The organism is Rhodoferax sp. (assembly GCF_014859475.1).
Classification (GTDB): Bacteria; Pseudomonadota; Gammaproteobacteria; order Burkholderiales; family Burkholderiaceae_C; genus Rhodoferax.
Genome location: NZ_JACUUE010000003.1, coordinates 1 through 42,555, shown reverse-complemented (window position 1 = coordinate 42,555; position 42,555 = coordinate 1). Strand labels below are relative to the sequence as shown.

The 42,555-nt window shown below is 61.6% G+C and carries 37 protein-coding genes, 1 tRNA gene and 1 pseudogene; 20 read left to right on the top strand and 19 right to left on the bottom strand.

Translation table 11 applies throughout. The annotated features are described in order from the left end of the window. From IBX54_RS00665 to IBX54_RS00655, 3 genes are all read left to right on the top strand, one after another. On the top strand, window positions 1-208 hold a 208-nt coding region (locus IBX54_RS00665), incomplete at its 5' end, for a hypothetical protein (RefSeq protein ID WP_296540734.1). A 326-nt stretch (window positions 209-534) separates the two neighbouring features. After that, window positions 535-1,353: an ABC transporter ATP-binding protein gene (locus IBX54_RS00660; RefSeq protein ID WP_296540733.1), complete on the top strand. Its 819-nt coding sequence runs from the start codon at window positions 535-537 to the stop codon at window positions 1,351-1,353. Between the two features lie 247 nt (window positions 1,354-1,600). Then, complete coding sequence (locus IBX54_RS00655) at window positions 1,601-4,504, top strand: adenosylcobalamin-dependent ribonucleoside-diphosphate reductase (protein ID WP_296540732.1); 2,904 nt, start codon at window positions 1,601-1,603, stop codon at window positions 4,502-4,504. Here the strand turns inward: IBX54_RS00655 and IBX54_RS00650 are convergent. The 9 genes from IBX54_RS00650 to IBX54_RS00610 all read right to left on the bottom strand — a co-directional run bounded on the left by IBX54_RS00650 (window position 4,501) and on the right by IBX54_RS00610 (window position 12,985). Continuing rightward, window positions 4,501-4,959, bottom strand: a complete 459-nt coding sequence (locus IBX54_RS00650; protein ID WP_296540731.1) for a universal stress protein — start codon at window positions 4,957-4,959, stop codon at window positions 4,501-4,503. The genes IBX54_RS00655 and IBX54_RS00650 overlap by 4 nt on opposite strands. 81 nt (window positions 4,960-5,040) lie before the next feature. Then, on the bottom strand, window positions 5,041-6,666 hold the full coding sequence (locus tag IBX54_RS00645) for an NAD(P)-binding protein (protein ID WP_296540730.1): 1,626 nt from the start codon (window positions 6,664-6,666) through the stop codon (window positions 5,041-5,043). Between the two features lie 2 nt (window positions 6,667-6,668). Next, window positions 6,669-7,661 carry a thiamine pyrophosphate-dependent enzyme gene (locus tag IBX54_RS00640; protein ID WP_296540729.1) on the bottom strand — a complete coding sequence of 331 codons (993 nt, stop codon included), beginning with the start codon at window positions 7,659-7,661 and terminating at the stop codon, window positions 6,669-6,671. A 10-nt stretch (window positions 7,662-7,671) separates the two neighbouring features. Then, window positions 7,672-8,925, bottom strand: a complete 1,254-nt coding sequence (locus tag IBX54_RS00635) for a transketolase C-terminal domain-containing protein (RefSeq protein WP_296540728.1) — start codon at window positions 8,923-8,925, stop codon at window positions 7,672-7,674. After that, the gene (locus tag IBX54_RS00630; RefSeq protein ID WP_296540727.1) at window positions 8,918-9,502 is read right to left on the bottom strand and encodes a 2-oxoacid:acceptor oxidoreductase family protein; all 585 of its coding nucleotides are present in this window, start codon (window positions 9,500-9,502) and stop codon (window positions 8,918-8,920) included. Before IBX54_RS00630 ends, IBX54_RS00635 begins: the two co-directional genes overlap by 8 nt. 153 nt (window positions 9,503-9,655) lie before the next feature. Then, window positions 9,656-10,846 carry a serine hydrolase gene (locus tag IBX54_RS00625; protein WP_296540726.1) on the bottom strand — a complete coding sequence of 397 codons (1,191 nt, stop codon included), beginning with the start codon at window positions 10,844-10,846 and terminating at the stop codon, window positions 9,656-9,658. 3 nt (window positions 10,847-10,849) lie between these two features. Next, window positions 10,850-11,869: a methionine synthase gene (locus tag IBX54_RS00620; protein WP_296540725.1), complete on the bottom strand. Its 1,020-nt coding sequence runs from the start codon at window positions 11,867-11,869 to the stop codon at window positions 10,850-10,852. Between the two features lie 45 nt (window positions 11,870-11,914). Beyond that, window positions 11,915-12,781 (bottom strand): ion transporter, encoded by an 867-nt coding sequence (locus IBX54_RS00615; RefSeq protein WP_296540724.1) that lies wholly within the window; start codon window positions 12,779-12,781, stop codon window positions 11,915-11,917. Window positions 12,782-12,823: 42 nt separating this feature from the next. Further along, a complete protein-coding gene (locus IBX54_RS00610) occupies window positions 12,824-12,985 on the bottom strand; it encodes a hypothetical protein (protein ID WP_296540723.1) in 162 nt (53 codons plus the stop codon). 190 nt (window positions 12,986-13,175) lie between these two features. On the opposite strand from IBX54_RS00610, the gene IBX54_RS00605 reads away from it, so the two are divergent. From IBX54_RS00605 to IBX54_RS00590, 4 genes are all read left to right on the top strand, one after another. Next, window positions 13,176-14,210 carry an amino acid ABC transporter substrate-binding protein gene (locus IBX54_RS00605; RefSeq protein ID WP_296540722.1) on the top strand — a complete coding sequence of 345 codons (1,035 nt, stop codon included), beginning with the start codon at window positions 13,176-13,178 and terminating at the stop codon, window positions 14,208-14,210. 83 nt (window positions 14,211-14,293) lie between these two features. Then, window positions 14,294-15,469, top strand: coding sequence for an ABC transporter permease subunit (locus tag IBX54_RS00600; protein ID WP_296540721.1), 1,176 nt, complete (start codon window positions 14,294-14,296; stop codon window positions 15,467-15,469). 13 nt (window positions 15,470-15,482) lie between these two features. Continuing rightward, window positions 15,483-16,586, top strand: coding sequence for an amino acid ABC transporter permease (locus IBX54_RS00595; protein ID WP_296540720.1), 1,104 nt, complete (start codon window positions 15,483-15,485; stop codon window positions 16,584-16,586). A gap of 303 nt (window positions 16,587-16,889) precedes the next feature. Beyond that, window positions 16,890-17,648: an amino acid ABC transporter ATP-binding protein gene (locus IBX54_RS00590; RefSeq protein WP_296540719.1), complete on the top strand. Its 759-nt coding sequence runs from the start codon at window positions 16,890-16,892 to the stop codon at window positions 17,646-17,648. Window positions 17,649-17,718: 70 nt separating this feature from the next. On the opposite strand, the gene pmbA is transcribed toward IBX54_RS00590, so the two are convergent. Beyond that, window positions 17,719-19,158: a metalloprotease PmbA gene (gene pmbA, locus IBX54_RS00585; RefSeq protein WP_296540718.1), complete on the bottom strand. Its 1,440-nt coding sequence runs from the start codon at window positions 19,156-19,158 to the stop codon at window positions 17,719-17,721. 22 nt (window positions 19,159-19,180) lie between these two features. Here pmbA and yjgA point away from each other — a divergent pair, with 22 nt between their 5' ends. Together yjgA and mog are read left to right on the top strand one after the other, a co-directional pair. Then, window positions 19,181-19,834 carry a ribosome biogenesis factor YjgA gene (gene yjgA, locus IBX54_RS00580; protein WP_296540717.1) on the top strand — a complete coding sequence of 218 codons (654 nt, stop codon included), beginning with the start codon at window positions 19,181-19,183 and terminating at the stop codon, window positions 19,832-19,834. Next, a complete protein-coding gene (gene mog / locus IBX54_RS00575) occupies window positions 19,831-20,445 on the top strand; it encodes a molybdopterin adenylyltransferase (RefSeq protein WP_296540716.1) in 615 nt (204 codons plus the stop codon). Before yjgA ends, mog begins: the two co-directional genes overlap by 4 nt. 101 nt (window positions 20,446-20,546) lie before the next feature. Here the strand turns inward: mog and IBX54_RS00570 are convergent. From IBX54_RS00570 to IBX54_RS00560, 3 genes are all read right to left on the bottom strand, one after another. Next, a tRNA-Leu gene (locus tag IBX54_RS00570) sits at window positions 20,547-20,633 on the bottom strand. 56 nt (window positions 20,634-20,689) lie between these two features. Then, entirely contained in the window at window positions 20,690-23,860 is a 3,171-nt protein-coding gene (locus IBX54_RS00565) for an efflux RND transporter permease subunit (RefSeq protein WP_296540715.1), read from the bottom strand. A gap of 7 nt (window positions 23,861-23,867) precedes the next feature. Further along, a complete protein-coding gene (locus IBX54_RS00560) occupies window positions 23,868-25,010 on the bottom strand; it encodes an efflux RND transporter periplasmic adaptor subunit (RefSeq protein WP_296540714.1) in 1,143 nt (380 codons plus the stop codon). 118 nt (window positions 25,011-25,128) lie between these two features. Here IBX54_RS00560 and IBX54_RS00555 point away from each other — a divergent pair, with 118 nt between their 5' ends. Next, on the top strand, window positions 25,129-25,365 hold the full coding sequence (locus IBX54_RS00555) for a DUF904 domain-containing protein (protein WP_296540713.1): 237 nt from the start codon (window positions 25,129-25,131) through the stop codon (window positions 25,363-25,365). Continuing rightward, window positions 25,362-25,685, top strand: a complete 324-nt coding sequence (locus IBX54_RS00550) for a cell division protein ZapA (RefSeq protein WP_296540712.1) — start codon at window positions 25,362-25,364, stop codon at window positions 25,683-25,685. The genes IBX54_RS00555 and IBX54_RS00550 overlap by 4 nt, the downstream gene beginning before the upstream one ends. On the opposite strand, the gene IBX54_RS00545 is transcribed toward IBX54_RS00550, so the two are convergent. The 3 genes and pseudogenes from IBX54_RS00545 to IBX54_RS00535 all read right to left on the bottom strand — a co-directional run bounded on the left by IBX54_RS00545 (window position 25,686) and on the right by IBX54_RS00535 (window position 29,188). Continuing rightward, window positions 25,686-26,552 (bottom strand): crotonase/enoyl-CoA hydratase family protein, encoded by an 867-nt coding sequence (locus IBX54_RS00545; protein ID WP_296540735.1) that lies wholly within the window; start codon window positions 26,550-26,552, stop codon window positions 25,686-25,688. A 42-nt stretch (window positions 26,553-26,594) separates the two neighbouring features. After that, window positions 26,595-28,655 (bottom strand): annotated as a pseudogene (locus IBX54_RS00540) (FAD-dependent oxidoreductase); the annotation flags it as partial. Between the two features lie 149 nt (window positions 28,656-28,804). Then, window positions 28,805-29,188, bottom strand: coding sequence for a hypothetical protein (locus IBX54_RS00535; RefSeq protein ID WP_296540711.1), 384 nt, complete (start codon window positions 29,186-29,188; stop codon window positions 28,805-28,807). Between the two features lie 143 nt (window positions 29,189-29,331). On the opposite strand from IBX54_RS00535, the gene ribBA reads away from it, so the two are divergent. The 8 genes from ribBA to tolA are packed head-to-tail and all read left to right on the top strand — an operon-like array spanning window position 29,332 to window position 35,166. Next, on the top strand, window positions 29,332-30,447 hold the full coding sequence (gene ribBA / locus IBX54_RS00530) for a bifunctional 3,4-dihydroxy-2-butanone-4-phosphate synthase/GTP cyclohydrolase II (protein ID WP_296540710.1): 1,116 nt from the start codon (window positions 29,332-29,334) through the stop codon (window positions 30,445-30,447). A 37-nt stretch (window positions 30,448-30,484) separates the two neighbouring features. Further along, window positions 30,485-30,961: a 6,7-dimethyl-8-ribityllumazine synthase gene (gene ribH, locus IBX54_RS00525; RefSeq protein WP_296540709.1), complete on the top strand. Its 477-nt coding sequence runs from the start codon at window positions 30,485-30,487 to the stop codon at window positions 30,959-30,961. Next, window positions 30,958-31,482, top strand: a complete 525-nt coding sequence (gene nusB, locus IBX54_RS00520; RefSeq protein ID WP_296540708.1) for a transcription antitermination factor NusB — start codon at window positions 30,958-30,960, stop codon at window positions 31,480-31,482. Before ribH ends, nusB begins: the two co-directional genes overlap by 4 nt. A gap of 7 nt (window positions 31,483-31,489) precedes the next feature. After that, window positions 31,490-32,698, top strand: coding sequence for a pyridoxal phosphate-dependent aminotransferase (locus IBX54_RS00515; protein ID WP_296540707.1), 1,209 nt, complete (start codon window positions 31,490-31,492; stop codon window positions 32,696-32,698). Continuing rightward, the gene (gene ybgC, locus IBX54_RS00510; protein WP_296540706.1) at window positions 32,695-33,123 is read left to right on the top strand and encodes a tol-pal system-associated acyl-CoA thioesterase; all 429 of its coding nucleotides are present in this window, start codon (window positions 32,695-32,697) and stop codon (window positions 33,121-33,123) included. The genes IBX54_RS00515 and ybgC overlap by 4 nt, the downstream gene beginning before the upstream one ends. Further along, window positions 33,120-33,812 (top strand): protein TolQ, encoded by a 693-nt coding sequence (gene tolQ, locus IBX54_RS00505; RefSeq protein WP_296540705.1) that lies wholly within the window; start codon window positions 33,120-33,122, stop codon window positions 33,810-33,812. Before ybgC ends, tolQ begins: the two co-directional genes overlap by 4 nt. 13 nt (window positions 33,813-33,825) lie before the next feature. Then, window positions 33,826-34,245 (top strand): biopolymer transporter ExbD, encoded by a 420-nt coding sequence (locus IBX54_RS00500; RefSeq protein ID WP_296540704.1) that lies wholly within the window; start codon window positions 33,826-33,828, stop codon window positions 34,243-34,245. 12 nt (window positions 34,246-34,257) lie between these two features. Beyond that, the gene (tolA, locus tag IBX54_RS00495; protein WP_296540703.1) at window positions 34,258-35,166 is read left to right on the top strand and encodes a cell envelope integrity protein TolA; all 909 of its coding nucleotides are present in this window, start codon (window positions 34,258-34,260) and stop codon (window positions 35,164-35,166) included. A 350-nt stretch (window positions 35,167-35,516) separates the two neighbouring features. Here the strand turns inward: tolA and dnaE are convergent, their stop codons facing one another. Continuing rightward, window positions 35,517-39,080 carry a DNA polymerase III subunit alpha gene (gene dnaE / locus IBX54_RS00490; protein ID WP_296540702.1) on the bottom strand — a complete coding sequence of 1,188 codons (3,564 nt, stop codon included), beginning with the start codon at window positions 39,078-39,080 and terminating at the stop codon, window positions 35,517-35,519. A gap of 93 nt (window positions 39,081-39,173) precedes the next feature. Between dnaE and IBX54_RS00485 the strand changes: the two genes are divergently transcribed. Beyond that, window positions 39,174-39,815: a response regulator transcription factor gene (locus tag IBX54_RS00485; protein WP_296540701.1), complete on the top strand. Its 642-nt coding sequence runs from the start codon at window positions 39,174-39,176 to the stop codon at window positions 39,813-39,815. Here IBX54_RS00485 and IBX54_RS00480 read toward each other — a convergent pair. After that, entirely contained in the window at window positions 39,803-41,740 is a 1,938-nt protein-coding gene (locus IBX54_RS00480; protein ID WP_296540700.1) for an ATP-binding protein, read from the bottom strand. The two genes, IBX54_RS00485 and IBX54_RS00480, sit on opposite strands and share 13 nt — an antisense overlap. Continuing rightward, the coding region (locus tag IBX54_RS00475) for an ABC transporter substrate binding protein (RefSeq protein WP_296540699.1) at window positions 41,737-42,555 on the bottom strand (819 nt) is incomplete at its 5' end. The genes IBX54_RS00480 and IBX54_RS00475, both read right to left, overlap by 4 nt.

Genomic DNA, 42,555 nt, shown 5'->3' with positions numbered 1-42,555 from the left:
GGACTGCCTGGACTACCTGGACTGCCGCGCTACGCTTTCCATGAACACCCCCGTCGTTGCGAACGCAGTGACGCAATCCATGACCCCGGAAGTCATGGACTGCCGCGCTACGCTCGCGATGACGAAGTCTCTGTTCAAGGTCCGTGTGCGGTATCGGGCCGGGTACGGATGGCTCGCAGTGACGAGCTTGTCATTGCGAACGCAGTGAATCCATGCACCCGCAAGACGTGGATCGCCACGCTGCGCTCGCGATGACGGTGCTCTTTCATGATTTGGGGCGTCGCTACGGATTCATGCAAGTTACTACAGCATCCAACTGATGCTGGTGTTCTGACCTCGTCCGGGCCTTGAGGTCCGCTCCATTCATCACGGGGCACGTATCACATTGCGGGCACGGTCAATATCGAACGGCGCCGGACGCCGCTGAAAAGGCATTTGCCATCCGGCACCTTGAAAAACTTTCAGGGTTCGAGCGGCTTCTTGCCCTGTATCCTCTATCATTTGCATGCCGGGCGTTGTCCGCATCGAGTATCCATGCCACCCACCTCCAACTCACCTCTTGTCGAATTTCGCAACCTCAGCTTCGGCTACGGGGAGCGCGCCATTCTGGACGACGTTTCGCTGCGCATCCCCAGGGGTAAGGTCACAGCGCTGATCGGGCCGATGGGCGGCGGCAAGACGACCACGCTGCGGCTGATGGGTGGCCAGATGCACGCCTGGTCGGGGCAAATGCTGTTCGACGGGCAGGATCTGGGCCCCATGGACCAGCAGCAGCTCTACGCCGTGCGGCGGCGCATGGGCATGCTGTACCAGTTTGGCGCCCTGTTTGCCGACATGAGCGTGTTCGAGAACGTGGCCTTTCCGCTGCGCGAACACACCGATTTGCCAGAAGCGTTGATCCGCGACATCGTTCTGATGAAGCTCAACGCGGTGGGCCTGCGCAACGCCCGCGACCTGATGCCCAGTGAGGTGTCGGGCGGCATGGCCAAGCGCATCGGCATCGCGCGCGCGATTGCACTGGACCCCGATTTGGTGATGTACGACGAGCCTTTTTCAGGCCTCGATCCAATTTCTCTGCATGTTGCCGCGCGGCTGATTCGCCAGCTCAACGATGCGATGGGGTTGACGAGTATTTTTGTCTCGCATGAGTTGACCCAAACCCTCGAGATTGCCGACCATGTGCTCATTCTCGACCAAGGCAAGCTCGCCTTTGAAGGCACGGTGGCCGAGCTGCACGCCAGCACCGATCCGCTGGTGTTCCAGTATGTGAACGAGCGCCCGGATGGTCCGGTGCGGTTTCACTACCCTGCGGTTCCGCTTGAAGATGATTTTGGCGTTGCCAGCCCGGCCTGAGCAGCTCCTGCCGAGCCTGCACAGCTTTTCCGAACATTCCTCCGCCACCCGTTTGCAGACGCTTCTTGGAGCGGCAGGTTGAACAGTCCTTGCGGCAGCTCAATACACTACATTTAGCTTTGTTAATAGGGATTAACACTACCTATAGCGTTTTTTTATTTTTATTTTGTCTGTCGTATTTGTGCAAAAGCATTGAAAATTGGATTTTCCAGAACTACCATAGCAACTCGTTTTTAGGAAGGAATCCATGTCACAAGCCACCACCGCCCCCATTTTGACTGCGCTGGAGACCCAGCCCATCAGCATCGAAGTCCTGCTCGAAAAATACAGCAAAGGCACCGAAAACAGCATCACCGACGTCAACCAGCGCGTCGCCCGCGCCCTCGCCAGGGTCGAAGCGCCCGAGCAGCAGAAGGACTGGGAGGCCAAATTTTTGACTGCGCTCGAAACCGGATTTTTGCCCGCCGGACGCATCCAGTCGGCCGCTGGCACTGACCTGGCCGCCACCCTCATCAACTGTTTTGTGCAGCCCGTGGGTGACTCGATTGCCCATGTCGAAGACGGCCACCCCGGCATTTACACCGCGCTCACCGAGGCCGCTGAAACCATGCGCCGAGGCGGTGGTGTGGGTTACGACTTTTCCCGCATCCGTCCGCGCGGCGCCTGGGTTGGCAGCACGCAAAGCAGCGCCTCCGGGCCGGTGAGCTACATGCGGGTGTTCGACCGCTCCTGCGAGACGGTCGAATCAGCCGGCGCTCGGCGCGGCGCCCAGATGGGCGTGCTGCGCTGCGACCACCCGGACATCGAGGAATTCATCCATGCCAAGGACCAGGGCGACCTGAAAAACTTCAACATCTCGGTGGGTGTGTCGGACGAATTCATGAACGCCGTGCAAGCCGATGCCGACTTCTGCCTGGTACACAAAGCCGAGCCGGGCACACCGCAAAAAGAGGCGGGTTCTTATCACGATGAAGACAAGGGGGTCTGGGTCTATCGCAAGCTCAAGGCCCGCACGCTGTGGGACCAGATCATGCGCTCCACCTACGACCACGCCGAGCCCGGCGTGCTGTTTCTCGACCAGATGAACCGCGACAACAACCTGTCGTACTGTGAAACCATCGCCAGCACCAACCCCTGCGCTGAGCAGCCGCTGCCGCCCTACGGCTGCTGCTGCCTGGGCTCGATCGACCTGACGCGTTTTGTCAGAGAGCCGTTTTCCGACAACGCCAGCTTCGACCGCAAGGCCTTTGCCGAGGTCGCCAAGGTGGCGGTGCGCATGCTCGACAACGTGCTCGACGCCACCGTCTGGCCGCTACCGCAACAGCAACAGGAAGCCGCCTCCAAGCGCCGCGTCGGGCTGGGCTACACCGGGCTGGGCGATGCGCTGGTGATGCTCAATTTGCGTTACGACACACAAGCCGCGCGCGACATGGCGCGCAACATCTCTGAATTGATGCGTGACACCTCCTACCAGGCATCCTGCGATCTGGCCGTTGAGCGCGGCGCATTCCCATTGTTCAATGCTGACCTGTACCTGAGCGGCCAAAACTTTGCCACGCGCTTGCCCGCCGACCTGAAAAAACGCATTCACAAGCACGGCTTGCGCAACTCGCACCTGCTGTCCATCGCGCCCACCGGCACCATCAGCCTGGCCTTTGCCGACAACGCCAGCAACGGCATCGAACCGGCGTTCAGCTGGAGCTACACCCGTAAAAAGCGCATGCCCGACGGCAGCTTCAAGGAATACGCGGTCGAAGACCACGCCTGGCGCCTTTACCGCCACATGTTCGGCAGCGATGCCCCCTTGACCGACGCCTTTGTCACCGCGCTGGAAATGAGCGCCCAGGCGCACGAAGAAATGGTGGCGGCCGTGGCGCCCTTTATTGACACGGCCATTTCAAAAACCGTCAACGTGCCCGCCGATTACCCTTATGAAGACTTCCAGGGGCTGTACACCCAGGCCTGGCAGTCGGGCCTGAAAGGCCTGGCCACTTACCGGCCCAACTCGGTGCTGGGCTCGGTGCTGAGCGTGAGCGCGCCAGCCGCGCCCAGCAGCGCCAAACCGCTGCAGATCGACGGCGCCAACCACCGTCTGCTGCTCGACCGCCTGCCAGCCCCCGTGTTGTCATCACTGCGCTGGCCCGGCCGCCCCGACCTGCCGGGCGGCAACCCGGCCTGGACCTTCATGGTGCACCATCCGTTCGGCGATTTTGCCCTGTTCATCGGCGAACTCTCGCTGGTCGAAGGTGGCGCGGCGCAGCCCTTTGAAGTGTGGGTGAACGGTGCCGAGCAGCCGCGCGGCCTGGGCGCCATGGCCAAGACCCTGTCGATGGACCTGCGCGCCAACGACCCCGCCTGGCTGCAGCTCAAGCTCGATGCGCTGGCCACCGTCAGCGAGGAGCATGCGTTCGAAATGCCGTTCCCGCCGCATGGCGAAAAGCGCCTGTTCCCGGGCGTGGTGGCCGCCACGGCTGCCGTGATCCGCTGGCGCTGCGAGCAAATCGCCGCGCAAGCCACGAAAAAAGCAACCGACAGCACCCCTGTTTACACCCCGGTCATCGATGCCATGTTCAGCCGCAACGAGCCCGTCACCGGCCCGTCGGGCACGCTGGCCTGGGCGGTCGATGTGGACAACCCGGCCACCAGCGAAGCCTTTACCGTCACACTGAAAGAAGTCAATCTGGCCGGCCCCGACGGCAACATGGTGACACGGCCCTGCGCGGTGGGTTTCAGCGGCAACTACCCCAAGGCCATGGACGGCCTGGCGCGCCTGCTGTCGCTTGACATGCGGGTGATCGACCCGGCCTGGATCGGCATGAAGCTGCGCAAACTGCTCAACTACGCCGAACCCCTGGGCCACTTCATGGCCTTTGTGCCAGGCCTGCCCAACGGTGAAAAGCGCCAGCAAACCTGGCCGTCAACCGTGGCCTACATTGCCCGGCTGATCATCCACCGCTACGCCATGCTGGGCATTCTGAATGAAGAAGGTTATCCGCTGCGCGACATGGGCGTGCTCGACACCCCTGAGGCGCGCGAGGCCGGCAAAACGATGGCAGGCAAAACCTGCCCCGAATGCGGCAACCCCACTGTGATCCACAAGGACGGTTGCGACTTCTGCACCGCCTGTGGCTATGTGGGGCAGTGCGGCTAAGCTGACTTGTTGTGTTTATCGTCGCGCACCACCAGCACCGGCAGCTTGGTGTGCGACAGCACGGCTTGCGCCACACTGCCGAGCACCAGTTTTTCCAGCGCGTTTCGGCCGTGTGAGCCCATCACGATCAAATCAGCCTGCAGCGAGTCACCCGCCTCGACAATGCCGCGCCAGGCGGTGTGCGCTTCGATCACCGAACTATCGACCTTGACACCGGCATCGACAAATGCCTGCTTGGCGAGCTGGATCGCTTCATTGGCCAAAGCCGTGGCAGCGTTGAGATATTCGGCCTGGCCGTAGGCAAAGTCGGTACCCACGCCGGTAAACGGATAGGGATCGATCACATAGATCACCGTGACCTGACTGCCAAACGCCTTGGCCAAGGCACTTGCCTTGACCACTGCGATTTGTGCCGTTTCAGAGCCATCGACCGGGACCAGAATATGGTTGAACATGACTTACTCCTTGAAAGAAAGCTGGATTCTGCATTTTGAATCAGATTCGGACCCCAAACCTGATCAAACGCATGAAACGAATCAAATGTCTTCCGGCACCATCTTGATCGACCCGCATGGGCACTCCGCGACGCAAATGCCGCAGCCCTTGCAGTAGTCGTAATTGAACTCAAAGCCTTTGCCGGGGCCGAGTTTGATGACCGCGTTGTCCGGGCACACGCCATAACAGTTGTCACATTCAAAGCAGTTGCCGCAGGACAAACAGCGCCGTGCTTCAAACAGCGCGTTGCTCTCATCGAGGCCACCCTGCACTTCCTCGAAGGTGGATTGGCGCCGAATGATGTCGAGCATCGGCCGCACCGTTTTGGGCGCGTCGCTGTAGTACCAGGTGTTGAGCAAATCGAAGCTGGCCACTTCGCTTTTTGGCGCCGGCACATAAGCCGTGCCGCGCAGCCAGGCATCGATGTTGCGCGCCGCTTTTTTGCCATGACCAATGGCCACGGTCACGTTGCGTTCGGCAGGCACCATGTCGCCACCGGCAAAAATACCGTCGTGGCCGGTCATCATCTGGGCATTGACCTGCACCACGCCGTCTTGCACCGCCATGCCGGGCACACCGTCGATGAGCGACAAATCCACATCCTGACCAAGCGCCAGCACCACCGAGTCGGCCTCGAGCGTTTCGAACTCACCGGTCGGCTGCGGAAAGCCCTTGTCATCGAGCGCCATTTTTTCGACCGTGATGGATGATTCGCCGGCCTGCTTGATGGTGGACAACCACTTGATCATGACGCCCTCTTGCAGCGCTTCCTCGACCTCAAAGTCGTGCGCGGGCATTTTGTCGCGGTTGCGCCGGTACACGATGATCGACTCGGTCGCGCCCAGCCGCTTGGCCGTGCGTGCCATGTCGATGGCCGTGTTGCCGCCGCCATACACCACCACGCGTCGGCCCAGCAGGGGTTTGTCCTCGCCTTCCATGGAGCGCAGCACCGACACGGCGTCGAGCACCTTGGCCGAGTCGCCCGCAGGAATGTAGGCGCGCTTGGCAATGTGTGCGCCGACGGCCAGAAACACAGCATCAAAGCCACCTGCCAGTTTGGCTTCGAGCACGTTCGACACCTTGGTGTTGTACTCGATGCGCACACCGAGCTCGACAATGCGCTGCACTTCGGCGTCGAGCACCTCGCGTGGCAGGCGGTATTGCGGAATGCCAAAGCGCATCATGCCGCCCGGCAGCGGACCGGCTTCGATCACGGTAACGGCATGGCCCAGGCGCGCCAGGTGATAGGCCGCCGACAAGCCCGACGGCCCGGCACCAACAACCATCACTTTTTTACCCGAACTGGCGGCTGGCTTGGAAAACCGCCAGCCCTGTTTGATGGCCTCATCACCCAAAAAGTGTTCGACCGAGTTGATGCCCACAGGTGCGTCAAGTTGCGCCCGGTTGCACGCGCCTTCGCAGGTGTGGTAGCAAACCCGGCCCATGATGGCGGGAAACGGGTTGTCTTCGACCAGCGTGCGCCAGGCTTGCTGGTAGTTGCCTGATTCGGCATGAAACAGCCAGCCTTGAATATTCTCGCCGGCCGGACACTGGTGATTGCACGGGGGTTTGCGGCTCAGATAGACCGGACGTTCGGTGCGCCAGGAGCCGGTGTGGTTGGCCAGCGAACTGCCGACGTCAAGCGTGATGGCAAAAGGTTTTTGCATGATCATTCCCCTAACAAACCAAAACGGCGGATATTGCGGTCGGCGCGCGCCTGCAAGCGTGCCAGCGTGGCCACATCGGGCTTTTTGCCAAACAGGTGGGCAAAACGTTTTTGCGGCTTCAGATAGTCTTCTACTGGCACCTGGCGGCGGATTTTGAGCGCGCCGGTGACCTCGCCGCGCTCAGCTTCGAACACCGGGAACACGCCGCTCTCCACCGCCAGCCTCGAGAGCTTGATGGTGTCGTGCGAGGCTGCGCCCCAGCCCAGCGGACACGGCACAAAAATGTGAATGTAACGTGCACCATGCATCGACATGGCCTTGGTGACCTTGTATTCAAGGTCGCGCAAGTCAGCCACAGTGGCCGTGGCCACGTAAGGAATTTCATGCGCCATGGCGATCAGCGGCACATTTTTACCCTGGCCGAATTCGTTGCCCGGATTGGGGCCAACCGGCATGGTTGTGGCGGTGCGCGCCGCCGGCGGCGTGGCGCTGGAGCGCTGCACGCCGGTGTTCATGTAGGCCTCGTTGTCGTAGCAGATGTAGAGCACATCGTCGTTGCGCTCAAACATGCCGCTCAGGCAGCCAAAGCCGATGTCGGTGGTGCCACCGTCGCCGCCTTGCGCCACCACGCGCACCTCGCTGCGGCCCTTGGCTTTCATGGCGGCGGCAATGCCGGTGGCCACGGCGGCGGTGTTGCCGAAAAGCGAGTGGATCCAGGGCATCTGCCACGAGGTTTCGGGGTACGGCGTGGAAAACACCTCCAGACACCCTGTGGCGTTGGCCGCGATCAACTGGCCTTTGGTGGCCGCCATGGCGGCATCGATGGCGTAGCGGGCGCCCAGCGCCTCGCCGCAACCCTGGCAGGCGCGGTGACCGGAATTGAGCGAATTGCTGCGCGCCGGGCCTGCCTGCACGCTGCGTTGCTCGGGGGCGAGCAGGCGGTTGCCGACGGTGAATGTGCCGGTTTGGTAAAACTTGACCAATGTCTGTTCCATGTGATGTCTCCTAAACGACCTGGGTGCCGACGCTGCCCATGTCGCGCAATATGCCTTCGGCGACCGGACCAGAACGGCGCTGGGTTTTCTCACGCTCCAACACCCGGTTGACCACGTCCCAATCCAGATCCAGAAACGTCAGCAGCTCAAGCTTGTCGGCAATCGCATCGAGCAGCAGTTTGTGCACCGAGGTCTTGGTGATGGCACGCCCACCCAGCCCGGCCACCACGGTCAGCACTGGCTGGGGCCGGTTGCGCACCGCGCTGCGCACGTCGCGCGACACAATGCCGCCAATGCCGACGGCAAAGCATTTTTCAATGACCACGATGCGCTTGGCGTTGGCCGTGGCCTTGCGAATGGCAGAGATCGGGAACGGGCGGTAAGAGGTGATGCCGAGCACACCCACCTTGATGCCCTCGGCGCGCAAATCGTCCACCGTGTCCTTGATGGTGCCCAGCACTGAGCCCAGCGCGATCACGATGGTGTCAGCGTCTTCAGTCTGGTAGGTTTTGATCAGCCCGCCCGAATCACGGCCAAACTCTTTTTTGAACTCGGCGGCAATGTGTGGAATCAGGTCGAGCGCCTGCATCTGCTTGGCATGCGCCAGGTAGCGTACTTCGGTAAAGGCCTCGGGGCCGACCATGGCGCCGATGGTGACCGGGTCATTGGGGTCGAGCACCTGGCGCGGCTCGTAGGGCGGCAAAAAGCGGTCCACCTGCGCCTGGCTGGGCATGTCAACCCGCTCGTAGGCGTGGGTCAGGATGAAGCCGTCCATGCACACCATCACCGGCAAGGAAAGCTCTTCGGCAATCTTGAAGGCCTGAATGTGCAAGTCAAGCGCCTCCTGGTTGGTCTCGGCAAAAATCTGCAGCCAGCCGGCGTCGCGCATGCTCATGCTGTCGGTGTGGTCGTTCCAGATGTTGATGGGCGCGCCAATGGCGCGGTTGGCCACCGTCATCACGATCGGCAAACCCAAACCCGACGCGTTGTAAACCGCCTCGGCCATGAACAGCAAGCCCTGGCTGGCGGTGGCCGTGTAGGAACGCGCACCCGCAGCCGATGAACCAATCGCCACGCTCAAAGCAGCAAATTCAGACTCGACGTTGATGAATTCGCATGGCTTTAAATCTCCCGACTTCACCATCTGACCCAGACCTTCCACGATGTGGGTTTGCGGGGAAATGGGGTAAGCGCAAATCACCTCCGGGCGGCTCAGCGCCACGGCCTTGGCTACGGCATGCGAGCCTTCGCATTGTTCAAGCATGGTGTGTCTCCTTGGCGGTCTGTTGCATGGCAGTGTTGTAGGCTTGTTCTGCGGCGGCCTTGTTGCCCAGCGCGACCGCACCCTTGAATTTTTGGTCAATGGCGCTTTGCACGGCTTCCAGTGAAATCAATTCGCAAAGGGCAGCAAACGCCCCCAGCAAGGGCACATTTGGCACGGCACGCCCCACATGCTTCATGGCCAGCTCAGAGGCCGGCACCGTCAGCAGGTGCGCCGGATTGAAGTCTTTGACAAACTCGCCGAGGCCCAGATCGGCAAAGCTGCGCGTGGTGTTGATCAGGATGTAGCCATCTTTTTTAAGACCGCCAAGCACATCGACCTGGTGCAGCAAGGTGGGGTCCTGAATGATGATGGCATCGGGCTGCATGATCGGCTCACGCAGCCGAATCTCGTGATCGTCCATGCGGCAAAAAGCCACCACCGGTGCACCGGTTCGTTCCGAGCCAAAACTGGGAAAAGCCTGCGCGTGGCGGCCTCCCTGAAACGCAGCGATGGACATCATCTCTGCACCCGTGACAACCCCTTGGCCGCCGCGTCCGTGAATGCGAACCTGAAACATGGTGTGCTCCTCAAATGTTGGCAGGTCAAACAGGCGAAGTGTCTGCGGCCTTTTTTCAACAGGTGGATCATGATCCAGCAGCGCTTGAGAAGTTTGATTTGCATCAAACTCTTTTACGATAAGGAACGCGATTTCATATCGCAAAATTAAGGATCAATCCTGTAGCGCCGCATACACCATGTCCCGAAACAGCATGCGGTAGTACTCGCGCTGGTTCGGTGCCTGCAGCATCAGAATGCCAAACAGGTCCAACGCCGGATCGACAAAGAATGTGGTCCCCGCCAGGCCGCCCCAAAAGTAGGTGCCCACCGAGCCCGGCACTGGCGCCCCACCCAGGTTTTTGCGCACCGCAAAGCCCAGGCCAAAGCCATGCCCGGCGGGCAGCAGCGAACGTGAACCGGCACTGAATACCGGGATGTCTCCGAGGTGGTCGGTGGTCATGAAATCGACCGTGCGCGGGCCCAGCAGGCGTACGCCGGAGAGTTCGCCGCGGTTCAGCATGAACTGCAAAAAGCGCGCGTAGTCCATCGCGGTTGAGGTGAGCCCGCCGCCGCCTGATGCCAGCGCCGCATCGTTGCGCACATCAATCACGCGCATCTGCACGCCGCCATCGGGGTCGCGGGCAAAGGGCTCGGCAATCAGCTCGTGGTGCTGGTCCTGCACATGAAACGCGGTGTCGGGCATGGCCAGCGGCTCAAAGATGCGCTCGCGCAAAAAGGCTTGCAACGTTTGGCCAGACACCACCTCAATCACCCGCCCCAGCACGTCGGTGGCGCGGCTGTACTCAAACGCCGTGCCGGGCTGGAACACCAGCGGCAGGCTGGCCAATTGCTGCGTGAAATCAGCCAAAGTGCGCTCGCGCGAGCCAATGCGCAACTGGGTGTACTGGCGCTGCACCGGCGTGCTGCCCAGAAACTCATAGGTCATGCCGGCGGTGTGGCGTAGCAAATCATGCAACGTGGCAGCGCGCGCCACCGCCTGCAACTGCACCGTGCCATCGACCAAGGTGGCCACCTGCTGCGCCGCGAATTCGGGCAAAAATTTAGCCACCGGGTCATTGAGCAACAGCTTGCCCTCTTCCATCAGCATCATGGCCGCCACCGAGACGATCGGCTTGGTCATGGAATAGATGCGAAAGCGGGCATCGTGCGTCATGGCCACACCAGTGACCGGGTTGAGCAGGCCCACGCTGTCAAACAAGGCCACGTGACCATGCCGCGCCACCACCGCCACGGCGCCAGGCAGGCGTTTCCTGGTCACTTCGGCCTGCAACACGTCCATCAGCCGCTGCAGGCGCTGCGGGCACAGGCCGACTTTTTCGGGGGCAACAGAATTCAGCGGCATTTTTCAGTCCAATCTTTGGCGCGCCAGGGCTGCGCCTTCAGTGAGCGCCTTGAGCTTGGCCAGCGCGATGTCGCGGTTCATCGGCGCCATGCCGCAGTTAGTGCAGGGAAACAGGCGGTGCTTGGGCACGTATTGCAGCGCCTTGCCGATGGTGTCGGCCACCTGCTCGGCGGTTTCCACCTCGTCGCTGGCGACATCGATCACCCCCACCATCACGTCCTTGCCGGCCAGCAAGCCCATCAGGTGCGGGCGCACATGGGAGTGGTAGCACTCCAGGCTCACCTGGTTGATGCTGCTGGCCGCAATGGCCGGAAAAATGGCTTCGTATTGGCGCCACTGCTGGCCCAGCGTTTCCTTCCAGTCCAGGTTGGCCTTGATGCCGTAGCCGTAGCAGATGTGCACAGCGGTGGTGCAGGTGAGCCCCTTTGCGGCGCGCTCCAAGGCCTGCACGCCCCACGTTGCCGCATCTTTCAAATAGACGTTGAAGGCGGGTTCATCAAACTGGATGATGTCCACGCCGTCGGCCTGCAGCGCCAGCGCCTCCTGGTTCAGCAGGTCGGCAAACGCCATCGCCATATCGACCTTGCTGCCGTAACAGCGGTCGGCCACAGTATCGACGATGGTCATGGGGCCGGGCAGCGTGAACTTGACTTTCTTTTTGGTGTGGGCGCGCAGCAGTTGGGCTTCGAGCGCGTGCACGCGACCCTTGAGTTTGAGCGGTGCCACCACTTGCGGCACCTGTGCGTCGTAGCGGCCATCGCGAATGCCCATCGTCACCTTGTGCTCGAAGTCGATGCCTTCTACTTGCTCCAGAAAGCCGTGCACAAAGTGCTGGCGCGCCTGCTCGCCGTCGCCAATGATGTCCAGGCCCGCGTCTTCCTGCAGCTTGATCCAAAGCAGCGTGGCGTCGCGCTTGGCTTGCAGCAGCTCGTCACCCGTGGCCTTCCACTGCGGCCAGAGTTTTTGCGTTTCGGCCAGCCAGGCGGGTTTGGGCAGGCTGCCCGCGATGACGGTATCCAACATTTTGGTCTCCTTGTTTTGCAAAGATGCGCATCGTAGCGCAGCACCTCATGGCGCGTCCGCGTCATTGGCATAGGCCGGCAAACGCACGCCGCAATGGCGACAAAAATTGGCATCGGGCATATGGCCTTCGGTCAGGCATTCCTGGCAGGTGCGCGTGGTGCTGGGCGCATTGCGCGCATAGGCCATTTCGGCCGTGACAATGCCGGTGGGCACCGCCAGCGTGCCCCAGCCGAGCAGCATCATGGCAGACGCAATCAGCCGTCCCAAATCTGTTTTGGGGGTGATGTCGCCAAAGCCCACCGTGGTCATGGTGGTGATAGCCCAATAAACCGAAGTGGGGATGCTGGTGTAGCCGTTGGCGGGGCCTTCGACCACATACATCAAGGTGCCCACCACCAGCACAATCATCAAAACCGCCGTCAGAAACACCATGATCTTGCGCTTGCTGGCGCGCAAAGCCTGGCCAAGCATCCGGTATTCCGACACATAGGCCGAGAGCTTGAAGACCCGAAACACCCTGAGCAACCGCAGGATGCGCACATCAATCAGCACGCCCACCTCCGGCACCAGCAGCGCCAGGTAAGTAGGTAACACCGCCAGCAGATCGACGATGCCGTAAAAACTGAAAACGTAGCGCCAGGGGTGACGCACGCAGCTCAGGCGCGCGGCGTATTCCAGCGTGAACAACAGGGTAAAAAACCATTCTGCGAGCGTCAACCAGCCATGAAAGCGATCGTTGATGTGCCCAACGCTGTCGGCCATCACCACCGCCACGCTGGCCAGAATGACCGCAATCAGCACCTGATCAAAGCGGCGCCCGGCACGGGTATCGGCTTCAAAAATAATGATGTAGAGCTGCAAGCGCCAGCCGTTCAGGGGCTTGCCCAGTGCTTCTGTTGTCAAGTTAGACATCTGCGATCTCAAGCTTGATCCTTCATCGTGGCTTTTGATATTTCACGTTAATACTGGCATGTTTACTGCGAGCCAGCCGTACCCGGCCCGATACCGCACACGGACCTTGAACAGAGCCTTCGTCATCGCGAGCGAAGCGTGGCGATCCATGACTTCCGGGGTCATGGATTGCGTCACTTCGTTCGCAATGACGGGGGTGTTCATGGAAAGGCAATTTGAGTCGAGGTTTTGGGCCTGGTTCGCTGAATATGATTATGAATTTAATGCATATATTCCAAGCGTAAACCCGAATGCAAATGCCATCGACGCGCGGTTAAAGTTCACCTCTTGTCGATTTATCCGTGCGCGGACGTAGCTTACAAGCTTTTTTAACTTTTTTTGTTGGAGTCAACCAATGCAATCAAGCAAACTCAAAAACCTGGCAGTCGTTGCCGCTGTGCTGGGCACCCTTGCCGCACTTCCCGCCCACGCGGGAAAAACCCTGGACGGCATCAAGGCCCGTGGTCAGGTGGTATGTGGTGTCAACACCGGCCTGGCAGGTTTCGGCGCGGCTGACTCCAGCGGCAAGTGGAGCGGCCTGGACATCGATGTGTGCCGCGCCATCGCCGCAGCCACGCTGGGCGACCCTGAAAAGGTCAAATACGTGCCGCTGAATGCACAACAGCGCTTTACCGCCCTGCAATCCGGCGAAATCGATGTGCTGTCGCGCAACACCACCTTCACCCTGACCCGTGACGCCTCGCTGGGCCTGCATTCCACCGTTGTTACCTATTACGACGGCCAGGGCTTCATGGTCCCGGTCAAAAGCAAGATCAAGAGCGCCAAGCAGCTCAAGGGGCAAACCGTGTGTGTGCAGTCTGGCACCACCACCGAGAAGAACCTCACAGACTACTCCAAAGCCAATGGCCTGAACATCAAGCCGGTGGTGTTTGAAAAACTCGAGGCCGCCGAAAACGCCTACTTCACCGGCCGCTGCATTGCCTACACCACCGATGCCTCTGGTTTGGCTTCTACCCGCAACAAGGTGGCCAAGAACCCGGCTGACCACGTCATCCTGCCCGAGCTGATCTCCAAGGAGCCGCTGGGTCCGCAGGTGCGCCGCGGTGACGACGAGTGGTTCGCCATCGTCAAATGGACCATCTACGGTCTGCTCGAAGCCGAAGAATACGGCATCACCCAGGCCAATGTGGACAGCCTGAAGACCAGCAGCAAAGACCCCGTGGTAACACGCATCCTGGGCGTCTCGGAAGACACCGGCAAGCTGCTCGGCCTGAGCAGGGACTGGATGACCAACGCCATCAAGGCGACCGGCAACTACGGCGAAATTTTCGAGCGCAATGTGGGTCCCAAGTCAGCGCTTGGCCTGCCCCGTGGTGTCAACAACCAGTGGAACAAGGGCGGCCTGATGTACGCCTACCCGGTTCGTTAATCCAAGCGCACAGCGCACAAGGCGCCGCCTGACATCGTCACCAGCGATTCATGCGGCGTTTTTTTTGATGGATACCAATCACGATGAAGCCACAAACTCCTCCCAAGAAAAATAATTGGTCCTGGCGCAGCCAAGCCTTCAGGGGCCTGATTTACCAGCTTATTGCCATGATGGCCATTGCTGGTGTGGTCTGGTTTCTGGCGCACAACACACTGGAAAACATGCGGGTTCGCGGTATCCAGAGCGGCTTTGATTTTTTAAACCAGGCGGCCGGCTTTGACATTGGCGAAAGCCTGTACCCGTTTGACTCGGGCGAGGCCTACTGGAGCGCCTTTCTGGTGGGCGTTACCAACACGCTGCGCGTGGCCGTGCTCGGCATCATTCTGGCAACCGTGCTGGGCACGCTGCTGGGTGTGGGCCGCTTCTCTCGCAATGCGCTGGTGCGGGGTCTGTGCCTGTCCTACGTGGAATTTTTCCGCAATATTCCGGTGCTGTTGCAACTGCTGATGTGGTACGTGATCCTGACCGAGGTGCTACCCATTTCGGCCGAGGCCTGGGAAGTGGGCCCGCTTTTTTTGAGTAAGGGCGGACTGAACTTTCCGATTCCGGTCTGGAGCACTGGCCAGCTTTGGGCGGCCTATGGGCTGCTGCCTGGCTTGTTGCTGGGCTGGGCTTATCGGCGCTGGGCGGTCAGGCAATTTGAAGCCACCGGACAAACTCGCAGCATGGTGCTGCTGCCGCTTTTGATTCTTCTGTTGGCCAGCGTGGTCGGCTGGGCGCTGGGCGGCGCGCCCACCGATTTCAACCGCCCATTCAAAGGCGAATTTTCAGTTGAAGAAGGCGGTGCCCTGACGCCCGAATTTTTGGCCGTGCTGATGGGCCTGACGCTCTACACGGCTGCTTTCATTGCCGAAGTGGTGCGCGGCGGCATCGCATCGGTGGCACGCGGCCAGGCTGAAGCAGCATCGGCACTGGGCCTGAGCCGCAAGCAGGAAATGCGCTTGGTCATGCTGCCGCAGGCACTGCGCGTGATCATTCCGCCGCTGACCAACCAGTATCTGAACCTGACCAAAAACTCGTCTCTGGCGGTGGCCATTGGCTACCCCGATGTGGTCTCAATCGCCAACACCGCACTCAACCAGACCGGCCGCGCGGTGGAATGCATTGCGCTGGTGATGCTGGTGTACCTGATCACCTCGCTGGGCACATCGCTGCTGATGAACTGGTACAACAGCCGCGCCGCCATCAAGGAACGTTGAATCGGACCCCACCATGAAAACCACAACTTTTCAACCCATTGCACCGCGACCAGCCCCGGTCAACACCGAAGGTCCGGTGGCCTGGGTCAAGGCCAATTTGCTGGCCGACTGGAAAACCTCTCTGGCCACACTGCTGATTGGCGCGGTGCTGCTGTGGCTGGTGCCGCAAATTTTGAACTGGGCCATCATCAAGGCGGTCTGGGCGGCCGACTACGATGCCTGCCGCGTCGAAGGCGCCGGTGCCTGCTGGGGCGTGATCACCGAAAAATACCGCATCATCATCTTTGGCCGCTACCCGTTCGAAGAGCAATGGCGCCCGCTCATTGCCACCCTGCTACTCACCGGTTTGCTGGTGGCCAGCTGCATGCGCATGTTCTGGCGCGCCTGGCTGCCGCTGTTGTGGCTGGTGGTGCTGACGGCATTTTTTGCGCTCATGTACGGCAACACGCTGGGCTTGAGCAAGGTCGAAACCGACCGCTGGGGCGGCCTGCCACTGACCATTTTGCTGGCGTCGCTGTCGCTGGTGATGTCTTTTCCGCTGGCGCTGCTGATTGCGCTTGGGCGGCGCTCCAACCTGCCGGCCATTCGCACTTTTTGCACCATTTATGTCGAGTTGATTCGCGGTGTGCCCTTGATCTCGGTGCTGTTCATGGCCTCGTTCATGTTCCCGCTGTTCATGCCGCCGGGCGTCAACATTGATGTGCTGGTGCGTGTGCTGGTGGGCATCACGCTGTTTGCCGCCGCCTATTCGGCCGAGGTGATCCGCGGCGGTTTGCAGGCAGTGCCCAAGGGCCAGGTAGAGGCGGCTGCCACGCTGGGCCTGTCGTATTGGCAAACCCAGCGCAAAATCGTGCTGCCACAAGCCCTGGCCATGGTGGTGCCGGGCATCATGAACAACTTCATCTCGACCTTCAAAGACACCTCGCTGGTGACCATCGTGAGCCTGTACGAGCTGACCGGCGCCATGAGCCTGGCGCTCAACTCCGACTCCAACTGGCGCCCCTTCTCGATTGAAGGCTACGTTTTCATTGCCCTGATCTATTTTGTCTTCTGCTTTTCCATGTCGCGCTACAGCCACTGGGTCGAGACGCAGGTCAACAAGAGTAAGTTGAGATAGCGGTTATGCACCGTCGTTGCGTGCCCATCGTAGCCGGCCAGCTACCGCATACGGACCTTGAACGAAGACTTCGTCACGGCGAGCCGGCCGTACCTGGCCTGATACCGCACACGGACCTTGAACAGAGACTTCGTCACTGCGAGCGTAGCGCGGCAGTCCATGCAGTCCGGGGACATGGATTGCTTCACTTCGTTCGCAATGACGGTCACTGTCGCATTGACGGGACTGTTCATGGAAAAGAGCACCGCGACACAATGACAAATTTCCTGTCCACGATTTTCAATACTTCAACCGATCATCATCATGGCTGACACCAACACCCCCTCCCCCATCATCACTTTTGACAAAGTCAACAAATGGTATGGCAACGACTTTCATGTGCTGCGCGACATCGACCTGAGCGTGGCCAAGGGCGAGCGCATCGTGATTTGCGGGCCATCGGGCTCGGGCAAATCCACCCTCATCCGCTGCATCAACCGTCTCGAAGAGCACCAGCAAGGCCACCTGACCGTGGATGGCACCGAGTTGACCGACGACGTCAAGGCGATTGACAAAGTACGCAAGGAAGTTGGCATGGTGTTCCAGCAATTCAACCTGTTTCCGCACCTGACGGTGCTGGAAAACCTGACGCTGTCGCCGATGTGGGTCGGCAAGATGCCCAAGAAAGATGCCGAAGAAAAAGCCATGGCACAGCTTGAACGCGTGCGCATTGCCGAACAGGCCAACAAGTACCCGCTGCAACTCTCGGGCGGTCAGCAGCAGCGCGTGGCCATTGCCCGCGCGTTGTGCCTCAAACCAAAAATCATGCTGTTCGACGAACCCACCAGCGCGCTCGACCCCGAGATGATCAAGGAAGTGCTCGACGTGATGATTGCCATGGCCGATGAAGGCATCACCATGCTCTGCGTGACGCACGAAATGGGCTTTGCCAAGGCCGTGGCCGACCGCGTGATCTTCATGGACCAGGGCCAGATCGTCGAGCAAAACAACCCGCACGACTTCTTCAACAACCCGCAAAGCGAGCGCAGCAAGGACTTTTTGTCGAAAATCCTGGGGCATTGAACGATTTGACAATTCGTCAGTGCGTCCAGCGAAGTAGGCCCTCTGGGTGGCTGACGATTTCTGGTCAAAGTCAGCTCCCCGCCACTTTCATCTTGTTGATCAGGATCGAGCCCACAGTTTTGGCGCCGTGGTTGTAGGCATCGGCGCCCACCGCCACGATCCCTTTGAGCATGGCCTTCATGTTGCCAGCGATGGTAATTTCATGCACGGGGTAGGCAATGCGGCCTTTTTCCACCCAAAAGCCGCTGGCCCCGCGCGAATAGTCGCCGGTCACGTAATTGACGCCGCTGCCCATCAGCTCGGTCACAAACAGGCCGGTGCCCAAGCGCTGCAGCATGGCATCAAGGTTGTCGCCAGCACGCGTCAGGCGTGAGGTAAAAATCAGGTTGTGCGAGCCGCCCGCGTTGCCGGTAGTTTTCATGCCCAGTTTGCGCGCCGAGTAGCTGCCCAGAAAATAACCCTGTACCCTACCCGCATCGACCACGCTTCGCGCCTGCACGCGCACGCCTTCGTCGTCAAACGGCGAACTGCCCTTGCCGCGCTTGATGAACGGGTCTTCCAGAATGTCAATGTGCTTGGGGAAAATTGGTTTACCCAAGCTGTCGAGCAAAAAGCTGCTCTTGCGATACAGCGCGCCGCCACTGACGGCCTGCACAAAGCTGCCCAACAGGCCAGCCGCCAGCGGCGACTCGAACAGCACCGGGCATTCGGTGGTGGCAATCTTGCGGGCGTGCAGACGGCTCAGGGCGCGCTCGGCAGCGTAGCGCCCCACCGCCTCGGGCGAGGCCAGCTCGGCGGCATTGCGCTGCGAGCTGTACCAGTAGTCGCGCTGCATGTCGTCGCCCCGTCCGGCAATCGGCGACACCGACAGGGAGTGGCGCGAGCTGGCGTAGCCGCCGCGAAAGCCGTGCGTGTGGGCGCTGAAAAAGTGCGACTGCTGGGCCGACACGCTGGCGCCTTCGCTGTTGCTGATGCGCTTGTCCACGGCAAAGGCCGCGGCTTCGGCTTGCAGCGCAATCTGCGCCGCCTGCTCGCTGGTGATGGCCCAGGGAAAAAACAGCTCCAGGTCGGTGCGCTGCGCATCAGCGCGGGCAATGTCGGCCTCGTCGGGCAAGGCGGCAAACGAGTCTTCGGCGGTGAAACGGGCAATGTCGAATGCGGCCTGCACGGTCTGCTCGATGGCCGCCTGCGAAAAATCGGAGGTGCTGGCGTTGCCGCGGCGTTGGCCCAAATGCACGGTGATGCCGAGCGACTTGTCGCGGTTGCGCTCGACGTTTTCCAGCTCGCCCAAGCGCGCCGAGACGCTCAGACCACAGCCCTCCGAGGCGTGCGCTGCGGCATCGGTGGCACCGAGTTTTTTGGCATGGGCCAAGGCCGAATCGACCAGGCCTTCAAAAAAAGTACGGCTGTAACTGAAGCCATTGGCCGGGGCATCAGCGCTTTTGGCAGGGGACAGCGCGGCGGTGCGGCTCGACTTGGGAGTGCGCCTGGAAGTGTTGGATATGTTCATAGCGCGGCTATGATACTTGTCTATGACAAGAAAACTCAAAAAAGGCTATTTCGTTCGTGGTGAGTTCGTCGCCGAGGGCAGCGAGCGCGACCTGGAGCTCAAGGCCGAGCTCAAGGGCACCGACGACCAAAGCCGCACCGACCTCAAACGCGAAAGCACCGAGCTGCAAAAGCTGGGCGCTGATTTGCTGGAACTGCGCGCCGATACGCTGGCCAGGCTGGACCTGTCCGACCAGTTCATGGATGCGATTGACGAAGCCAAACGCATCACCAACTTCGAGGGCAAGCGGCGCCAGATGCAGTTCATCGGCAAGCTCATGCGCAAGCTCGAACCTGAGGTGTTGGATGCCGTCAAAAGAGCGCTCAATGAAGAAGCCACCGGCTCCGCCGCCGACAACCTGGTGCTGCACCAGGCCGAGATTTGGCGCGACCGCCTGATTGCCGACGACGATGCCGCCGCTCAATGGATCACCCTGTACCCGGGCTTTGACAGCCAGCAGTTGCGCGCGCTGATTCGCCAGGCACGCAAAGATGCCAAGCCGTCCAAACCCGGCGCACTGCCGCGCCACGGCCGCGCCTACCGCGAAATATTTCAACTGGTGCGCGAGCAGCTCGGCGCCATCCCGCCGCACGACCATAACGACACGCCTTTCAGCCCTGCCAGAGAAGCCTCATGAACACACCCGCCGCCAACCCCTACCCACCCGTCAAGATCGGCATCGTGTCGGTCAGCGACCGCGCCTCCGCTGGCATTTATGTCGACAAGGGCCTGCCCGCGCTGCAAGAGTGGCTCAGCCGCGCATTAAAAAATCCGCTGCAGTTCGAGCCGCGCCTGATCCCCGACGAGCAAGCCGCCATTCAAGCGGCACTGATCGAACTGGTGGACACCGGCTGCGCCCTGGTGCTCACCACCGGCGGCACCGGCCCGGCGCTGCGCGATGTCACGCCCGAAGCCACGCTGGCGGTGGCGCACAAGGAAATGCCCGGTTTTGGCGAGCAAATGCGCCAGATCAGCCTCAACTTTGTGCCCACGGCCATTCTGTCGCGCCAGGTGGCCGTGATCCGCAAGCAAAGCCTCATCATCAACCTGCCGGGCCAGCCCAAGTCGATCGCTGAAATCCTGGAAGGCCTGCGCGACGCCGAGGGCAAGTCCGTGGTACCCGGAGTTTTTGCCGCCGTACCCTACTGCATCGACCTGATTGGCGGGCCGTACCTGGAAACCGATGAAGCGGTGTGCAAGGCCTGGCGACCCAAAACCGCGGTCCGGAGTTTTCCAACTACACCGTAGCGCCTGATCGGGCCAGGTTCAGCGCCAGCAGGCAGAAACCAGCGAAACTCTTAAAATCAACACAAGCTGTTGATTTTCAAATAAATTTCGCTTTTTCCCTATGGTGCGCGGGGCGGGACTCGAACCCGCACACTGTTGCCAGCGTCAGGACCTAAACCTGGTGCGTCTACCAATTTCGCCACCCGCGCTGTTGCTGTTAGGTCAGGGGCGGATTCTAACCCGCCGGGTGGCGGCTACCGGTCACTCAGCGGCTGGTTGGCGTGACCCTGAACCAGGCTGCGTACATGGCCGGCAGGGCCAGCAGTGTGAGCACGGTGGCCACAATCAGGCCGCCCATGATGGCCACCGCCATCGGCCCCCAGAACACCGAGCGGCTCAAGGGAATCATGGCCAGCACCGCAGCGGCAGCAGTCAGCACGATGGGGCGCAGGCGGCGCGTGGCAGCACCCACGATGGCTCTCCAGGCCAGTACGCCGCTGGCGCGGTCCTGCTCGATCTGGTCGATCAGGATGACCGAGTTGCGCTGGATCATGCCCATCAGTGCAATGACGCCGAGCAGCGCGACAAAGCCGAACGGTCGGTTCAGCAGCAACAGCGCCCCGGCCACCCCGGCGATACCCAGCGGCCCGGTCAGAAACACCAGCACGGCGCGACTGAAGCTGTGCAGTTGCAGCATCAGCAGCGTGAAGGTGATGAACAGCATGATCGGAATACCGGCCACGATGCTCGATGAGCCCTTGGCGCTCTCGGCCACGGCGCCGGCCACCTCGATGCGGTAGTCGCCCTGCCCGGCTTGCGCCCATTGGGCTTGCAGGCGTTTGAGCTCAAGCAGCAGTTCGTCGGTGACGGTAGCGCCCTGCAGGCCCTCGACAATGTCGCTTTGCACGGTGATGGCGTAGTCGCCAGCCTCGCGCCACATCACGCCGGGCTCCCAGGTGAACACGGGTTTGGCAATTTGCATGAGCGGGATCGACTTGCCCGACGCAGTGGGCAGATAGGCGTTGGCGATGTCGGTGATGGCGTTGCGCTCCTCGAGCGGCTGACGCAGCACGATGTCGATCAACTTGTCACCCTCGCGGTATTGGCCCACCGTGCTGCCACTGAGGATGATTTTGGCAGCTTGCGCAATGGACTGGCTGGAAACGCCCAGCGCACGCGCCTTGTCCTGGTCCACTTCAAGGCGCATCACCTTGATGGACTCGTTCCAGTTGTCGTTGACGCCGCGCGTGTTGGCGTTTTGGCGCATCACCACCTTGACCTCGTCGGCGCGCTCGCGCAGCACCAGCGGGTCGGACCCGACCACGCGAAACTGCACCGGGTAGGGCACCGGCGGACCGTTGGCCAGCAGCTTGACGCGGCCACGCACCTCGGGGAACTCCTGCGCCAGCAGCGCAGGCAACTGGCGCCGCAATCGTTCGCGCGCGACCAAGTCGTGCGGCAGCACAATCAGTTGCGACACATTGGTCTGGGCAAACACCTGCTCCAGCGGCAAGTAAAAGCGCGGCACGCCGGAACCAATCCACTGGGTGACGGTGGCCACGCCGGGCTCGGCCAGCAAGCGGGTCTCGACCCGTTTGGCCACGTCTTCGGTGGCGACAAAGGCGGTACCCTCGGGCGACCAGAGTTCAATGGTCAGCTCGGGACGGCTCGAGTCGGGAAAAAACTGCTGCTGCACCTGTCCCATGCCGACAATCCCCAGACCAAACAGCGCCGCGGTTGCGCCAATGGTGAGCCAGCGGTGACGGATGCAGGCGTTCACGGTGCGACCAAACGCCCGGTAAAAAGGCGTGTCGTACATGTCATGCGCCAGCGCCCGGTTCGCAACTGGCGCTTGTTCGGACTCTTGCACATGCGGCGGCGGCTTGAGCAGGCGCGTGCCCAGGTAGGGCACAAAATAGACCGAAACGATCCAGCTCAAGACCAGCGCGATCACCGTCACGGCAAAGATGGCAAAGGTATATTCGCCGGTCGTGCTTCTTGCCAAGCCAATGGGCAAAAAGCCGGTAGCGGTAATGAGCGTGCCGGTGAGCATGGGCATGGCCGTGATGTCATAGGCAAAGGTGGCGGCGCGCACCTTGTCATAACCTTCTTCCATCTTGCGCACCATCATTTCCACCGCGATGATGGCGTCGTCCACCAGCAGGCCCAAAGCAATGATGAGCGAGCCCAGCGAAACCTTGTGCAGGCCAATGCCCCAGTAGTGCATCGCCAGGAAGGTCATGGCCAGCACCAGCGGAATGGCGATACCCACCACCAGACCGGGGCGCATGTCGAGCGTCCAGCGCTTCATGAGCGGCTGCGTGCCGGGGCGCCTGTGCAAGCCGAGGCTGATGAAGCTCACCGCCAGCACAATTGCCACGGCCTCGATCAGTACCTTGACGAACTCATTGACCGAGCTGGCCACCGACCTGGGCTGGTCCTGGATCTGCCCCAGCGTGACGCCCAACGGCAAGGTTTTCTCGATGTGCCGGACGGCCGCAGTCAAGGCCTTGCCCAGCGCGATGATGTCGCCGCCCCTGCTCATCGAGACCCCGAGCGCAATCACTTCCTCGCCCTGAAAGTGCACCTTGACCGAGGGTGGATCGACATAGTCGCGCTTGATGGTGGCAATGTCACCCAGGCGCAACTGGCGGGTGCCCGCGTAAATCGGCATGGCGCGCAGGTCTTGCACCGCCATGAACTGCCCGGCCACGCGCACCTGTACCACATCGAGCGGTGTTTGCACCGCACCGGCGGAGGCCACCGCGTTTTGCTGGTTCAGCTGGGCCAGCACGGCATTCATGTCCAGCCCCAGTTGGGCCAGCCGCTTTTGCGAGATTTCAATGAACAGTTTTTCGTCCTGCACGCCAAACAACTCGACCTTGCCAACGTCAGGCACGCGCAGCAGCTGCTGGCGCACGTCGTCGGCAAATGTCTTGACCTCGGCATAGCTGAAACCGGGGGCCTGCAAGGCATAAATGACGCCATAGACATCGCCAAAATCGTCATTGAAAAACGGTCCCACCACGCCTTGCGGCAGGCTGGCGCGCATATCGCCAATTTTTTTGCGCACCTGGTACCAGACGTTGGCCACCTCGGCACCGCGGGCGTAGTCTTTGATCTGAAAAATGATCAGGGTCTCGCCCGGCTTGGCGTAGCTGCGAATTTGATCGGCGTAGGGCACCTCCTGCAGCGTGCGCTCCAACTTGTCGGTAACCTGCTCGGCCATTTGCTGGGCACTGGCACCCGGCCAGTAAGCACGCACCACCATGGCCCGGAAGGTAAATGGCGGGTCTTCATCCTGCCCAAGCGAGAAGTAGCTGGCGGTGCCCAGCAGCAGCAGCACGACCATCAAAAACCGTGTCAGCGAGGCGTGCTCAATGGCCCAGCGCGACAGGTTAAAACCTTTTTTGGGTTGCAACAGGGACGCGCTCATGCTTGGCTCAGCGGGCATGAGCCGAAGCGCCGGGCACGGTTTGCGCTTGGCTGGCCGTGTCGATCAACTTGCTGGCCTGGTAAAGCATGACCTTTTGGCCCGGTGCCAGCACATGCACGCCCGCCACCACCACCTGCATGCCCGGCTGCAGGCCGTCGGAGATCACCACGTCGTTGCCGTCGGCGGTGGCAATTTGCACCGTCTGCGGCTTGACCGTCATGCTGGCGGGCTCAAACAGCCAGACGGCGCTGGCCTGGCCCTGCTGCCACAAAGCGCTGGTGGGCAGCTTGATGACTGGCGTGCCGGCATGCTGGAGCGCAGCTGGCATGACCGTCACCGTGCTGCCCAGTGCCAGATCGTCCTCGGCCCGCAGCGCCACCTTGACTGAAAAGGTGCGCGTGACGGGGTCGGCGCTGGCGGCGACTTCGCGCACCACGCCCTTGAACATGGCGTCTGTGGACCAGACCCGCACCTGCGCTGGCGTGCCCGTGGTGATGGCCGCCACCTTGTCTTCGGGCACGGCAAACACCACGTCGCGCGGGCCGTCGTGGGCCAACTGCAGCACCGGGGCGCCAGCCGACACCACTTGGCCGCGCTCGGCCAGCACGGCCGTTACCACGCCGGGCGCATCGGCGCGCAAGATGGCGTAGTCGGCCTGATTGCTCTGCGCTGCCAGATGCGACTGCGCCTGCTCGAATTGCGCCTGGGCTGCCTTGAAAACAGCGTCGCGCCGCTCCAGTTCGGCGGCACCGATGAAGCCCTGGTTGCCGAGTTCGGTATGGCGTTTGAGATCGGCCGTCGCCAGATCGAGGCTGCTGCGCGCGGCGGCCAACTGGGCGCGAGCGGCATTGGTGGCCAACGTCAAATCCTGTGGGTCGAGCCGGGCCAGAACTTGCCCGGCCTTGACGTGCTGGCCCGCCTCCACTGCCCGCGCCAGCAGCTTGCCACCTACACGAAAGCCCAGTTGCGATTCGACCCGGGCACGAATCTCGCCGGCGAATTCCAGCGTGCCAGAAGTCCCGTGCAGGCCAACCGTGACCACCTTGACGGCGCGAATCGGCTCGGCGGGCGGCGCAGGCCTGGAGCAGGCGACCAAGGCTGTCGCAAGCGCCAACAGCCACGTCACTTTAAAACCGGTAACTTTGCACATCGACTTTCATCCCTGTAATTTTTGTGTTGATTGACTTCAAACCTGATTGATACCGGCGCCAATTTTAATAACTTTTTGGTCATTAAAATGATTTTCCAAAATCTTACAATCCTCGCCTATGTCAGACCAGTCACCCATAGACCAAATTGCCGAGCGGGTTGAGCGCTTGTTGTTGCGCCACGAAGAACTCAACCGCACCAACGCGCTGCTCTACGAGGAAATTGAGTCGCTGAAGCAAGAGCGCGATTCTCTCAAATCGCGCCTGAGCGCAGCGCGGGCGCGGGTGGATGCCCTGCTGTCACGTTTACCGGAGGCCGGTTCTCCGCCCTTGAACCCCCAGCGAGGTTCCCAATGAAGCAGCTCGAAGTTCAGATCATGGGGCAAAGCTATTTGCTCGGCTGCCCGGTAGGCGGCGAGACGCGTTTGCTCAATGTGGCGGGGCGCGTGGACGAAGCCATGTGCAAGATCCGCGAGGCGGGCAAGGTGCGTGCACGTGACCGTATTGCCGTGCTGGCCGCGCTTAACCTGGCCTTTGACGCCCCCGAAGCCCCCGCCGGTTCAGCAACACCCCGGGCAGAGCCGGGCGCGCCCTGGCAAGCCGACGATGCCATCAAAATCAGTCAACTGATCAAACGTCTCGACGACGCGCTGGCCAGCGACAACCAGTTGCTCTGATCAATCCTTGAAAACTGGCGCTCGCTTGCCCATATTGGCTATCATGGCTTCCTGCAAGTCGTTGGAAAGCAGCATGGCGGCGTTCCAGGTGGCCACGTAGTTCAGGCCGTCGGCCACAGAATGGTCACGCGCATAGGTGATCATTTCTTTCACCCCCCGAATGCTCAAGGGCGACTTGGCGGCCATGCTGGCAGCGAGCTCGCGCACACCCGCTTGCAGCGCTTCGCGCGAGTCGAACACGCGGTTCACCAGCTTCATCTGTAGCGCCTCGGCCGCATCGAACTTGCGCCCGGTGTAGGCCAGCTCGCGCGCCATGCCTTCGCCCACCAGCTTGGGCAAGCGCTGCAAGGTGCCCACATCAGCGGTCATGCCGATGTCGATTTCCTTGATTCTGAATGTGGCATCGCCCGAGCAGTAGCGCATGTCGGCGCAACAAATCAAATCGATACCGCCACCAATGCAGGCACCGTGAATGGCGGCCAGCACCGGCTTGCGGCAGCGCTCCAGTGCGGTCAGGCTGTCCTGCAAATCCAGAATCACCTGGCGCAGGTTTTCGCGGGTGCGGGCTTCGCAGTCATTCTGAATCTGGTCGCCCATGCCCATCATCATCTGCAGATCGATGCCGCTGGTGAACAGCTTGCCCTCGCCTTCCAGAATCGCCACGCGCGCCTCTGCCGTGGCATCGACCCACTTGAAGGCCTGGCGAATCTCGTGCCACATCGCCAGGTTCATGGCGTTGGCCTTGTCGGGCCGGTTGAGTTTGATGGTGGCAATGTGGTCCTGCAAACTCACGCTCAGGGTTTTATAGGGCGTAGCGCTGTTTTCTCCGGCGCTGCCTGCACTGGTTTTTGCCTGGCCAGCGGTCACTGCTTGGTTTGACTTGTCAGCCCCTGGTGCCGGCCCGCTGGCCAGCGCCACCGCCAGCTCCAGGCCCTGCTTGATGGCACGTTTGGCATCGAGCTCATCGGCTTTGTCGGCACCGCCGATCAGGTGCACCTGCAGCCCCGCTGCCTGCAAAGCGGCCTGCAGTTCGCGCTGCGGCTCCTGGCCGGCACAGATCACCACGTTGTCCACCGGCAGCGTGCGCTCTTCGCCGTTGACCGTGATGTGCAGGCCCGCGTCGTCAATTTTGCGGTAAGTCACACCCGCGAGCATCTCGACGTGGCGGTTTTTCAGCGAGGTGCGGTGAATCCAGCCAGTGGTTTTGCCCAGGCCATCACCCACTTTGCTGGTCTTGCGCTGCAACAAATAGACCTTGCGTGGACTCGCCTCGATGTGCGCCGGCGTCAGGCCGCCGCGCGTGCTGTAGCGGGTATCGACACCCCACTCGGCAAAGAACTTGGCCTGATCCAGGCTCGAGCTGGTGCCCTCATGCAGCAGGTATTCGGCGGTGTCGAAGCCAATGCCGCCGGCGCCGATCAGCGCCACGGTTTTACCGACCGGCTTTTTATCGCGCAGCACGTCAAGGTAACCGAGCACCTTGGCATGGTCGATGCCATCGATGGGCGGGGTGCGCGGCGTCACGCCGGTGGCCAGCACCACGTGTTTGAAACCGCTTGCGACCAGGTCCTTGATGCTGATGGTTGCCATGGATTGCCACGCTTCGCTTGCCATGACGCCGATCTTTGTGTTGAGCTTCAGGGTGACGCCGGTCAGCTCAAGCTGCTTGCCAAAGTAGCGCAGCGTCTCGTAAAACTCTTCTTTGCCCGGCACCTGCTTGGCAATGTTGAACTGGCCGCCGATCTCGGGGGCCGCGTCGAACAGCGTCACGTCGAAGCCGCATTGCGCCGCGGCCGTGGCAAAGCTCAAGCCCGCCGGCCCGGCGCCGACCACGGCAATCTTGTCGCGGCTGGCAACGGGCGTGAGGTTGATCAGGGTCTCGTGGCAGGCACGCGGATTCACCAGGCAACTGGTCACCTTGCCGGCAAAGGTATGGTCCAGGCAAGCCTGGTTGCAGCCGATGCAGGTGTTGATCTCGTCGGCGCGGCCCTCGGCGGCCTTTTGCACAAACAGCGGGTCAGCCAGGAACGGCCGCGCCATCGAGACCATGTCGCAAAAGCCGTCAGCCAGCAGCTGCTCGGCCACCTCGGGCGTGTTGATGCGGTTGGTGGCCACCAGCGCAATGCCCACCTTGCCCTTGAGCTGCTGCGTGACCCAGGCCCAGGCCGCGCGCGGCACCTTGGTGGCGATGGTGGGAATGCGCGCCTCGTGCCAGCCAATGCCGGTGTTGATGATGGTCGCACCCGCCGCCTCGACGGCTTGGGCGAGCTGAATCACTTCGTCGAGCGTGGAGCCGCCCTCGACCAGATCGAGCATCGACAGGCGGTAAATGATGATGAAATTTTTGCCCACTTTTTCGCGCGTGCGGCGCACGATCTCGACCGGAAATTTGATGCGGTTGGCGTAGCTGCCACCCCATTCGTCGTCGCGCTGATTGGTGCGCGCGGCAATGAATTCGTTGAGCAGGTAGCCCTCTGAGCCCATGATCTCGACCCCGTCGTAACCCGCGCTTTGCGCCAGCGCGGCGCAGCGCACAAAGTCGTCGATGGTCTGGTGCACCTCGTCGGTGCTCAGCGCATGCGGCGTCATCGGGTTGATGGGCGCCTTCAACGCGCTCGGTGCCACCAGATTCTCGTGGTACGCGTAGCGGCCAAAGTGCAGGATTTGCATGGCGATCTTGCCGCCGGCCTGGTGCACGGCGGCGGTCACCAGTTTGTGTTTTTCGGCCTCCGCTTCGGTGGTCAGGCGCGCGCCGCCAGGCATTGGGCGACCGCGGTCATTGGGCGCAATGCCCCCGGTGACGATCAAGCCGACACCGCCACGCGCACGCTCGGCGTAAAACGCGGCCATGCGCTTGAAACCGTCCTTGACCTCCTCGAGTCCGACGTGCATCGAGCCCATCAGGACGCGGTTGGGCAGCGTGGTAAAGCCAAGATCAAGGGGTTGCAGCAAGTGGGGATAGGTGGCCATGAAAATTCCTGTCAAAGGATGGATGTGCTTGATGCCGAGTATTCGAACCGGCCAAACCCGGATGAAAATAAATTTTGCCAGGCAATGAACAGCTGGCAAATCGCCAGCAATTATGTCCAACTGGCGATGAATTACCTAGAAACCGACCTCTAAAAAAGTTGGCTGGCCAGCGCCACCGTCAACCCCAGCACCCACGCCGCCAGCCACAGCAGGCGCACCCGGTTGACCTCGACCCGCTTGATCAGTTGCGCGTTTTGATCGGCCAGCGACTGGATCAACTCGCTCGACACCAGCATTTGCTGGTGCAGCTCGGCAGCGGCCACTTGCAGTTCGGCCACTTGCGCCTGCAAGGCGGCAACCGCTGGCGGCTCCGAACCCAGCGTGTCGGGCACAGGGTTCAGCGGCGCGACAGGCACCGGTTTTTTGCCGACGTTCTGCCAGAGTTTTTTAGCCCCGTTCGCAACCTTGGGCGCGTTTTCGATGACCTCGCCCCAAGGCACCAGTTTCAATACAGTCAGCCAGCCAATTGCCATTGATTCACTCCTTGGAAGAAGACGTAAGCCTAACCCAAACCACAATCCCCGATAATCGGGAGCTTGACCAGCGCGCGCCGAACGATTCAATCAGGCACGCCATGGTCCGGCACTTTTTACCAAAATACAGCTTCAAACACCCCATGACCAAATCACACCTATCAGGCATTTCCCCCGTTGAAGACATCGTTGCCGAGCTGAGCGCCGGGCGCATGGTCATTCTGGTCGATGAAGAAGACCGCGAAAACGAAGGCGACCTGGTTCAGGCGGCTGAACACGTCACTGCCGAATCGGTCAATTTCATGGCCCGTTTCGGCCGCGGTCTGATTTGTCTGACGCTCACCCGCGAACATTGCGAGCGGCTGCGACTGCCGCCCATGACGGCGCACAATGGCGACAAAAAAGGCACCGCGTTCACCGCCTCGATCGAAGCCGCCGAAGGCGTCACCACTGGCATCTCCGCGGCCGACCGGGCCCACACCATCCAGGTGGCCGTGGCCAAAGAGGCCAAACCCGAAGACCTGGTGCAGCCCGGCCACATCTTCCCTTTGCAGGCGGTCGAAGGCGGCGTGCTGATGCGCGCCGGCCACACCGAGGCCGGCTGTGACCTGGCCGCCATGGCTGGCTGCACGCCGGCGGCCATGATCTGCGAGGTCATGAAAGACGACGGCACCATGGCGCGGCTGCCTGATCTGCAGGCGTTCGCCAAGGAGCATGGCCTGAAAATTGGCACCATTGCCGACCTGATCCACCACCGCAGCCGGATGGAGTCGCTGGTGCAACATCTGGGCTTTCGCCCGCTCAACACGGCTTTTGGCGAATTCACTGCCCACACCTTCAAGGACAAGACGGCGCACGGCGTGCACCTGGCACTGGTGCGGGGCCAATGGGCCGACGAAGACGTCGTGCTGGCGCGCGTGCACGAGCCACTGTCGGTGCTCGATGCGCTGGAAGTGGGCCGCACCATGCATTCCTGGAGCCTCGATGCCAGCCTGGCGCGCGTGGCCGCCGAAGGCAAGGGTGTGGTGGTGTTTTTGAATTGCGGCGAAAGCGGCAAACAACTGCTGGCCCAGTTTGACGGCACCGCCAGAGCCGCCCACGGCCCCGAGCGCGGGCGCATGGATTTGCGCAGTTACGGCATTGGCGCGCAGATTTTGCGCGAGTGCGGTGTGCGCAAAATGAAGCTGCTGGGCAACCCGCGGCGCATGCCCAGCATGGTCGGCTATGGCCTTGAAATTGTCGGCTACGTCACCCCCTGACTCGCCACGCCCCAAACATCCCAACAGGAAAACTCCCATGCTGATCGCAAACCAAGGCACACTCGCTGCCACCGACCGCCGCCTCGACGGCAAAAAACGCACCATCGGCATCGTGCAGGCACGCTTCAACGCAGGCATCACCAATGCGCTGGCCACGGCCTGCCGGGCCGAGCTGCTCAGGCTGGGCGTGCTTGAGGAAAACATCACGCTGGTGCAGGTGCCCGGCGCGCTGGAAATTCCGCTGGCGCTGCAGGCGCTGGCTGAAAACCTGAAATTCGACGCCCTGATTGCACTGGGCTGCATCATCCGCGGTGAAACCTACCACTTCGAGCTGGTCGCCAACGAATCGGGCGCCGGCGTGAGCCGCGTCGCGCTGGACTACCAGGTGCCCATTGCCAATGCCATTCTGACCACAGAAAACCTGGACCAAGCCGTGGCCCGTCAGACCGACAAGGGCCGCGATGCCGCCCTTGTGGCCGTTGAAATGGCCAACTTACTGGAAGAAATTGAATGAGCGAATCGAGCCACCCCACGCCCTCCACCCGGCCGCCGCGCCAGTCGCGCAAGGGCCTGACCAGCACCGGTGCGCGCAAGGCCGCCAGCAAGTCAGACCGCTCCCGCGCGCGAGAATTTGCCCTGCAGGCGCTGTACCAGCTGCTGGTGGGTAAAAACGAGGTGGCCGAAGTCGATGCCTTCACCCGCGACCTGGCTGGTTTCAGCAAGGCCGACAGCGTGCATTTTGACGCGCTGCTGCACGGCTGCGCCGAGCAAGCTGAGGCGCTGGACGCACTGATTGTGCCGCTGCTGGACCGCAAGCTGGCCGAGATTTCGCCGGTGGAACACGGCGTGATGTGGATTGGCGCCTACGAGCTGCAGCACTGTGTGGACGTGCCCTGGCGCGTGGTGCTCAATGAATGCGTCGAGCTGGCCAAAGAGTTTGGCGGCACCGACGGCCACAAATACGTCAATGGCGTGCTCAACGGCCTGGCCCGGCAACTGCGCCAGGCCGAGGTGGCGGCCGACCAAGTGCGCTAGGCGACTCATGCGAGTGACCGAACGCGCCCGGCGCATCGAACCTTTTTACGTGATGGAAGTGGCCAAGGCGGCCAGCGCCTTGGCGGCAGAGGTGGCGCAGTCCGAGTCGCCAATGATTTTTCTGAACATTGGCGAGCCCGACTTCACCGCGCCGCCGCTGGTGCAGCAAGCCGCTGCCAAAGCCATCCACGACGGCCTGTCGCATTACACCCCCGCTACCGGACTGCCTGATTTGCGTGAGCGTATCAGCGACTGGTACGCCAGCCGTTTCGGCGTCAAGGTGCCGGCCGGGCGCATTGTGGTCACTGCCGGCGCCTCCGCCGCCCTGCAACTGGCCTGCCTGGCGCTGATCGAGCGTGGTGACGAAGTGCTCATGCCCGACCCGAGCTACCCCTGCAACCGGCATTTTGTGGCCGCCGCCGACGGCACCGCTGTGCTGATTCCGACCACGGCTGCCGAGCGTTTTCAACTCAGCGCCGACAAGGTAACCGAAGTATGGAACGACACGCCCCGCGGCGCAGGTATCGGCAAAACGCGTGGCGTTTTGCTGGCCTCGCCGTCCAACCCCACCGGCACCTCGATTGCGCCCGATGAATTGCGCCGCATTCATGAGGTGGTGAGCCAGCGCGGCGGCATCACCCTGATCGACGAGATTTACCTGGGGCTCAGCCATGACGACCTGTATGGCCACACCGCGCTGGCGCTGGACGACCAGCTCATCAGCGTCAACAGTTTTTCAAAATACTTCAATATGACCGGCTGGCGCCTGGGCTGGATGGTGGTGCCCGAAGCGCTGGTGCCGGTGATCGAGCGGCTGGCGCAAAACCTGTTCATCTGCCCCAGCACCATTGCGCAATACGCGGCACTGGCCTGCTTCGAGGCCGAGAGCCTGGCCGAGTACGAGCGCCGCCGCGCCGAATTCAAGGCCCGGCGCGACTACTTCATCCCGGCGCTCAATGCGCTGGGCTTGCGTGTGCCGGTGATGCCCGATGGCGCTTTTTATGCCTGGGCCGATTGCTCGGCAGCCTGCGCCCGGCTGGGTGTCAACGGCAGCTGGGACTTGGCCTTTGCGCTGATGCAGCGCGCCCACGTGGCGGTCACGCCGGGGCGCGACTTCGGCCAGTTTGATACCGGGCATTTCATTCGTTTTTCAACCGCCAATTCAATGCCCCAGCTGCACAGCGCCATTGAACGGCTCAAGGCCTTGCTGGCATGACCAAGTCGCCTCTTGACAATGAGACTTTCAGCTGGCCGGTGCGCGTCTATTGGGAAGACACCGACGCCGGCGGCATTGTTTTTTACGCCAATTACCTGAAGTTTTTCGAGCGCTCGCGCACCGAGTGGCTGCGCGCCAAAGGCATCGGCCAGCAGGCCCTGAAAGAGGCCAGCGGCGGCATGTTCGTGGTCAGCGATGCCCAGGTGCGTTTCATCCAGAGCGCCAGGCTCGACGACGAACTGTTGGTTACAACTTCGCTGCTGGCGGCCGGGCGCGCATCCATGACAATCCATCAACAGGCGCTGCGGACCAGCGCCGCCGGCCCGCAGTTGTTGTGCGACGCCACCATTCGCGCCGGCTGGGTTAAGGCCGACAGCTTGAAAGCTGCCAGAATTCCGCAAAATATCCTGGACACCCTGACATGAACCAAGACCTTTCCATCTTTCAACTCGTGCTCAACGCCAGCCTGGTAGTGCAATTGGTGATGCTTTTGCTGATCACGGTGTCGGTGGCCAGTTGGGCCGCCATCTTTCGCAAGCTGTTCTCGCTGGGCAAGGTCAAGCAGCTCAACGACACGTTTGAGCGCGACTTCTGGTCAGGCAGCAGCTTGAACGACCTGTTTGCGGCTGCCGCCCAAAACGCCCGCCAGGGTGGCCCGATGGAGCGCATTTTTGCCAGCGGCATGCGCGAATATCAAAAACTGCGCGAACGCCACATCACCGATGCCGCCGCACTGATGGACGGCGCCCGGCGCGCCATGCGTGCCAGTTTTCAGCGCGAAATGGACGTGATCGAAACCCACTTGTCGTTTCTCGCCTCGGTCGGCTCGGTGTCGCCTTACGTGGGTCTGTTTGGCACGGTGTGGGGCATCATGCACGCCTTCACCGGGCTGGCCGCGCTGACCCAGGTCACGCTCGCCAGCGTGGCGCCCGGCATTGCCGAGGCGCTGGTCGCCACCGCTATCGGCCTGTTTGCCGCGATTCCGGCGGTGGTGGCCTACAACCGCTTTGCCCGTGACATCGACCGCATCGCGATCCGGCTGGAAACCTTCATCGAGGAGTTTTCCAACATCCTGCAGCGCAACCTGGGCGCGCAATCGGCCTCGGGGCATTGAGCGGAGGTCAGCCATGCCAGCAATTGCACACCGTGGCCGGGGCCGCCGCACCATCAATGAGATCAACATGGTGCCCTTCATCGACGTGATGCTGGTGCTGCTGATCATCTTCATGGTCACCGCGCCGCTGATTGCGCCCAGCATGATCGACCTGCCCAGCGTCGGCAAGGCCGCCAGCCAGCCCGACCAGGTGATCCAGATCGTGATCGGCAAAGACGAGGCGCTGCAACTCAAGCTCAAGGACAAGACCATCTCAATCGGTCTCAAGGAAATCACCAGCGCGGTGCAACAGGCCCAGGCCGGCGTGCCCAATACCGCCGTGGTCATCAGCGCCGACAAGGCGGTCAGGTATGAAGCGGTGGTACGCGTCATGGACACCCTGCAGCGCGCCGGCATTGCCCGCGTCGGCCTTTCGGTGCAACTCGCCCCTTGATGCATTTTTGCCATGCACACAGCGGCTGATCGACTCGAGTTTTCCCCACCTGACACCCCCGGCGTGGTGCGCGCCTTCATGCTGGCGCTGCTGGCGCACGGACTGCTGGTGGCGGCCCTGACCTGGGGCGTGCACTGGCAGCGCAACGCGCAAATCGTCAACGTCGAAGCCGAGCTCTGGGCCGCCATGCCGGTGGCCGCTGCGCCGCGCTTGCAGGCGCCGCTGCCTGAAACACCCGAACCCATCAAGCCGCCCGTGCTGCCCGAGCCAGCGCCGGTACCGGTACCGGTGCCGCCCCCTGTAGCAGCGCCAGAACCACCCAAGGTGGACATTGCGCTGGAACGGGAAAAACAGCGGCTGCAAAAGCAAAAGCAAGAGCAACTGGCGCGTGAGCAACAGGAAAAACTCAAACAAGCGCAGCTTGAACAAGCCAGGCTGCAGCAGGAAAAGCTGAAAGAAGCGCAACGCAAGGCTGAACAACTTAAAAAAGAACAGGCCCAAAAAGCCAAACTGGCGCAGGAGAAGAAACTGGCAGAGCAACAAGCCAGACAACGCGAAGCCCAACGCGCCGAGCACATGAAGCGCATCGCAGGCCTGGCCGATGCCAGCGGCGCGCCGGGTGCCAGCGGCACGGCGCTCAAATCGGCCGGCCCGTCGGCCAATTACGCCGGGCGCATCGTGGCCCGCATCAAGCCCAACATCGTGTTCACCGACACCATCAGCGGCAACCCGACCGCCGTGGTCGAGGTGCACGCCGCGCCTGACGGCAAGATTCTGGCAAGCAAATTGACGCGTTCCAGCGGTGTGCCGGCATGGGACGAAGCGGTGCTGCGCGCCATCGCCAAGACTGAGGTGCTGCCGCGCGACACCGATGGCCGGGTGCCCTCGCCGCTGGAAATCAGCTTTCGGCCGAAAGATTGATGCGTCATTTCTGTTAACCGTGACCCGCAGCGCACGTCGGGTATCTGACTCCGCGAATGTCCCCAGGCTCGGACTGCTTCCGAGCCTCCTCCTTTATTTCGCTGCGTCAGGCACCCAACGCACGCTGCTCGCGGCGAGTACGCATTTCTTGAACACAGCTGAGCGCGTCCAGCAGTGGGTACGGTATTGGGTACGGTATTGGGGACTGCCGATGTCGCAAAGCGAAGCGCGTCTGAGGCTGTCGCCAATACCGCACCCGCTGCCAGCACCAGCCACGCATCAAATTCATTCGCGGCGAGGGCGCCGCTGCTACAAAGAAAGAGAGCGGCAGCATTGTTTGACGGGACGCTCTATTCGTAAACAATTTCAGCCGTGCCGGGCGCAGCCTGCGCCCACCAGCTCGCCAGCGCGGCATCGCTGGGGTAAAAGCGGGCTTGCTCACCGAGCTGCAACTCGGCCAGGGCGACACCTTCTTCGCCCTCACAGCGCAAGGCCAGCCGCACCCCCAGGCCACGCCATAGCTCGCCCTGCTCGGTCTGCTCCTTGCGCGCCGGAAAGTCTTTCAGCAGCCGCGCCATGTCCAGCTTCAAACCCTGCGGGCCGGTGCTGGCGCGCACATGCAGGTGCTTGCCAAAGTGGCAGCGCGCCTGCTCCAGGCTCCAGATTTGCGTCACGTTGAGCTGCATGCCGCCTGAAAACCGATCATCGCGTTGCTTGCCCATGACGATGATCAGCTCATCGTCCTTGAGCAAGTCTTTGTGAGTGTTGAGCAGCGCTTCTTCAACGCGCGTGTCGATCACCCCGCTCTTGTCGTCGAGCTTGAACAGCGCCAGTTTGCCGCGCTGACCGTTGACAATGCGCAGGTCGGTGACGATGCCCGCCACCAGCTGCGGCTCGCGGGTGTCGATCAGGTCGTCAATCGCGCGTTTGGCAAAGCGGCGCACCTCGGCCACCACTTCGTCGAACAAATGCCCTGACAAGTAAAAGCCGAGCGCGGTTTTTTCATAGACCAGGCGCTCTTTCACGCCCCACGGCGTGGCCGGCACCAACTCGGGCTCCTGGGTACTGGAGCCATGGTCGTCGTCGCCGCCCAGGTCAAACAGGCTGAATTGGTTGGCATTGGCCAGCGTGGCGGCACCAAACTCAAACGCCAGATCAACGCTGGCCAGCAGGCTGGCGCGGTTGAGTTCGAGCGCATCAAAAGCGCCGGCCTTGATCAGGGCTTCGACCGTGCGCTTGTTGATGCGGCTGCGATCGACCCGGGCGCAAAAGTCAAACAGGCTCTTGAACGGCCCCACCGTGTCGCCCTTGGGGCCGACGCCGCTGCCCTCGCGCGCCGCCACGATGGCTTCGATGGCCTGCTGGCCGCTGCCCTTGACGGCGGCCAGGCCGTAGCGAATAACCTTGTCCGAGACCGGCTCGAAACGGCCCACGCCCCGGTTCACATCGGGTGCCTCAAAGCTCAGGCCCATCTTGAGCGCGTCTTCGAGCAACACCTTAAGCTTGTCGGTGTCGTCCATTTCCACCGTCATGTTGGCGCAAAAGAACTCGGCCGTGTAGTGCACCTTGAGCCAGGCCGTGTGGTAGGCCAGCAGCGAATAGGCGGCGGCGTGGCTCTTGTTGAAGCCATACCCGGCGAACTTCTCCATCAGGTCAAACACCTCGTCGGCCTTGGCTTGATCGATGTCGTTTTTGGCAGCGCCGTCGCGAAATATCTGCCGCTGCCTGGCCATCTCGGCCGCGTCTTTCTTGCCCATGGCGCGGCGCAGCATGTCGGCGCCTCCGAGCGAGTAGCCGCCCAGAATCTGCGCGGTTTGCATCACCTGTTCCTGATAGACCATGATGCCGTAGGTTTCGCTCAACATCTCGGCCACCAGCGGGTGCGGGTAAATCACTTCTTCGCGGCCGTGCTTGCGCGCCACGAAGCTCGGGATCAGGTCCATCGGGCCGGGACGGAACAGCGCGTTAAGCGCGATCAGGTCTTCGAGCCGCGTCGGTTTGGCATCCTTGAGCATGCCCTGCATGCCGCGCGATTCGAACTGAAACACGGCCTCGGTCTTGCCCTCCTGAAACAATTGATAGACCGCGTTGTCATCAAGCGGAAGATTTTCGAAGGCAAATGCTTCCTGGCCGGGATGGCGCTGCACGATGAACTTGCGGGCCAGCTCCAGAATGGTGAGCGTGGCCAGGCCCAAAAAGTCGAACTTGACCAAGCCGACCGATTCCACGTCGTACTTGTCGTACTGGCTCACCGCCGAGTCGCTGCCGGGCTGCTGGTACAGCGGACAAAAATCGGTAAGTTTGCCCGGTGCAATCAGCACGCCGCCAGCGTGCATGCCAATGTTGCGGGTCAGGCCCTCGAGCTTGCGCGCAAGCTCCAGCAGTGTGCGCACATCCTCCTCTTTGGCCTCGCGCTCGGCCAGGATCGGCTCGGCTTCCACGGCATAGACCAGCTTGTCGTCTTTTTTGCGGTCAGCTGGCGGCAACTGCAGCGTCACGGCCACACCGGGCTTGTTGGGAATGAGCTTGCTGATGCCGTCGCAAAAGGCGTAGCTCATGTCGAGCACACGGCCCACGTCGCGAATGGCTGCGCGCGCCGCCATGGTGCCGAAGGTGGCGATCTGGCTGACCGCGTTCTTGCCGTATTTGTCTTTGACGTAATCGATCACGCGGTCACGGTTGCCCTGGCAAAAGTCGATGTCGAAGTCGGGCATCGAGACCCGCTCGGGGTTCAAGAAGCGCTCGAACAGCAGCTTGTAACGCAAGGGGTCGAGGTCGGTGATCTTGAGCGCATAAGCCACCAGCGAGCCGGCACCGGAGCCGCGCCCGGGGCCCACCGGGCAACCGTTCTTTTTGGCCCAGTTGATGAAGTCGCCCACAATCAAAAAATAGCCCGGGAAACCCATGCCCAGAATGGTCACCAGTTCAAAGTCGAGCCGCGCCAGATAGCGTGGCATTTCTTTTTCGCGCTGCACCGGGTCAGGGTACAGGTGCGCCATGCGCTCCTTGAGGCCCTCACGCGAGGCGTGGCGAAAGTAGTCATCGGCGGCCATCACCACGCCATCGACCGGCGGGATCGGAAATTCGGGCAACTGTGGTTTGTCGAGCACCAGGCTCAGGTTGCAGCGCCTGGCAATCTCGACGCTGTTGGCCAGCGCCGAGGGCACGTCGGCAAACAGCGCCTGCATTTCTGCCGTCGATTTGAAATACTGGTCGCGCGTGAAGCGGCGCACGCGCCGCGGGTTGGCCAGCAATTCACCCTCGGCTATGCAAACGCGCGCCTCATGCGCCTCAAAATCTTCCGCTGCCATGAACTGCACCGGGTGCGTGGCCACCACCGGCAAGCCCGAGCGAAAGCCCAGTTGCACCGCCGCCGCCACCTGCGGCTCGTCTTCCGGGCGACCGGCGCGCTGCAGTTCCAGATAAAACCGGTGGGTGAACACACCCGCCAACTGCAGCGCGGCGTCGAGCGCGCGCGCCTCGTCGCCTTGCAACAAGGCCTGGCCCACCGGGCCGGCCTGCGCGCCCGACAGGCAGATAAGCCCGCCATTGAGCTCCCTGAGCCAAGCCAGCGAAACCGTCGCCTGGGACTTGCCACCGTTTTGCGTCCAGGCGCGCGCCAGCAGTTCGGATAAATTGAGGTAGCCGGGATGGCTTTGCACCAGCAGCAGCACACGCGTGAATTGCCCGGTTTCCTTGCCCATGCCCTCCAGCCAGACCTCGGCACCGATGAGCGGCTTGACGCCGCGCTTACGCCCTTCCTTGTAGAACTTGATGGCGCCAAACAGGTTGCTCAGGTCGGTGATGGCCAGCGCGGGTTGGCTGTCGGCAGCGGCCGCTTTGATCACCTCGGCGATGCGGGTGGTGCCGTCGATGACAGAATATTCGGTGTGCAGGCGTAAGTGAACAAACATGATTCGTCAAGTATGATGATTAAAACAGTTAAGCATTGCAAGAAGCGCCTGTTTTGAATGTTGGATTGTAAAAAGACCCCCAAGGCGAATATCTTGAAGATTCTCGTGGTTGACGATCATGCGCTAATCCGTGAAGGGCTGTGCCAGGTGCTGCAGGGGCTCAACCCTGACGAAGCCACCGAGGTATTGCAGGCAGCCACTTGCGCGCAGGCGTTCGAACTGGCCCACTTCAACCCGGAGCTTGATCTGGTGTTGCTCGATTATCGGCTGCCCGACATGAGCGGCCTGGCGGCGCTGGAAATCTTCGGCCAACGGCACCCCGAGCTGCCGGTGGTGATTTTGTCGGGCTCGGCCAATCCCGGCGTGATGCAAAAAGCGCTTGTTCTCGGGGCCGTTGGTTTTGTCACCAAATCCTGTTTGAGCGAGACCTTGCTGAGCACCCTGCGCAACATCCTGGATGGGCAAATTTGCTACCCCAGCCAGTTCAGCCCGCTCGATGATGCTGCGGGCGGTGCCGCCACGCCACCGGTACTCAGTTCACGCCAACTCGACGTGCTGTGCCTGCTGCTGGGTGGCCTGACCAACCGCCAGATCGGCGAGCAACTGTCGCTGGGCGCAGAGACTGTGAAATTCCACGTCAGCAACATCCTGCGCATTTTTGGCGCCAGCACCCGCACCCAGGCCGTGCTCGAGGCCAAACGCTGGGGCTACGATCAGGCCTCTCACACCCCCTGAGCCGCCAGCAGGCGACGCAGCAAAATGCGCAATTTGGCCGGGCGCACCGGCTTTTGCAACAAGGTCAGTTGCGCCGCTTGGGCAGCCGACAGCAAAGCCGGATCAGCATCGCCGCTGATCAGACAGGCAGACACCTGGCAGCCCAGTTGTTGGCGCAATGTTGCAATTGCTTCGATGCCATGTGAAGCGCCATTGAGACGGTAATCGCTGATGATGATGGCCGGCAAAAAGCCGCTTTGCAGCGCCTGCTGCGCTTCTGGCAGACCACCTGCCTGGGCCACCTGGTAGCCCCAGCTTTGCAACAACTCGACCAGTGCCTGGCGCACCAGGTCATCGTCTTCAATTACCAGCACGGTGTCGCTTTGCGCAGCCTGCTGCCGGGTTGGCTCTGGCCGCAGTGCATCGGCACGAGCCGCCTCTGGTGCCGCGCGGGGCAGTGTCAGGCAGATGCGCGTGCCCAGGCCCAAGCGCGAGGAAAGCTGCAAGGGATGCTTCAGCAGCTGACAGCTTTGCTGCACGATGCTCAGGCCAAGGCCCGTGCCTCCGGCACGCTGGCGCCCTGGATTGCCCACCTGAAAAAACGCCTTGAAGACAGCTTGTTGATGTTCTGGCGCAATGCCCATGCCGTTGTCCCAGACTTCGATGCGAACTTGTGCCGGGTCGGCTGTTGGTCGGCAAGCCACCAGCACGCCGCCCCGGTCGGTGTAACGCAGCGCATTGCCCACCAGGTTGAGCAAAATGCGGTACAGCAAGGCCGCATCACTCCTGACCCACAGCGTACTGGGTCGAATACGCAGGCGCAGCCCCTTGTCCTGTGCCACGGGTGCAAGATTCTGGCCCACGCGCTCAAACAATTCCTGCAGGGGAAAATCCTGCAATCTGATCTGTACCGCCCTGGCTTCAAGGCGCGAGATGTCGAGCAGGCCATCAAGCAAGTTTTGAATCGCGCGCACCGATGCCTCCAGACTATCAACCAGCTGGCGTGTCGGGGCGTCGTGCTGAAGCTGCGACAGGCGCGCCACAAACATGCCCAGGGCATGTATGGGTTGGCGCAAATCGTGGCTGGCAGCGGCCAGGAATCTGGATTTAGCCTGCGTTGCCAGCTCGGCTTCTTCCTTTTTTTCACGCAAGGCCTGGGTCACCGTGGCCACCTGGTGCTCCAGCTCCTGCTGCACATCGGCCAGGCGATTGGCCATGTGCATCAGGTTTTCCTGGAGTTCATGGAGCGGGTCATTTGCCGGGGTGTTCGCCTGCACCTGGGCAGCCACGGCAAAATCACCATGCCCGATGCGTTCGATCAGATTCGAGACCCGCATCATCGGGCGAATCACGCCAGCGCTGAGCCTGGCCGCCAGCACCACGCCAAACAGCAAACCCAGAACACTGATCAGCCCCCCCAACATCAAGATATCACGCTTTTTCTCGGTCACCGACTGGCGTGAAAACTTTACCACCACCTGGCCCAGAGGGGCAACTTGTCCACTGTTTGAGGCATTGGGTTCCTCATACAAATCATCGAGCTTGAGTCCGCTGGCATAGACCACCTGCGTCAACACATCGGGCAGATACTGATCGTCGATGTCTTGCCCCGCCGACCGGGAAGGCGCGGGCAAGCCAGGTTCGCCGCTATTGCCGGCGCTGGCCAGCATGCGGCCCTCGCGGTCCACGATACCAACCCAGCGCACGTCGGGTTCGCGCAAGGCACCGCGCGCAATCAATTGCAACTGCTCCTGGTTGGCTGCAAACAGGCCAAATTCGCTGGCCAGCGCAAGCTGTCGCGCCACCAAGCGGTTACATGACTGGTAGCTGTCATTGATGTCTTCAAAACGCGACATCAGGAAGACGCCCGACAGCAGCAAGCAAAGCAGCGACACCGGCAGCAGCGCAGCCAGCAGCATTCGCAGCCGGATATCGGGTGTTTTCATGGGTTCTGCGCCTGTCGTTTCAATGCCAGCCGCAAAGACTTGCCATCCAGCGACAGCGCCAGCACGCTGGCCACCTGGTCATTGACGCTGATTTCAAAATCGTCGGGCTCGAGGGCCTTCGCTGGCAATTTCCGGCTGGCCAGCACCTCGAGCACCCAATGGGCAGCCTGGCTGCCCGCCTGTGCCGGTGTGCTGTACAAGGCCAGCAGCGCGCCGGCACGCACATAGGCGGGCGAAAAGGCAATGAGCGGCACATTGGCGCGGATGGTGGTCAGCAGGATGTTCTGAATGCTGTTGCTGTTGAAAACCAGCGGATCGGCCTGCGCCAGCAAGACATCGCTGACCTCAATGACCGACTGCAGGGCAGAAAACAACGCGCTGTCGTCATCCACCCGGGCGGCAACCAGTTCCAGGCCGTTGGCACTGGCCGCAGCCAGCAAAGCAGCGCCCCTGGACCAGGAGTCGGGCCCCAGCAAGGCGCCGACTCGTCTGGCCTTGGGTAGCGCCAATCGAATCAGCGCCATCTGGCGATTCAGCGGTTGATCCAGATAAACGGCATTGAATTGTGGCGACAGCTTGCGTCCGGTATCAAGCAACACGCGCTCAAAGGCGCTGCGCGGCACCAGGGCACTGAGCACGGGCGCTTTCGAGCCGGATTTGCCCAAGGCCATCGACGCCTGCACGCCCAGCGCCACCCAGACCTTGGGTGCTGCAAGCCTTGCCTCGGGAATGCTGGCAAGGTCAGCCACGTGGTACATCTGGATCGCGGTTCGCGGCACACCCTGGCTTTCCAGTTGTCCGATCAAGGCCTGGGC

What these genes read in the sequence shown, in the direction of transcription:
- IBX54_RS00610 (WP_296540723.1), bottom strand. Translation starts at nt 12,985, where the DNA reads ATGAACACCCCCGTCATTGCGAACGAAGTGACGCAATCCATGACCCCG.
- IBX54_RS00635 (WP_296540728.1), bottom strand. Translation starts at nt 8,925, where the DNA reads ATGCTTGAACAATGCGAAGGCTCGCATGCCGTAGCCAAGGCCGTGGCG.
- IBX54_RS00560 (WP_296540714.1), bottom strand. Translation starts at nt 25,010, where the DNA reads ATGTGCAAAGTTACCGGTTTTAAAGTGACGTGGCTGTTGGCGCTTGCG.
- IBX54_RS00535 (WP_296540711.1), bottom strand. Translation starts at nt 29,188, where the DNA reads ATGGCAATTGGCTGGCTGACTGTATTGAAACTGGTGCCTTGGGGCGAG.
- IBX54_RS00625 (WP_296540726.1), bottom strand. Translation starts at nt 10,846, where the DNA reads ATGCCGCTGAATTCTGTTGCCCCCGAAAAAGTCGGCCTGTGCCCGCAG.
- IBX54_RS00605 (WP_296540722.1), top strand. Translation starts at nt 13,176, where the DNA reads ATGCAATCAAGCAAACTCAAAAACCTGGCAGTCGTTGCCGCTGTGCTG.
- IBX54_RS00620 (WP_296540725.1), bottom strand. Translation starts at nt 11,869, where the DNA reads ATGTTGGATACCGTCATCGCGGGCAGCCTGCCCAAACCCGCCTGGCTG.
- ribBA (WP_296540710.1), top strand. Translation starts at nt 29,332, where the DNA reads ATGACCAAATCACACCTATCAGGCATTTCCCCCGTTGAAGACATCGTT.
- IBX54_RS00650 (WP_296540731.1), bottom strand. Translation starts at nt 4,959, where the DNA reads ATGTTCAACCATATTCTGGTCCCGGTCGATGGCTCTGAAACGGCACAA.
- tolA (WP_296540703.1), top strand. Translation starts at nt 34,258, where the DNA reads ATGCACACAGCGGCTGATCGACTCGAGTTTTCCCCACCTGACACCCCC.
- IBX54_RS00515 (WP_296540707.1), top strand. Translation starts at nt 31,490, where the DNA reads ATGCGAGTGACCGAACGCGCCCGGCGCATCGAACCTTTTTACGTGATG.
- tolQ (WP_296540705.1), top strand. Translation starts at nt 33,120, where the DNA reads ATGAACCAAGACCTTTCCATCTTTCAACTCGTGCTCAACGCCAGCCTG.
- IBX54_RS00640 (WP_296540729.1), bottom strand. Translation starts at nt 7,661, where the DNA reads ATGGAACAGACATTGGTCAAGTTTTACCAAACCGGCACATTCACCGTC.
- IBX54_RS00655 (WP_296540732.1), top strand. Translation starts at nt 1,601, where the DNA reads ATGTCACAAGCCACCACCGCCCCCATTTTGACTGCGCTGGAGACCCAG.
- IBX54_RS00480 (WP_296540700.1), bottom strand. Translation starts at nt 41,740, where the DNA reads ATGAAAACACCCGATATCCGGCTGCGAATGCTGCTGGCTGCGCTGCTG.
- ybgC (WP_296540706.1), top strand. Translation starts at nt 32,695, where the DNA reads ATGACCAAGTCGCCTCTTGACAATGAGACTTTCAGCTGGCCGGTGCGC.
- IBX54_RS00645 (WP_296540730.1), bottom strand. Translation starts at nt 6,666, where the DNA reads ATGCAAAAACCTTTTGCCATCACGCTTGACGTCGGCAGTTCGCTGGCC.
- IBX54_RS00590 (WP_296540719.1), top strand. Translation starts at nt 16,890, where the DNA reads ATGGCTGACACCAACACCCCCTCCCCCATCATCACTTTTGACAAAGTC.
- IBX54_RS00555 (WP_296540713.1), top strand. Translation starts at nt 25,129, where the DNA reads ATGTCAGACCAGTCACCCATAGACCAAATTGCCGAGCGGGTTGAGCGC.
- IBX54_RS00500 (WP_296540704.1), top strand. Translation starts at nt 33,826, where the DNA reads ATGCCAGCAATTGCACACCGTGGCCGGGGCCGCCGCACCATCAATGAG.
- pmbA (WP_296540718.1), bottom strand. Translation starts at nt 19,158, where the DNA reads ATGAACATATCCAACACTTCCAGGCGCACTCCCAAGTCGAGCCGCACC.
- IBX54_RS00660 (WP_296540733.1), top strand. Translation starts at nt 535, where the DNA reads ATGCCACCCACCTCCAACTCACCTCTTGTCGAATTTCGCAACCTCAGC.
- IBX54_RS00595 (WP_296540720.1), top strand. Translation starts at nt 15,483, where the DNA reads ATGAAAACCACAACTTTTCAACCCATTGCACCGCGACCAGCCCCGGTC.
- yjgA (WP_296540717.1), top strand. Translation starts at nt 19,181, where the DNA reads ATGACAAGAAAACTCAAAAAAGGCTATTTCGTTCGTGGTGAGTTCGTC.
- IBX54_RS00630 (WP_296540727.1), bottom strand. Translation starts at nt 9,502, where the DNA reads ATGTTTCAGGTTCGCATTCACGGACGCGGCGGCCAAGGGGTTGTCACG.
- dnaE (WP_296540702.1), bottom strand. Translation starts at nt 39,080, where the DNA reads ATGTTTGTTCACTTACGCCTGCACACCGAATATTCTGTCATCGACGGC.
- IBX54_RS00615 (WP_296540724.1), bottom strand. Translation starts at nt 12,781, where the DNA reads ATGTCTAACTTGACAACAGAAGCACTGGGCAAGCCCCTGAACGGCTGG.
- IBX54_RS00600 (WP_296540721.1), top strand. Translation starts at nt 14,294, where the DNA reads ATGAAGCCACAAACTCCTCCCAAGAAAAATAATTGGTCCTGGCGCAGC.
- IBX54_RS00550 (WP_296540712.1), top strand. Translation starts at nt 25,362, where the DNA reads ATGAAGCAGCTCGAAGTTCAGATCATGGGGCAAAGCTATTTGCTCGGC.
- mog (WP_296540716.1), top strand. Translation starts at nt 19,831, where the DNA reads ATGAACACACCCGCCGCCAACCCCTACCCACCCGTCAAGATCGGCATC.
- nusB (WP_296540708.1), top strand. Translation starts at nt 30,958, where the DNA reads ATGAGCGAATCGAGCCACCCCACGCCCTCCACCCGGCCGCCGCGCCAG.
- ribH (WP_296540709.1), top strand. Translation starts at nt 30,485, where the DNA reads ATGCTGATCGCAAACCAAGGCACACTCGCTGCCACCGACCGCCGCCTC.
- IBX54_RS00565 (WP_296540715.1), bottom strand. Translation starts at nt 23,860, where the DNA reads ATGAGCGCGTCCCTGTTGCAACCCAAAAAAGGTTTTAACCTGTCGCGC.